60 protein-coding genes are annotated in these 50,822 nt (G+C 38.7%); 7 read left to right on the top strand and 53 right to left on the bottom strand.

Annotated features, from left to right (window positions below; translation table 11 throughout):
- From PHO71_RS17355 to PHO71_RS17345, 3 genes are all read left to right on the top strand, one after another.
- On the top strand, positions 1–315 hold a 315-nt coding region (locus PHO71_RS17355; RefSeq protein ID WP_300205734.1), incomplete at its 5' end, for a hypothetical protein.
- Positions 287–640, top strand: a complete 354-nt coding sequence (locus PHO71_RS17350) for a hypothetical protein (protein ID WP_300205732.1) — start codon at positions 287–289, stop codon at positions 638–640. The genes PHO71_RS17355 and PHO71_RS17350, both read left to right, overlap by 29 nt.
- 2 nt (positions 641–642) lie before the next feature.
- The gene (locus tag PHO71_RS17345; protein ID WP_300205730.1) at positions 643–1,497 is read left to right on the top strand and encodes a DHH family phosphoesterase; all 855 of its coding nucleotides are present in this window, start codon (positions 643–645) and stop codon (positions 1,495–1,497) included.
- A gap of 271 nt (positions 1,498–1,768) precedes the next feature.
- Here PHO71_RS17345 and PHO71_RS17340 read toward each other — a convergent pair whose 3' ends face one another.
- From PHO71_RS17340 to PHO71_RS17080, 53 genes are all read right to left on the bottom strand, one after another.
- Positions 1,769–2,641, bottom strand: a complete 873-nt coding sequence (locus PHO71_RS17340) for a hypothetical protein (protein WP_300205728.1) — start codon at positions 2,639–2,641, stop codon at positions 1,769–1,771.
- Positions 2,622–3,032, bottom strand: coding sequence for an ERCC4 domain-containing protein (locus PHO71_RS17335; RefSeq protein WP_300205726.1), 411 nt, complete (start codon positions 3,030–3,032; stop codon positions 2,622–2,624). The genes PHO71_RS17340 and PHO71_RS17335 overlap by 20 nt, the downstream gene beginning before the upstream one ends.
- On the bottom strand, positions 3,032–3,802 hold the full coding sequence (locus PHO71_RS17330) for a hypothetical protein (RefSeq protein ID WP_300205724.1): 771 nt from the start codon (positions 3,800–3,802) through the stop codon (positions 3,032–3,034). Before PHO71_RS17330 ends, PHO71_RS17335 begins: the two co-directional genes overlap by 1 nt.
- Before the next feature lie 5 nt (positions 3,803–3,807).
- Complete coding sequence (locus tag PHO71_RS17325) at positions 3,808–4,716, bottom strand: hypothetical protein (RefSeq protein ID WP_300205722.1); 909 nt, start codon at positions 4,714–4,716, stop codon at positions 3,808–3,810.
- A gap of 1 nt (position 4,717) precedes the next feature.
- The gene (locus tag PHO71_RS17320) at positions 4,718–5,617 is read right to left on the bottom strand and encodes a hypothetical protein (protein WP_300205720.1); all 900 of its coding nucleotides are present in this window, start codon (positions 5,615–5,617) and stop codon (positions 4,718–4,720) included.
- A complete protein-coding gene (locus tag PHO71_RS17315) occupies positions 5,604–6,494 on the bottom strand; it encodes a hypothetical protein (protein ID WP_300205718.1) in 891 nt (296 codons plus the stop codon). Before PHO71_RS17315 ends, PHO71_RS17320 begins: the two co-directional genes overlap by 14 nt.
- Positions 6,495–6,520: 26 nt before the next feature.
- Complete coding sequence (locus PHO71_RS17310) at positions 6,521–7,174, bottom strand: hypothetical protein (protein WP_300205716.1); 654 nt, start codon at positions 7,172–7,174, stop codon at positions 6,521–6,523.
- On the bottom strand, positions 7,175–7,924 hold the full coding sequence (locus tag PHO71_RS17305) for a hypothetical protein (protein ID WP_300205714.1): 750 nt from the start codon (positions 7,922–7,924) through the stop codon (positions 7,175–7,177).
- Position 7,925: 1 nt separating this feature from the next.
- Positions 7,926–8,168: a hypothetical protein gene (locus tag PHO71_RS17300; protein ID WP_300205712.1), complete on the bottom strand. Its 243-nt coding sequence runs from the start codon at positions 8,166–8,168 to the stop codon at positions 7,926–7,928.
- Between the two features lie 87 nt (positions 8,169–8,255).
- Complete coding sequence (locus tag PHO71_RS17295; protein ID WP_300205710.1) at positions 8,256–8,471, bottom strand: hypothetical protein; 216 nt, start codon at positions 8,469–8,471, stop codon at positions 8,256–8,258.
- A gap of 4 nt (positions 8,472–8,475) precedes the next feature.
- Positions 8,476–9,243 carry a hypothetical protein gene (locus PHO71_RS17290; protein WP_300205708.1) on the bottom strand — a complete coding sequence of 256 codons (768 nt, stop codon included), beginning with the start codon at positions 9,241–9,243 and terminating at the stop codon, positions 8,476–8,478.
- Positions 9,240–10,103 (bottom strand): hypothetical protein, encoded by an 864-nt coding sequence (locus tag PHO71_RS17285; RefSeq protein ID WP_300205706.1) that lies wholly within the window; start codon positions 10,101–10,103, stop codon positions 9,240–9,242. The genes PHO71_RS17290 and PHO71_RS17285 overlap by 4 nt, the downstream gene beginning before the upstream one ends.
- Positions 10,104–10,146: 43 nt before the next feature.
- The gene (locus PHO71_RS17280) at positions 10,147–10,533 is read right to left on the bottom strand and encodes a hypothetical protein (protein ID WP_300205704.1); all 387 of its coding nucleotides are present in this window, start codon (positions 10,531–10,533) and stop codon (positions 10,147–10,149) included.
- 179 nt (positions 10,534–10,712) lie between these two features.
- Positions 10,713–11,534, bottom strand: a complete 822-nt coding sequence (locus PHO71_RS17275) for an N-acetylneuraminate synthase family protein (protein ID WP_300205702.1) — start codon at positions 11,532–11,534, stop codon at positions 10,713–10,715.
- A complete protein-coding gene (locus tag PHO71_RS17270) occupies positions 11,506–11,826 on the bottom strand; it encodes a hypothetical protein (RefSeq protein ID WP_300205700.1) in 321 nt (106 codons plus the stop codon). The genes PHO71_RS17275 and PHO71_RS17270 overlap by 29 nt, the downstream gene beginning before the upstream one ends.
- Entirely contained in the window at positions 11,819–12,472 is a 654-nt protein-coding gene (locus PHO71_RS17265) for a hypothetical protein (protein ID WP_300205698.1), read from the bottom strand. Before PHO71_RS17265 ends, PHO71_RS17270 begins: the two co-directional genes overlap by 8 nt.
- Positions 12,469–13,278 carry an SPASM domain-containing protein gene (locus PHO71_RS17260; protein WP_300205696.1) on the bottom strand — a complete coding sequence of 270 codons (810 nt, stop codon included), beginning with the start codon at positions 13,276–13,278 and terminating at the stop codon, positions 12,469–12,471. Before PHO71_RS17260 ends, PHO71_RS17265 begins: the two co-directional genes overlap by 4 nt.
- Before the next feature lie 62 nt (positions 13,279–13,340).
- Entirely contained in the window at positions 13,341–13,592 is a 252-nt protein-coding gene (locus tag PHO71_RS17255; protein ID WP_300205694.1) for a hypothetical protein, read from the bottom strand.
- Positions 13,555–14,313, bottom strand: a complete 759-nt coding sequence (locus PHO71_RS17250; RefSeq protein WP_300205692.1) for a hypothetical protein — start codon at positions 14,311–14,313, stop codon at positions 13,555–13,557. Before PHO71_RS17250 ends, PHO71_RS17255 begins: the two co-directional genes overlap by 38 nt.
- Entirely contained in the window at positions 14,313–15,140 is an 828-nt protein-coding gene (locus PHO71_RS17245; protein WP_300205690.1) for a hypothetical protein, read from the bottom strand. Before PHO71_RS17245 ends, PHO71_RS17250 begins: the two co-directional genes overlap by 1 nt.
- On the bottom strand, positions 15,137–15,949 hold the full coding sequence (locus PHO71_RS17240) for a hypothetical protein (protein WP_300205688.1): 813 nt from the start codon (positions 15,947–15,949) through the stop codon (positions 15,137–15,139). The genes PHO71_RS17245 and PHO71_RS17240 overlap by 4 nt, the downstream gene beginning before the upstream one ends.
- 2 nt (positions 15,950–15,951) lie before the next feature.
- Positions 15,952–16,767, bottom strand: a complete 816-nt coding sequence (locus tag PHO71_RS17235; protein ID WP_300205686.1) for a hypothetical protein — start codon at positions 16,765–16,767, stop codon at positions 15,952–15,954.
- A gap of 6 nt (positions 16,768–16,773) precedes the next feature.
- Complete coding sequence (locus PHO71_RS17230; RefSeq protein ID WP_300205684.1) at positions 16,774–17,253, bottom strand: hypothetical protein; 480 nt, start codon at positions 17,251–17,253, stop codon at positions 16,774–16,776.
- Positions 17,253–17,984: a hypothetical protein gene (locus PHO71_RS17225; RefSeq protein ID WP_300205682.1), complete on the bottom strand. Its 732-nt coding sequence runs from the start codon at positions 17,982–17,984 to the stop codon at positions 17,253–17,255. Before PHO71_RS17225 ends, PHO71_RS17230 begins: the two co-directional genes overlap by 1 nt.
- 2 nt (positions 17,985–17,986) lie before the next feature.
- Positions 17,987–19,576, bottom strand: coding sequence for a baseplate J/gp47 family protein (locus tag PHO71_RS17220; protein WP_300205680.1), 1,590 nt, complete (start codon positions 19,574–19,576; stop codon positions 17,987–17,989).
- Positions 19,558–19,941, bottom strand: coding sequence for a DUF2634 domain-containing protein (locus PHO71_RS17215; RefSeq protein WP_300205678.1), 384 nt, complete (start codon positions 19,939–19,941; stop codon positions 19,558–19,560). The genes PHO71_RS17220 and PHO71_RS17215 overlap by 19 nt, the downstream gene beginning before the upstream one ends.
- Positions 19,938–20,414 (bottom strand): hypothetical protein, encoded by a 477-nt coding sequence (locus tag PHO71_RS17210; protein WP_300205676.1) that lies wholly within the window; start codon positions 20,412–20,414, stop codon positions 19,938–19,940. Before PHO71_RS17210 ends, PHO71_RS17215 begins: the two co-directional genes overlap by 4 nt.
- 4 nt (positions 20,415–20,418) lie before the next feature.
- Positions 20,419–21,426, bottom strand: a complete 1,008-nt coding sequence (locus PHO71_RS17205) for a hypothetical protein (RefSeq protein WP_300205675.1) — start codon at positions 21,424–21,426, stop codon at positions 20,419–20,421.
- Entirely contained in the window at positions 21,426–23,072 is a 1,647-nt protein-coding gene (locus PHO71_RS17200) for a phage baseplate protein (RefSeq protein ID WP_300205673.1), read from the bottom strand. The genes PHO71_RS17205 and PHO71_RS17200 overlap by 1 nt, the downstream gene beginning before the upstream one ends.
- Positions 23,073–23,077: 5 nt before the next feature.
- The gene (locus PHO71_RS17195) at positions 23,078–25,678 is read right to left on the bottom strand and encodes a phage tail tape measure protein (protein ID WP_300205671.1); all 2,601 of its coding nucleotides are present in this window, start codon (positions 25,676–25,678) and stop codon (positions 23,078–23,080) included.
- A 1-nt stretch (position 25,679) separates the two neighbouring features.
- The gene (locus PHO71_RS17190) at positions 25,680–25,928 is read right to left on the bottom strand and encodes a hypothetical protein (RefSeq protein ID WP_300205669.1); all 249 of its coding nucleotides are present in this window, start codon (positions 25,926–25,928) and stop codon (positions 25,680–25,682) included.
- On the bottom strand, positions 25,912–26,370 hold the full coding sequence (locus tag PHO71_RS17185; RefSeq protein WP_300205667.1) for a hypothetical protein: 459 nt from the start codon (positions 26,368–26,370) through the stop codon (positions 25,912–25,914). Before PHO71_RS17185 ends, PHO71_RS17190 begins: the two co-directional genes overlap by 17 nt.
- A 30-nt stretch (positions 26,371–26,400) precedes the next feature.
- Positions 26,401–26,790 carry a hypothetical protein gene (locus PHO71_RS17180; protein WP_300205665.1) on the bottom strand — a complete coding sequence of 130 codons (390 nt, stop codon included), beginning with the start codon at positions 26,788–26,790 and terminating at the stop codon, positions 26,401–26,403.
- A 76-nt stretch (positions 26,791–26,866) separates the two neighbouring features.
- Positions 26,867–27,970, bottom strand: a complete 1,104-nt coding sequence (locus PHO71_RS17175; RefSeq protein ID WP_300205663.1) for a hypothetical protein — start codon at positions 27,968–27,970, stop codon at positions 26,867–26,869.
- The gene (locus PHO71_RS17170; protein ID WP_300205661.1) at positions 27,963–28,751 is read right to left on the bottom strand and encodes a hypothetical protein; all 789 of its coding nucleotides are present in this window, start codon (positions 28,749–28,751) and stop codon (positions 27,963–27,965) included. The genes PHO71_RS17175 and PHO71_RS17170 overlap by 8 nt, the downstream gene beginning before the upstream one ends.
- A 4-nt stretch (positions 28,752–28,755) precedes the next feature.
- On the bottom strand, positions 28,756–29,415 hold the full coding sequence (locus PHO71_RS17165; protein ID WP_300205659.1) for a hypothetical protein: 660 nt from the start codon (positions 29,413–29,415) through the stop codon (positions 28,756–28,758).
- The gene (locus tag PHO71_RS17160) at positions 29,408–29,761 is read right to left on the bottom strand and encodes a hypothetical protein (protein ID WP_300205657.1); all 354 of its coding nucleotides are present in this window, start codon (positions 29,759–29,761) and stop codon (positions 29,408–29,410) included. Before PHO71_RS17160 ends, PHO71_RS17165 begins: the two co-directional genes overlap by 8 nt.
- Before the next feature lie 59 nt (positions 29,762–29,820).
- Positions 29,821–30,648, bottom strand: a complete 828-nt coding sequence (locus PHO71_RS17155) for a hypothetical protein (protein WP_300205655.1) — start codon at positions 30,646–30,648, stop codon at positions 29,821–29,823.
- Between the two features lie 2 nt (positions 30,649–30,650).
- On the bottom strand, positions 30,651–30,872 hold the full coding sequence (locus PHO71_RS17150) for a hypothetical protein (protein WP_300205653.1): 222 nt from the start codon (positions 30,870–30,872) through the stop codon (positions 30,651–30,653).
- The gene (locus tag PHO71_RS17145; RefSeq protein ID WP_300205651.1) at positions 30,869–32,596 is read right to left on the bottom strand and encodes an FkbM family methyltransferase; all 1,728 of its coding nucleotides are present in this window, start codon (positions 32,594–32,596) and stop codon (positions 30,869–30,871) included. The genes PHO71_RS17150 and PHO71_RS17145 overlap by 4 nt, the downstream gene beginning before the upstream one ends.
- A complete protein-coding gene (locus tag PHO71_RS17140) occupies positions 32,589–33,722 on the bottom strand; it encodes a glycosyltransferase family 4 protein (protein ID WP_300205649.1) in 1,134 nt (377 codons plus the stop codon). Before PHO71_RS17140 ends, PHO71_RS17145 begins: the two co-directional genes overlap by 8 nt.
- Positions 33,706–34,050, bottom strand: a complete 345-nt coding sequence (locus PHO71_RS17135) for a phosphomannose isomerase type II C-terminal cupin domain (RefSeq protein WP_300205647.1) — start codon at positions 34,048–34,050, stop codon at positions 33,706–33,708. Before PHO71_RS17135 ends, PHO71_RS17140 begins: the two co-directional genes overlap by 17 nt.
- On the bottom strand, positions 34,047–35,231 hold the full coding sequence (locus PHO71_RS17130; protein WP_300205645.1) for a glycosyltransferase family 4 protein: 1,185 nt from the start codon (positions 35,229–35,231) through the stop codon (positions 34,047–34,049). The genes PHO71_RS17135 and PHO71_RS17130 overlap by 4 nt, the downstream gene beginning before the upstream one ends.
- Before the next feature lie 16 nt (positions 35,232–35,247).
- Positions 35,248–35,649 (bottom strand): group I intron-associated PD-(D/E)XK endonuclease, encoded by a 402-nt coding sequence (locus tag PHO71_RS17125; protein ID WP_300205643.1) that lies wholly within the window; start codon positions 35,647–35,649, stop codon positions 35,248–35,250.
- A gap of 10 nt (positions 35,650–35,659) precedes the next feature.
- Positions 35,660–36,112 (bottom strand): lectin MOA-related protein, encoded by a 453-nt coding sequence (locus PHO71_RS17120; RefSeq protein WP_300205641.1) that lies wholly within the window; start codon positions 36,110–36,112, stop codon positions 35,660–35,662.
- Positions 36,113–36,242: 130 nt separating this feature from the next.
- On the bottom strand, positions 36,243–36,506 hold the full coding sequence (locus tag PHO71_RS17115; RefSeq protein WP_300205639.1) for a hypothetical protein: 264 nt from the start codon (positions 36,504–36,506) through the stop codon (positions 36,243–36,245).
- Between the two features lie 107 nt (positions 36,507–36,613).
- Positions 36,614–37,612, bottom strand: coding sequence for a phage major capsid protein (locus PHO71_RS17110; protein ID WP_300205637.1), 999 nt, complete (start codon positions 37,610–37,612; stop codon positions 36,614–36,616).
- Between the two features lie 15 nt (positions 37,613–37,627).
- A complete protein-coding gene (locus PHO71_RS17105) occupies positions 37,628–38,845 on the bottom strand; it encodes a hypothetical protein (protein ID WP_300205635.1) in 1,218 nt (405 codons plus the stop codon).
- Positions 38,842–39,360, bottom strand: a complete 519-nt coding sequence (locus tag PHO71_RS17100; RefSeq protein ID WP_300205634.1) for a hypothetical protein — start codon at positions 39,358–39,360, stop codon at positions 38,842–38,844. The genes PHO71_RS17105 and PHO71_RS17100 overlap by 4 nt, the downstream gene beginning before the upstream one ends.
- Before the next feature lie 93 nt (positions 39,361–39,453).
- Complete coding sequence (locus PHO71_RS17095) at positions 39,454–41,505, bottom strand: RNA ligase family protein (protein WP_300205632.1); 2,052 nt, start codon at positions 41,503–41,505, stop codon at positions 39,454–39,456.
- Positions 41,506–41,724: 219 nt separating this feature from the next.
- On the bottom strand, positions 41,725–42,969 hold the full coding sequence (locus PHO71_RS17090) for a hypothetical protein (protein WP_300205630.1): 1,245 nt from the start codon (positions 42,967–42,969) through the stop codon (positions 41,725–41,727).
- Positions 42,966–44,375 carry a terminase family protein gene (locus PHO71_RS17085; protein WP_300205628.1) on the bottom strand — a complete coding sequence of 470 codons (1,410 nt, stop codon included), beginning with the start codon at positions 44,373–44,375 and terminating at the stop codon, positions 42,966–42,968. The genes PHO71_RS17090 and PHO71_RS17085 overlap by 4 nt, the downstream gene beginning before the upstream one ends.
- A 217-nt stretch (positions 44,376–44,592) precedes the next feature.
- The gene (locus PHO71_RS17080; RefSeq protein ID WP_300205626.1) at positions 44,593–45,030 is read right to left on the bottom strand and encodes a hypothetical protein; all 438 of its coding nucleotides are present in this window, start codon (positions 45,028–45,030) and stop codon (positions 44,593–44,595) included.
- Positions 45,031–45,928: 898 nt separating this feature from the next.
- Here PHO71_RS17080 and PHO71_RS17075 point away from each other — a divergent pair.
- From PHO71_RS17075 to PHO71_RS17060, 4 genes are all read left to right on the top strand, one after another.
- Positions 45,929–46,243 carry a hypothetical protein gene (locus tag PHO71_RS17075; protein WP_300205624.1) on the top strand — a complete coding sequence of 105 codons (315 nt, stop codon included), beginning with the start codon at positions 45,929–45,931 and terminating at the stop codon, positions 46,241–46,243.
- 511 nt (positions 46,244–46,754) lie between these two features.
- Positions 46,755–47,525, top strand: a complete 771-nt coding sequence (locus PHO71_RS17070) for a hypothetical protein (protein ID WP_300205622.1) — start codon at positions 46,755–46,757, stop codon at positions 47,523–47,525.
- Positions 47,526–48,326: 801 nt separating this feature from the next.
- Entirely contained in the window at positions 48,327–48,638 is a 312-nt protein-coding gene (locus PHO71_RS17065) for a hypothetical protein (protein ID WP_300205620.1), read from the top strand.
- Between the two features lie 1,368 nt (positions 48,639–50,006).
- The gene (locus tag PHO71_RS17060) at positions 50,007–50,762 is read left to right on the top strand and encodes a hypothetical protein (protein WP_300205618.1); all 756 of its coding nucleotides are present in this window, start codon (positions 50,007–50,009) and stop codon (positions 50,760–50,762) included.
- Positions 50,763–50,822 lie beyond the last annotated feature (60 nt).

The raw sequence follows: 50,822 nt of genomic DNA, 5'->3' as shown, positions 1-50,822 counted from the left end.
GTTGTTCCTGAAGAACCAGTTGTTCCAGAGGAGCCAATACCAGTGGTAGAAAAGAAATCCTCTGGTGGCAGTGGCTTCTTTATTGACGATGTACCACAAGAACCAGAGCCAGAGCCAGAGCCTGTTGTAATACCCACCGAAAAAGAAGAACCTATTATAATCGATATATATACTGAAGAAAACGAAACTGCAATGACGGAAGTTCATAATGAAGGACTACATACAGCAATCATGTTATTCATCTCGTTTTTAGTTGTAACTATACTCTGTTGGGGAGATATTAAAAATGAAAATCCTTTCAGGCGCAATCGTTAAACTAACTGGCGTTCAACAGGGCTATGAAGATGCCCTTTTTGAACTGGTAAAGTCTAGTGATCTTTGGTCTTTACAGTGTATTTGTGGCCACTGTTGTTTTGTAGTAGCAGCATTTTATGATGTTGGAACTAGACCAAAAGTTTGTTATCAGAATATCCCAGAATTAAACGCATATAATATTCATATTGAAGAATCAATCCGCGATGCAGCAGAACTTTTAGATATACCAGCACCAGAGATGGAAACATCAATTTTATATGCCGTATTTGATGACAATTTTACAAGAGCAGAACAAATATATGAACATGTTTTACGAGGCGATTAAGTATGAAACTTAGTGTTATTTATCATCATAATGATTTAGATGGAATTTGTAGTGCAGTAGTTATGCAGAATTATCTGGAGAGCAAAGGATTTTTTGTCGCAGCAATTCCCGTACAGTATGGTGACAGATGGGACGCAGAGCTCGTCAGTCGCGTTGATTTTGTTGCCGTGGTGGATTTCACCTTCCCTGATATGAACGCCCTTTCTGCGGCCTCTCAGTTAATCTGGATCGATCATCACGAGACAGCGCAGAAATTAAATCCTGAATTATGGAATGATCCAAAAATTGCTGGGATTAGAAGTATTGATTTGGCTGCATGTGAATTAACGTGGCATTGGTGTACTATTGGGATGCGTACGCCTAATATTGTGAAGTGGATCGGAGATAGAGATATCTGGAAATTTGCTTTTAATCCCTACACAACTCTCGTTTGCGCTACAGCATTTCTAAAATTAACATCAGCCGATTCCGAAGATTGGCCGTTACTGATGGATCCAATCGACAGTGCTAAAATAGAAGACGAATATATTAGTCAAGGAAAGATACTACAGGAAGCGCAGAAAAAACGAATTATTGATGCTGTCCAACATGGACGTCGTGTTCGTCTTGAAGGATTTAATACACTTGCTGTAAATGCCACGAACGATACGTCAGAACTAGGACAGTTCATTTATACAGAACTTGATTATGAATTAGCACTCATTTATAACATTGATGAGAATTTAAAAACAAGATGTTCGCTAAGATCAAACAGGCCGGATGTAAACTGCGCGACTATTGCGCAGAAGTTTGGCGGTGGCGGGCACAAGGGCGCAGCTGGATTTATAATAGATAATATAATGGATTTGCTAGTATGATGATTCCATTCCTATTTAAATCTGCTGATAAACAAAGAGCTGATGAAGCTGAAGATAAGTTACGACGGATTAAACAGATCGTTAATGGAACGGCATCTGAACCAGTAATTCGGTATGAAGAACTACCAAAAGAAAAACGCGTTCCATTTGAAGAAATGTGCAGTGAATTCAATTGCACGTTAAACACCGCATATGAAGAATTTCGTGAATATTCCTTTGGAACTAACGAATTATATGCGCTTCATTTTATTGTAAAAAAGAATGGGATTATTTACAAATTTGGTATTACTGCGCACTCAGAGATGCGGTTACAATTAATGATGGATTCATTTGAAATGAGGTTGTTACAAATTGACACCACCAGAAGAATTAGAGACCCAGGATTTAAAACGGGCGAATTGTGACATTCAAAAAAATCGCGATGCGGCACTTCGTTGAGCGTTGGTGCCAATTCTATTGGTGACACCAATATACTTCCACTTGCAGCAGCTGTGTTTTTCCTAATATCAATATAAATTGAGGATCCGCTAGGAGCCGTAAGAACGCCTACTCTACAGTTTGCTACACTTTGTGTGCGTTCACTCATATAATGTCCTAGACAGCCTATGGCTACTTCACCAGAGAGCTCATACATTAATGTTTCATATTTTGTTGTAGATACAGTAGCCCATGTATTGTCATCTCTAAGGAATGACCCACTAGCTTCGCTGACTGTAGGCGGAAGTCGTCCATCATTTCCTTCACATACAGTTCCTACAGAACTACCGAAATCCTTATTGAAAGCGGTATTTTTTGTGAAGCTATCTTCTTTTCCAGCAACACTTAACTCAAGGTCTGCATGTGATAGTGTGCCAACATTCGCTAACTCTGTATGATCTATTCCGCTCTGATCTAGACTTACAGAGATAGTAGAGCCGGAAAGCGCAATAGTAATAGGAGTAGCACCGCCAACTGATCTAAGCTGAACGACACCCGCTTCTGTAGTAGAATCATATACACCAACACCAGTACCTAAATTCGACATTTCGCTGGCTTCCGCAAGGATTCCAGCAAACGTCGTATTGATAGCTGTTAGGATGGTTTTAATTTCAGCTAGAACCTCATCTTGATTCTTCTGTCGAATATTAGTTAACTTTTGCTGCATATGTACCACCCAGAATTTCTAATGCGATCCTTGCCGCATCTTCGCGAGAGCCAGCAAGAATAACTTCTACACCAAAGTTATCACGGATTTCATGTAAACACTTCAGGATATATTTCTGACTCATTCTAGAATGTCGCTTCTTTAAATGTGCTGTAATATCCTGTTCGTCGCCTTCGATTATAAGATAATCAAAACCGCGTGCTAGCTCATTCCAAAATCTCTGTTTTGATTTACCACAACAATTACATATATCTGGAATTGATTTGCGCTCAATAATTACATTACCATTTGAGTAATCTCCGGTAGATAATGTCGCTACAGTGAATGATACACCAGACCAAGCATCAGTTAAACTCCATGGTTTCTGTTCTCTAGTATCAATTGTTATCATCAATCAAGTCTCCTGTGTATCATTCTGTATGTAGCATTCGCTTTGGTTAGTCTACTCAAAATCCATTTATATTTATTTAATTCGATTTCTTCAATTGTTTCCAATCCATAAACAATGTTATTTCTACTTATAAACATACCATCTTCGTATGTATCAAATGTAACAAACTTTGCATATACACCCTGTGAATCAGTACGTCCTAATACTCTTACCGTGTCCCCTTCTAGAATGATAGTTGCATTTCTAAACCGTTCTCCATTAAGTTTCTCAACTATAAGAATTAATGGAAGGAACGTACCATCAACATACATATCTGTTGGAGCATTAGTCTGAATAAAATGATTAATATCTAGTATTGGTGGTAAATTTGCTGAACCAAAAGTTGCCAGATCTGCTGTAATACCAGAGTAAGAGCCAGATGATCTTACACGTACTGAATCTATACTTCGTAGTGCTGAGTAACTTGTACACGTTGCAGTTAACGATGAAACAGCAATAATTGGAGCGTAATTACTTCCAGATGCAAAAAGAGCTAATGCTGCGTCTGGAGATGCATACGATCCACTTGTTCTTACACGTTCTGCATATAACTCATTTAGTCCGGCAAAACTCGGTAAATTAACAGAACCGCTTGGTGTTCCAATTTTATAGAATCCAGTTGCTAGATATGAACCACTTGTATTTACGACTGATCTTAAAGATGTAGCTCCAATAGAACCGCTGCAAATAAATGGCACGGCGGATCCACTGATTGTAGCTACAATTACCAACTAATTCACCCCGGTGCTGTATATGGGAACGCATTCTCATACGGAATAGCCGCATAGTACGCCGGCGAATAATTTAGCGAATACCATTCTATAACTATAAACTTTCTTACCTGCAATGTTTCAGGATCAATCCACGATACAATATCGCCAGGGCCTAAGCCACTGCCTGTACTTGTGAGTTGAACACTAAACCATCTTCTTGTACGCGCTACTGGATATGTACAATTTGTATTGTTGTGGTAATATGCAAACTCAAAGTATACCTTATTATTCCCATCTGATTTATTTGCCTGTTTTTCCTCTTTAATTAAATCTATATTACTTGTAGGATTATAAACAAACGGTCTTACATCACCTTGTGTATAACTACCACCAACCCATTCTCGTCTAGTGTGCACGAAAATTTCTGATCCACCGTCATCAAATTCCCAGAACGATTTGTCAATAGCTTCAATTACTAAGAAATGTGCACCAACAGTAACTGCCTTACTATGGCGCTGCCAGTAATAGGAACCTACATATAATCCATATTCATCTTGCCAATATGTCCACTGTGCATCATAGTTCCAATATAAATCAGCTTCGGCCGATGTATCTAAGTATGACCAATTCGGGTTTCCACTGGCATAAGCTAATGGTAAATACGTTGTATACGATGTACCAGTAGGTGCATGTGTATCTGTATCATATCCGGTACTATATACAATCTCTAACAATACATAAGATTCGTATTGCCACGTGTGATGCCCACGTCTAAATGTAATATATGTATCATCACCACGCCATTTGACAACACGTTGATTTGTACTTGTATCTACGTCTTCCCAAAGGGTAGGATATTCGGTTGCCCAATATGTAACCCAATCATCAATTATTTGAGCAGTTGATCTTAATGCTGCATTATAGAATGTCATTTTATACTACCTCGAATGGAATTCCTATAAAATAATTTGGCCCAGTCTCTGTTGCTGTAAGCATATCCACTATTAAATAACTTCTAGTTGTTCCATTATCATCCCATACAACAACATCTAATGGTAACGCATCTGTATTAGCCTCATCAACTACAAACCAACGTTTTGTCTGTGCGATAGGATCTAAAAATGTCCCAGGATCGTTATAATACCATGGAAAATCTATATAGAGTTCTCCTGTACCAGCGGATGAATACGCTTTGGTTGTATACTGCCACATGTTAGCTGAGCCAACATAATTAAACGGCCTAAGTGATGGATAGTCTTTATCTTCTTCTGATGCGTTAAACGCTGTACCATAGTCAATGACACTCATAAATATATCTGAAAAACCATCAGAATACTCCCGATCGGCAACAGGAATAATTTCTAAATTAAATAGGATTGTTCTCGAATCATCAACATTTGTAATATATGGATTACGATACCAAAGATTTAATCCACCGGCATCTATATAATATATACATTGATATTTCTTGTTCCACCATATATCTCTTTCGGCTTCGGAATCTAAATTCGTTGGATTGGCATTGTATGCTGCGTGTGCTGTGACAACGATATACATTGTGTAAACGGTACCGGTTGGTTCGTAAAGTACGCCATCCCAGCCAGTTGATACATTAATTCTGATACCCACGAAACCAAAGTATAGCCCATATTCCCAGTCAGGTTTAAAGTGTATATATAGTGAATCTGGGGTATAATATAAACATCTGTCACCAAATCCACTTGTGATATCTGAAAAATCTGAATTAGCGGCAAGGAGGGCATCCGCCATCTCTTGCACTAATTCTACAATACTTAGCGACTTAGAAACAATTGTCATTTTAAACACCATCATATGGCTTAGCACTCGAATATGGCATAGCTACAAACCAACTTGGTGCAGCTTCAGTACCAGTTGCACAATCCATAATCATAAACTGTCGCTCAACACCATCATCATTCCACGTAATTATATCCCATGGAAGAAGATTACTATCTCGTTTATAGATATAGAACCACCGTTTAGTTTGGAATATCGGAATTAATTTTGTGCTCCCACCATCATAGTAATACCATGGAAATTTAAAGTATGTTTTGTCATTTCCACCGCTATAAAACGCCATATATGGATAACTCCACATAGCAGTAGTAGAGTTATAATTAAACGGTCTAGCGGAGACTCTGTTATACTGTTCTTCAGTATCGTTAAATGTGCTTCCGTGGTTAACAACATTTATGAATATATCACTCTGCGCATCATTATACTCGCGGATTGATGTTTGAATGAATTCTAAGTTAAATAGACCACTCCTAGAGGCATCAACTTCTGTAACAAATGGGTTTCTCCACCATAAATGAATACCATAACTATCTGAATAATACGCACATTGAATTTTCTTGTACCACCAGTTATCACGATCAGCTTCACTATCAAGATAACTCGGATCCGCATTATATGCCGCATGTGCAAATGTAACTATCGTTGTATAATATTCAGTACCAGCTGGTATATAAAGATTAAAGTCCCAACTAGATGAACATGTAATATGAACACCTACATAACCAAAATAAAGACCCCATTGCCAATCTGGTTTGATTTGAATATAAAGTCTGTCAGGTTCATAATATAAAACCCAAGCGTTTGTTTGGTGTTCTTCAATAACTGTAAAGTCGGCAGGACGTTCTGCTAAAAGAAGATTATATATCTCCTCAGCAATCTCTACCGTATTCATATTCTTTCGTACAAATCCCGACACAATTATCCCTCGAATATTAGTTTAATGGAAATTCTTTGAGCGACAGATGTTGGATTAGATGCATAAACTCTAATAGTATTAAAGTAAACACCATTTGGAAATTCTAACGCACCAATCTCATTACTTGTTATATACCAACTTACAGAATTACGATAGATTGTAACTGTAACGCCCTCTGGTACATCTACAGAGATATACCGTAAATTTGAATTAATAGTTTGTGAAACATCAACCGTTCCACCAACCGGAACAACAGACTGTGCATATGTTGGTAACATTATAAATGTATCGCTAGTACCACGATCTATTGCCCCACCGGCTGAGGAAATATCAATTATTCGCACTGCATCAATAACAAAAGTCACTTCGTATGTAGTAGCGATCGTATTATTATTCGTAATACTCAATCGTATATCTTTGCCAGATTTAATAGCTGGTGGTATTTTAAATACATATGGATCCTTAATAGAACCTAATTGGTCGGTTCTACTAGGAAAAACCATACTACCGGCATATAACCTATAGATAGAATTATTTGCATATGTATATCCAACAGCAAGTAACTTTACATCTTCCCCAATCTCAATTGGGACTGTAACAACATCAGTAGTCGATGCGGCAATTGTAATTGTCTGAGTTATCTTTTGATCAACCATTTACTTCCGCCGCCCGTTTACCATTATCTTAATATCTTGCGCAACACTTCCATTTTCAAATATAAACCTAACCCAATAGGCGAGGTTATCGATTTCGATTACATCGAATTCATCAGCATGTATATTGATGTTTGATAACGTTGAGCCGTTAGAGAGACTAGAAATTACAGTCGCCCTATATCTAATAAAATATCCAAGTGTCCCATCAACTGCAGTTCGCTGCCAATCGGATGGAATACTAAATGTTATATCACCACTAGTTGTAAGTTTAATTGTGTCATCGACAACGTTAAGTGTAGTCCACGCAGATCCATTCCAATACTGGAAACCTAACGTTACATCATATACACCAGACGAGTCCACTGTAATGGTAAATCCTTTAAACTTAGAACCATATCCAATATATGTGAAATCATTTGTATTGTTAGTTACTGGTGCTACTGCAAATGATGCTTCCATTAATGTGTTATCGTAATATGTATCAGTTAACGCGATATATGTTAAGATCGATAGTGGATTTCTTGTACCATCCATTGTTGCAACATATGTACGAAAGACATCTGTTTTATTGTTAGAAAACTCAACCGCAACACCATCAGATAACGATCCAGCTTCGGCTTGGATAAACCCGATAATTCTTGAATATGGCGCAGCAAATACGAAATCAGAGGTAAATATTTCGTTAGCTGATAAACTTTGACTTGTATTAATTAACTGAATAGTATTCAACGGTTCGATAGCTGCACCCATATTATTCCTCCGCGCCCCAAGCAATAAACGTGGTACTTGCTATATCAGAGTAGATAACTAACGAATCTCCCTGATCTAACGTCATTCCTATAGTCAGAGGAAGTATTCCATTTGGGGCAACCATCATATCATAAACAACCCAATCTGTATCAGCTAACTCTGCAATAGAACCATCAGTAACATGAGCGATCCTAACTACAGCAAGATCACTACCAAAGTTACATACATTGATAGTTGAAATCACATATGACTTTGCAACAGGTACCTGAAGTAGAGATGTATATGTTGCTGCAGCGGGATTTGCTCCACCTAACTTTTTATAATTTGTCATTTAAAGTCCCCCAAGTAAGAACGATCTTGTGTGTGATTCAGTAATATCAGTTGGCGGTACAAAGAAGTACTCGAGGTCATTCCATGCTGATGTACCATCACCAATCTTTAATTTCTTTGTGTCAGTTTCGTATCCCATTTCACCATCATCTAAAACAGGATTATACAAGGCCCAATTATATTCAGTGTCTCGTCTAATTTGAATCTTATATGCCATTGTATCACCTGTATGTAAGCTTAACCGTTAAGTCCTGCCCTGGTGTCATACCACCAACACCAGCACTTAGTACTGCAAACCACACAACTTGTCCTTGTGTAACAACAGTAGGGTTAGTAATCAGCGAACCATCTCGGACATAAATACCATTAACTGGAGTTGCATCATATGAAATACTCATTGAATTACCATTTAATATTGAATGTGCCGAATCATTTGTCCCTAACCTAACATCCACCGTAGCTAACCCATATTCTGGTGCTACTCTAAGATACATTTTAGCACTGACAATTTCCATATCGCGCTCAGCTACAAAATACATAAGATTACCAACGCTCATTGCGCCAAGCTGCATACGCTCTAAATAATCATACCGCCATGAAAACGCTAACGTTCCAGTTCCATCTGATTGTAATACCTGTCGCGTGGTTCCGTATGAAGGCGGTAATGTAAATGCGAGATCAGCCACATTAGCACCAATACCAAGAGTCGTAACATGACCATCACCAGATGTATAGAATCTTATAGGATTATTATGTAACTGAACTTCATACTCAGAACAATCTAAATCTCCGCCTAATACTGGATTAACATCATCACTAACAGTAGTAGGAGACACAAGATAATCAAGAGAATTCCATGCGGTAGTACCATCACCAATCTTCATCTTTCGTGTATCAGTTTCAACACATGGTTCGCCTTCTCGTGGAATTGGATTATATGACGTCCAGTTCGCCGATGTATCTCGTCTTAATTGAAAAATTGCGCTCATGAGCTTGCACTTCCACCAGATAATGTTAAGGACTCTACAGAATAAACAGAATCTGCACGCCCACCATCTATATTACCTATTGCTACGCCACCATCGCCACCAGCTTCTCCCCAATCAAGATTACCGGCGCCGTCTGTAATTAATGCCTGTCCTGCTTCACCATCAGCGTCAGGAAGTATCAGAGAATAAGTAGCCGCTAACGCAGCTGGTGCACTTAATCCAACATAATAAGAGCCAGCACCATAAATTCGTAACTGACTATTGGTAAGGATGCTGAGTGATCCACGACTTGCTATTGTCGCCGCAGAAAGACCGTCTTCAGAATAGATGCTGCTTGTAGTTCTTACTGTTGCAGCTGCTAGTTCACCAGCAATTGTAAAGTTACCAGAATTTGAAAATGCATAAAGACTAGACCAACTTTCAATATCTTCCGAACCAGCCGGTGCATATAACATCTTAAAACTTTCATCTATTGGATTCAAAACTAAAGCTAGTGCCGCATACGCATTAACATACCGTCGCCAAATTCCATCTGTATAGTATGCATTCGAAAGTAGCTCTAGGCCATTTGCACTGTTTGCTCTTAACGATGCTCCAAAATCATCATCACCAATTGCAACTAATTGTGGTAAATCCACAGTTTGAATTTCAAGTGCACCCGAATCGTTTAATCCAGCAAGACCGTTTGGTATGCCAATTTCGAGTGCACCTAAAATCCTACCAAGAGAACCATGTGCAGTAGTAGACGCGATGTGAGAATCTATAGCGATATGAGCTGCCTCTACTCCGTCTTCGAGGTCATTCATATCATTTTCGAAGATGATTTCATCTCGAACCCACGTCTTTTTATCGTAGACCATATCTTAACTCCTACTATAAGTATGTTTTGATATATTAACTCTGCTATTTAAATCTTTCGTTAATAATTTCGTGCCCCCGTATTGTACCATTAACAGATTCCCATGCAAAAATCGGATTGCGAAGCCAGATACCAAACGATATAAACGAATATATTAACGTGCGAGTATCGGTAAATGTGAGATTAAGCCACTCAGAATCTATTCGTTCAATCTTAACATTAAGTAAATAAATTCCACTGATACTTTTATCTGGTACTCGTAATGTAATTGGAGTTATCCGCATTGCTTTGACGTCGATACCTCTATATTTACATAAATTTGCATGAATAGCTAAATATTTATTCTGATCGTTTACCAATTTTAATGCTTTTAAACGGTGTTGTCCCTCGACAATTAATCCTTCATCATCAATTATAAATGGTAGATGCATACCATTTTCAATAATGTGGTTTGCCAAGTCTATATCCAATCTATTATCTAGATACGGATTATATAAACTTGGGTTAATTAGGTGTGGATTATCTTTAATCTCACCTGGCGATAAATATTCAAAACTAAAGTGTTGTATTATTACTTTACAAAAGTCAATGTAGGAATTATAGAAATCCATCAAATGCCTCGTAACTTTTTCAAACAATTAAGTTCTGAACACATTACTTCCATCTTTCCAGTGCCTAACATATCCGGAATTTCTTTTAAAAGATCCGCCATAATCTTAAACTCAGATGGAAGCAGACTAATTGATTGATCTGACCCCCAAAGTGTTCTATCGATAGTAAAATGCCTTTCGATTACTTCAGCGCCCATTGATCTGGCTATTAATGTTGGTAAATAGCCAATCTCGTGCCCAGAATAACCAATCCTATTTCTTGGATATTGGTTATGAAGTGTTTTTATTTTATTTAAATTTAAATCTATATTAGCTGTTGGATATCCAGAAACACAATGCATTAATGTTAAATCACATCCCGTTAGTATATTAACAGCATGACTAATTTCTGCTTCAGTTGACATTCCAGTAGAAAGAATTACTGGAACACCGGAATCCGCAATCTTTTCTAATAATGGATCCGATGTTAACGATGCGCTAGCGATTTTAATAAATGGAATTTCGTATGCAAGTAGAAACTCCAAACTCGGAATATCCCAAGCGCTAGCACTCCAATCAATACCTAATGAATTGCAATATCTATTAATTTCGTTGTACTCTTTTTTTTCAAATTCGATGCGTTTTTTATAGTTTAAATATGTCATGACACCCCATGGTGTTTCCCGTAATATGCCTTTTTGGTCGTTTGGAACACAGATATCAGGACAACGTTTTTGAAATTTTACACACGTCGCACCAACATTATATGCAGCTAAAATCATTTCTTTAGCTAACTTCAAATCTCCATTATGATTAATTCCTAATTCGGCAATCAATTCCATTTTTAAAGCCTCCATTAATGAATGCCTCTAAACAAAGATTACGGTCATCTATATAATATTCACCGGCTGGTTTACCAAAAATTAATTCGTGATATTTTACACCCCATTTAAAAAATTGTGTTAGTGTTACATCACGCCAATCAATTCCACTAACATATCCACGAGCGGTATAAAATATTATGTAGTTACCAGCATCATATAATGCATTAATTAAATCTATAGTATTCTGAATTGGTTCGGCTTCTTCATAATTGATTTTTTGTGTACAAATAACACCATCAATATCAATCACATATCGAACCATTAATAGCCCTCAGAACTTTTAGATCAAGTGTTGTGTCAACATCAATAGTCTCTTCATGTGAAACTTCGAATATACCATGCCCAGCCTTTAACATAAGACCATCATTTAAGAACTGGTCTCTATCAAATAAATGGAAGCAGTGCGCACATTGGTACATTTTTGGAATTGATTTTGTACTTAACGTAGAATAATCAATCGGTGTAATTGATTCTCCAGCTTCATTAAACGTCCAGTTTCGATATTCTTTTACAGACGTTGCATATTCAAATGGCGATTTATCAAACCAACGAATCGCATTATCAATTGTGCTGATCTTCAGTTTAGAAAGACACGGATTCAAAAACATTAGATACAAGTCTTGCATCTGGTTAACATCCGCGAATACATCTATGAGAGGCTCATCAATTTTAGTGCTAGCTGGCGTTCTCTCAATAACTTCAATATTATATTTGCTTGCGATATCGATTAGTTCTGGATCAGAACAAAGCGCATATCTATTTAGTGGTGCAATGAGTGCTTCTAATTTCGCGCATGCAAGATCCCAAAGAGTATCACCATTCTGATTAATTGGTAGTATCAGTTTATTTGGTAATCTTCCACTCGCGAGCCTTCCGGGAATAAACACACTAGTCATGAATAAATGCCTCCATTATCTTTAGTGTATCTACCAGCATCCTTTTGGCAAAACTTGCACGGGCCAGTAAAATCACTAATAACACAATCTAGAATAAAACTCGAACGTTTCTTACAAATTAAAATTTCTGAAATCGGTGTAGTATATATATTACCGAGTATAAATGATTTATGATCTTCAGCATCACCGCGTATATGACAACATGGTGTAACATCACCAGTATAATCAATACCAATAAAACGCATTGGTTCATAACACGGTCTATCTCTTTCTTGCCGCTCATTTTTAAAACTTAATTTATTACTATGTAATAATCCACCACGATCTTCAATGATACCAACACGAGTAGACCAGTTCAGTTCAACTAAAATTAACATGTTTTCATGAACCGCACAAATTCTACTATGACTAATTAATGTAACAAGTGCACCTAATTCAGATAATTTTTTTATCCAAAATTCGACTCCTTTATTATCATAATCCATAATACTAAGTTCATCTATGTCAAATTCTAATGTTGTTAAGTAGTCACCATTAGTATTAGTAACTAACTTGGTATCTGGTAAAAGAAGTCGTGCTAAAGAAATTCTATCCTTTAACAGTTCCAAATCACTTAATGGCTCATTATATCTAGAAAAGCTGATTGTTTCAACATGATTTTTTAAGCCTTTAAGTAAATCGATATAGACATCACGATTTAATTCAGTATGACATGTTCTATCAATCTTTTTATTTGGACACCAGTAACATTTTCTATTACAGAATGAATGTATTTCAATCTCTAATAATTTAATTGTTGGTATCATCTTACATTCCTCTAATCTTATATAGGAACTATAAGTATTTAAGTCTTACTGAAAAAAGGAAGTTAGATGAGAAAAATTGCGACACATAAAATCGCACCAATAGCGAGTGCCTTTCCCATCAGATAGTATGGATATTCATTTTCAATTTCATCTAAATTTTTCTGCGGCACCTTATGTACATCTATGCCTAAGAATATCGTACAAAAACCAATCCACATTGCATGCACTTCGGATGGTTCATTCAACCACGTATCAAGCGTTGATTCTCTGTTCCATTCAACAGTATCGCTTGATAATAATTCCTGCTGTTCCATCTTTACCAACTGCTCCAAATAAACCATTACTCGAATTACCCCGGCTACCACCCAATCCACCGGAAGCTTCTAAACGAATCGATTCATCAAATTGTGTGTAGTAGCAAATTATAGCACCACCAGCACCGCCACCACCGCCTCCGCCAGAACTGCCAAAATTCTGTTGCTGCCCAGCGGAACCGGCCGATCCGTTAGAACCATTGGCTTTGATAGTACCTCTACCAACGATCTTACATGCAAGAATTATAGCAAGACCACCGCCTGCACCACCATTACCACCAGCACCACCAAAGCACTTTGGATCACCAGCTCCACCGCCACATCCGCCACAACCAAATTTAATTGGTTCTGTCGTCGGTGCGAAAATGTCTAGATCTAACATTAATAGATTCATAGAACCAGTAAGATATTTTACAGAACTTGCACCTACAAATCCTGCATGTCCTTTTCCACCAGCGCCACCTATTCCATAAAGACCAACGCCCTGTGTCCCTACTTTTCCTATACCACCAGCACCGCCAAAGCCGCCACAACCAGTCTGATCAATAGAGCCGTGCAAGGTAAGTGTACCACTTACCTTAAGTTTAAGAATTCCTGTCGAGTCGTAAACACGCACGCCTGGATTAATCGTTAAATTATGAAACTGTTTGACGCTACCAGCGAAGTCTGTGTCTTTAGTAATAACACAATCACCGTCAGACCCATTGCCAAAAATGTTCATTAATATGACCCCAATATCCACCATTTATTTGTAGTACAATCACCAACAACTATTATATTATCTGTTGGCCCTAATGTTTGTGATGATGACCCATCAACTCTATCTGGATCGGCTCCACGCTGAAGTGTAATCGCATGAGTAGAGCTAGCTGTATTTATAATATGAAACATTGCTCCCTGTAACGACGTATCAGCAAGCGAGGGCAACGTTAGTGTAATATTACTTACACTACCATCAACTAATATAATAGCATCTGTATTTGTAATTGTGCTGTTAGATGTAACTAATCTTGTATTGACTTTTATCTGATTAATATGTATATTTGATATTGCCGTGTTTATTCCATTTAGTGTATTAGCCGGTGTTGATACCCAAGTACTCTTTCCTATAATCCTATAAAGCTGATACCGCAGATTATTTATTTCATCTAACATACTTCTGGTAGTCGCTGTTACAAATCCAGTTGGCGTAGTTGAGTATGTTGTGGTTAATCCCTGAATACTTGTCAGTGGGTGCATAGACGCCCATTGTGTATTACTCAGGTGTTGTGATACATACGAGTTAAGGGAGGAAATTGTTCCAACCTGACTGAATAAGTTATTTTGGTCTATCACATATGTAGCATGATTAATAAGATATGTGATTTCATATGCTGTTAAATCACCACCGGCACCGGGTGTAATAGTATCTAACTTATTCCATGCAATTCGTAGAAGGGCTAAGTGTGTTATTAGATCCTCTCGAATTTGAGCAAAATCTTCATTAACTGGTGCAGATTGAACCACAGTAAGTGGTTCATAATCTGATCCTTGAAAGACATTACTCATCTAATACTCCTCCACTGTCCAATATCGTATCTAGCTATCAATTTAACAGACCAATAGTTATCCATAAATACATCATCATGCGTAAGTACAGTATCATCGTCAATCTGCTGTCCACTAGCTGGATAGATTCCTAAGTTATTTTCCTGTGTAGAATCACATTTAAATGCAATTTCACGACCATTCATTGCTGATGTAATTGTTGGTAAATAAACTTTTGTGACTGCAGAACTAGTATTAGCTACAAATAAATAGTCATTCGAGTTAATACTGAGTGACACGTCGCCCGGCCCAATTGTTCGAACACCACGCCTTAAAACGGTAGGTGCCAGTGAACCAATACGACTGTTTAGTGTTTCGATAGATGATACCGGCGTATCAGCCCACGTTGACTGTCCTAATAATTTATGTATAGCATATCGCATATTATATACTTCATACATAAGATTACGCTCAGCAGCTGTAGTAAATCCACCTGGCGCATATGTGTACGCTACTGCTGGGCCACCGACATAATTAATAGCGTGTCCATACACAGCTGTTCTGTGTGCATTAATAGCATTAACAAAGTCAGCCGAATTAGAGATATCGGATGGACAGTTATTTTCATCTAATCGTAAGTAGCTGGCGTTTAACTGGGAAATAATTTGATTCCCAGTAATTGGTGTACCCGCGCCAACTTCTATTGTGTCTAACTTTGTCGCAATTTCATCTAACGAATCTAAGTGGCTATTTAGCAATGCTAAAATCTCATTGAAGTTTGCATCAAATTCGCTGGATTTAATCTCATTTCCACTTTCAAATACTATCATTTTTAGCCCACCCTATACCATGAATTTGTGGCACCAACTGCGACAAACATTACCGAGTAATGACTATTTGTATTAAATACTTCAACACCATTATAAAATACTTTTGTTCTATGAGCGACATCTGTTGTGCCAGCTCTACTTTCAACTTCAATTACTTTACCGCTGTATGTTACAGCACTTGGGAGCACATAAACAGTTTCACCACCAGCTGTTGGTGAATTATCTATTATATAATAATCAGTTTCAGTAAAGTAATAAGTACCATTTGCTGTGAGAGATCTAATATTTCCTGTAAATCCTGTACCACCTGTAAATGAATCCATCTGACTTTTTAGCTGTGCTACAGTTTTAATAGGTGCATCCGTCCAGTATGTAGCACCGGTAATTAGTTTAATCATTCTACGGATATTATTAACCTCATCTTGTAGTGATCGTGTTGATGATGTTACTAACCCAGTTGGCGTTGTAGTGTATGCTGTTGATATTCCTTGTACTGTCGTTACACCATGTGTTGTAGTCGAATGCGCACTCATAGCACTAGATAAGTTAGCATCATATGAAATACCAGATGGCATCCGAGCTTTATAGATTCTATAAGCAGACGCGTTTAAGATGGCAATTAATTCACTGATAGTTTGTGGAGCCGTAGCTCCATCTTCTATCGTACCCAGTTTATCTAACGCGGCTTGAATTGCACTTAAGTGATAGTTCAAGTCATGCATAACCTGAGCAAATTTCTCATTCATCTCGTCTGCCCGAATTGGTGTTCCCGGCTCAAAGCTAGATCCTTCAAATATATTGTCGTCAAGTTCAGGCATCTATCATCACATCCATTTATCGCCATCATCAAACAGTGTATCTGGTGAGTCCCAGAATGTTTCGCTCCAAATCAGAGTTACAACAACCCCAGCTGCTACTATATCATGTAGTAGTGCGATAATGTCGTCTTCTCGTGCTTCAAATTCTGTTGGTAAATAAATAGAAATACCGCCAGGTGCGAGTTCATAAATCTTAATAAGCTCCTGATCAACATCTAAAAGTGCTGAAAGGAATGCCGTTATTGCTGGTTTTGTGCCAGCTGATGCATAAATTGTGATCAGCTGTGATAGAAGTATCCTAAAGTTTGCATCGGTTTCACCAACGTCGCGAGACATGGCAAAGAATTTACCAATTTTATCTAATGCCGCACCACGAGAAGTTAGTAGCGAATGACTATATTTTACTCCAACACAGGCTGCTAAAGTTTCATCTATCTGTAAAGCGATTGCATCTAACAATCGCTCACGGTTAGTCGCGATTGTCATTATACTCTCCTATAGAATAGTGGGAATGCTTTAGCCATTAATGTGCGAACATCCATTCTATAATTCATTTTGATAGCATCAATACTTGGAAGAGATCCAGAAACAGCTGATGTCATCTCAGCTTTAAACTGAACAAATTGATCACCACGACCAAGTAATGGATGTAATGGTACATATTGAATTGTAACGTTCACCCTGTCAGCATTAAATTCATATCCAGGTGTGTCAACATTTACAATCTGCTCTGTAAACGCGCACTCTTCTACAATATTTGTCTTATCTCCTGCTCTGCCAATTCTTGCTAACCCAACGATAGCGTGCCCAATTCTACATGAATTTAAATACTCTTTTCCTGTACGCCAATATTCTTCTAATCCAACAAATGTTAGTTCATCAATCGGCCAATCTGTCGACATTCGATCATCAATTAACGAAATTGAAAATTCAGTATAAATTTTAGTTGGATCTATTAATTCCCAATCTGACCAAAACTCTGCAATATACGCAGATGTTAACCCACTTCTCCAGTAATATAGAATCTCTGAGCCAGATGGAACTGTTTGTGCTATCTCAAATTCTGTATATTCCTCAACACGACTTGTTGAGTCACGAACATCAGAAAGGAGTGTTCCGGTACTACCGGAAAGTCGAACACTCCCAGAAATTATTTCACATGAAGAAAGCGTACAATATTGAAAATCTAAATCAGAATCCCAAATATGTACAGGCACTCTTATCCCTCATTAATTGTTATCGTTCCGCTTACAGGCATCTCAGTCTCTGCACTAGCTACATAGGTCTCTGATGGTACATCATTAATCTGTAATAAATTTACAGTAACAGTTTCTATTTCACTACTCACGGACATAGCTAATTGAATAATCTTGGATACCCATAACTTTTCTTCAGTTGCTAAGTTATTAACAAAATCCGTAATTTCATCACTAATATGATCACGAATATTCGTTTTCTCTACAGCATTAAGTGTTGTATCTGGATCGAAATAAACAGTAACAGTAATATCAATTAATGCATCCTCTAATCTATAAAACCATGAGAATGGATAGTCCTCTTCACCATAAGCATATACACTATTAGTGCCATATCCGACAGCTTTAATACCGGCTGCCCTATATTCCTCAATAGCATCTACAATATCTGCTACTTGTCCACCACTAACAAAGACTTTAATAATCCCTTGGCCAAGCGTTGGTGTATAATCCTCTACATAATAGTCAACTGAAACAGTCTCACCACTTTGGTAATTTGTAGTAAGTACGATTCCTGCAGCTGTTTCAAACGATTCAATTTCAAATGCACCTGAAACTGAACCCGTGACGCTTACTACATTATTAACAGACCCTTCGCTTACAGGAATAGTATCAGAAGTTCCAGAAGCAACAAACGAGTCTTGGATGTGCGTAAGTGATAATTCTTTAACAATAACATTTGAAACACCATCCACGTTTCTAATACCAGTAGTGATTGATGGGTTTGTAGCCTTACCTAATGATTTAGCGGCGTTCTGAATTCGCATACGAAGTGACGCATCAGACTCAGTGTTAGTACCAGTAACAATTTCGGCTTCATTAGCTACTGAGTGTACGAATGAAATAGCTTGTGGTAAGACTGTAAGTGAATTCGCTATTACATTAGCTAAATCTGATTCTAAAACTGACTGTACACTAGCTGTAACTGATAATGGTTTATACGTAATATATACAGTACGTCCAGTTGGAATAGTACCATTTACAGTAACTTCTCTGCTTGAGAATGTTGCTCCAGTAGTCCAATCAACTGCAGTATTATCTATAATACTTACAATTTCACCGATTATATTTTCTGTGTTAAATGTTGTACTAGCAGTTGGAATAGGTACAGCTTCATCTGTAATCAGTGGATTAAAGTAAACAGTCTCTGTTGTATAATACGTAATTGGATATTCTTCTGATGTCTGAATTTGCGTATTAATAGGAATAACACGCGAAGCTGACCCGGCTGGTAGCACTTCAGTTCTATAGAATGTTACTTCACCAGTGGCAGCTGTACCTAAATCGCGTTCGATACCAACAAGAGCTGCGAGTGCATTAAGAGAGCTACCTGTTGCTGTTAAAATAAATCCCATATCATAAACATTTTTTAACTCTGTCCAAACCTTTGCTAACTCCAGCGCATACAATTCACTAATTACTCGCATGGGACTACCTGGTGTTAAATCGATATCTGCACCAAACAGTGATTGTAATCGTGATTGAATATCTGTTAATATAGTTGCAAAGGATTTAGTAACAAAACCAGTATTTGTTACACCAACTTGTTCCATGCAAGACCCCCGACTAATTCTACACTTTCTTCATCAACAGTAGTAACTGTTATTTTAAGATTCACTACTCTATTAGGACTTCTGCTTACATAAATTTTATCAACACTCTTAATTCTAGAATCTCGCATAAGTGCATTTTTAACTGTATATTTGATAAAATTATCAGATGCATTGTACCCAATGAGATCCTGTAACCTAGTTCCAAAATTTGGAATAAAAACATTTTCGCCTTCAAACGTATTAAGGATAATTTTAGTAGCTTGTACTAAATTATCCGTACCAGAAATAATACTAAGCGACTTTGTAGTAGACGAAAAATCTAGGTCAAAATCAGAACTTAGTTTAATGTTTGTTCCGTAACTCATGTTACCTCATCTACCGTAATATCTTCACCATTCGCTGTAATTGTAGTTCCTGTAAGAATTACAGAACCGGTACTCGTCAGTTCTATCTTCGCGCTACCATTCTGAATAACAATTGATGTAGCATCTTCGATACTGTTCGTAGAATTTTCATCCACTATCTGTCCAATGATAATTGGATTACGCAGTTTAAAAGATCTAAAAGCAATGATTACGTGCGTTCCAACTTGGATAGGAATGTTAATAAAATTAGATGCTGAAGCGTAAAAGGGTTGTACGATTCGAACTTCAGTCAGCATTAAGTCTGAAAGCTCCGGTACACGTACATCAGCGCGATAGTTATTTTCATCAAATACTTCTACTATTCCTTCATAAACGCCGTACACATCTTTATTGAATGTACTCATAATCATCGTTTTAATACTATCTAACAATTCGAGTGCTTGTACGCGCGCTGGCCTCAGCAAGTTTCGCATTCTCTTACCCCACTATGTTAGCGTAAATTTCTATCAAATAACCGTCTGAATCACTAAATGAGTGAACAACATCACTAGTAATATAATAGTGTTCATTGTATTTAAATATTTCGCTTCGTGTAAAGCCCACCACGCCAGTAGTTTTAACTACCATGACAGTTGGTATAGGTGTACTCTCTGTCTCGTCACCAGCGAGCTCTGTGAGGTCTACAGAGGTATCATCGGTATCCGCATACAGTTCTTCGTCCGATTCTAAGCTACTTACATCGACAGTTTCCATTCTATAATCAAATAGGTCTTCATCTCCAAGAACCAGAATAGTTAATGTACCATATGACTCTTTATCGGAATCAAGGGCGATTAATATTTCACTGTTCTGTTCATTGTACTGAGCAATAACATCCTTGCCTATTTCAGTCTTAAAGTTAGATACAAGTTCTTGTAAAATTTCAAGAACAGTTTTTTTACCAATCTGGATATCCGTTTCTGGAAGTATGTGATCTAGATTTTCCCAACCAGGCACAACGCATTTTACACGATCTATTCCTAAAATCTGCAAGGCACTTTGCAAATCACCAAATGTTTTAAGCACATTACTATATGCAGCTTCACTTACTGTACGTGGCCTAAGCGTATTCATTAAAAAGTCTTCAATAAGTGCACCATTAAATGTATACTTTAAATCTTGGCCGTCACTTTCAACAACAACGGTTTCTATGATACCTGAATAAATTTTAAATTTATTAACATCTTGCATCCAATAGAACCGCATAAATACTTGGTCACCACTAGTCAGCTGTGCATTCGTCGGTAGATTCCATGTGGTTAGTGAGAAAATGTTATTCCCAGTAGTCACTGATTCGGTAACAGAAACCTCTATATCCAACTGGGTGTTATTAAATGAAAGGTATGCGTAAGTGGATTCAGCACTTACGGAACCAAACGATCTTGGGTTTACCTGTTTATGAATGAGATCAACTACAATACGTGCCTCCCGCATCTCATCTACCATTACGTTTCACCTTCATCAACAATAGATCTAACATTTCTAATAGTTAATACTTCTGGACTGAATACAAAAATTTCAATCTGAGTGCCTACACCTAAAATACCAATTGTGATATCCAACGTTCTCTGGCTTGTTAATGAGTCATCCCAATAGTCATCAATAGCCTCTTTAGATTTATTATCTAAAAGCGCATTAGCTGCCGTTGCATCTAGAGTCATACGCGCTCTATATGTGAAAAACTCCATCTGAGGACTTCCCCAAACTGTAGTAATCGGTGCAGTATATCTAACCGGTGTCCAGTTCTGTTTTACAGGATCCAGATACTCTACCTGGTATGAGTATGATTTATTAATCCTAAATCCGTATAGTTTTAATTTATCTCTAGCAATAGATCCCTTTTCAAATGTAGTGCCGTTATGTGTTGGTGCAGCATGAATTGCTTTAATTGCTTTCCATAAGAATGTCTTAGGCTCATCGCTAATACTATATCCACTGGGTAGTACCCATGGATAGGTAGCAAGCATTGAGTAAACATCACCCATATCAAAAGCATATGTTCCGATATTCTTTAAATCATTTAAGCCATTTAAAACCGCTGGTAAATCAGCAAATAATAGCGGCTCAAATGGTGCATCTTCAGATCGGTAAGTTGTACGAACGCGGAATCTACCAAAATTACACGTATAATCAATATCTTCATTCTTACGCATAATGGAGCTATTGATACCAGCCTGCGATGTGAACGAAAGATCATATGTATAAGTAGATGAACCATCAATACTCATATCGATAATGCCAGACTTCCAATAATATTCTGGAATATTACCAAACTTTCCAGATATCTCATCAGACATTTCATTATAGATATTTCGGTTAAAGAAATCCATAATATCCCACTTAGCGAACTTATCACGCCCGTCAACATAAACGTTTTCTAAAAACGTTACAGTATTTTCGGAACTAAGTGGCTCTGACTGAATAAGCATATTATTTAAGAATGCTTCTTCGACTTCAACGTATTCTAGATCTTGGAACTGCACACGAGTTGCCTGAATACTAGCTGTAGTTATTTCACGAGCTTCAGCTGAGAATGAATATGCTAAGCTCTCAATAACTAAATTGTCTAATAGTTCATCTAGATCGGTACTAGTTGTAAGTGTAAATACACGTCTATTATTCTTTAACGACTCTAAAATTTCTACTAACTCTTTAACTGTAAAATACATTTCTTCAGCAAGAACTTCATCCATAGATACTTGGTCTTGCTCCCAGATTTCTCGTATTTCATCAATCGTAAGTGTTTCAATAGCAACTTTTCCATCAGCACTTAACTTATCAAAGTCAATAAATAAATCATCCTTAAGAATAATATCGAATGTAACTGTTGCTGGATTCGATTTAGTGAACTGTGTTTTGAATCCACCGATAAGTGTTGGATGTGTAGGTAAATTTACAGTCTGCGAATAATCGATATTCTGAATGGTAGGAATAGAATAAATATGTCTCCTATCCTCACCATCAATCAGAAAGCTAAGTTCCGATGCAACGGGGCCTTGAAGTTGGGTGATAAAATGCTTACCACCCTTCGAGTCTACCCACGTATATTGTTTTGTATTTGTTAGTCTAGAAAGTGCGTATGATGCCGCCATTACAATCAGCTCTTAACTCTGTATTTTGTTGCTCCAGTCATTACGTCAGTCACTTTAGCGGCGGTTGGGCCAGTGATCTGCATACCGTTAATGTGAACTGAATTATCGATTTCCTGTCTATATACTTGCCCTGCTCCTAATCTTGTAGCAGATGATTTCCTTCTCTCAACATTATATTCGTTTTCTGCTCTTGAAACTTTTCCCATACCAAGCGCACTACCAGCACCAAATACTGCCAGACCGGCTAAAGCACCCCATGGGCCACCAATCATTAATGCAACCTTAAGTGCTGCAATTGCTGAGATCAGAACATAAATAGATCTCGCTAGATTAAATGATCCCTTTTCCATAGCTTTTGATGCTGTGGAGAATGCTGCCATTACTGCTATGAGTGCGAACATCTCACCATACATAGCCATTGAGCCTGCAGCAAGTTTCGCTTTAGTTGACGCGACAGATGTTGCTAACATACTATTCTGTGCAGTAGCGGCTCTAGTAGTATTTGCCATCGCTGCAACTTTTGCTTCTTCGCTAGCAATTACCTGCCTTGTCTGTGCCTGCAGAATCTTCGAGTTAGCCATATACTCGGCATTCAGTACTGCTACCTGTTCCTGTTTCTGAGCAAATGTTAAATTACTCTTTGCCCAAATTGCGTCCATCTCAGCTACAATACGTGCCTGCTCTGCGATCGTATTATTCATTATCGCAAGCATTTCATTAAGCTGAGCTACACTTAGGATACCTTTACCTTGTGCGGCGAACATTCTTTCCTGCATTGTAGCTTGGCCCATCATAACACTGCCAAGATCTAATACTGCAGTTTTTAAACCAGTGAATGTTACACCAGCTTTCATATTCTGGCTAGTCAGGAGCGCGGTTGCACCATTGATCGCATAAATTGTACCAGCTAATGTAGCATATGCTGTAAACACACTCGTTACAACAGCAAGTAAAGCCAGCATTGAACCTAAGACGTATGTCTTAATCACTGACGGAATCTTGGTCATACCCTTTGTGAATCCAGTAACAAGAATATCTATTACTTTCACAAGTGGGCCGAATGCCATTCCAATTTCTGCTTTTAATATTGTTAGGTTATTGGTAATTCGTTCAATTGCAGACGCAGTATTATTTGTAACATCAGCATATAACTTCTGAGTACTACCACTCTGCTGTACAGCTTTATCGACACGATTCCAGAGTTCTGGTTCTGCCCTAATCAAGTTGTTCAGTGCCTGCTGTGATGTAACTTTACCACCAAGCATTGCAACTATTTCTTGAGATGCCTTAGCCTGATTCTCGGACTGTTGGACATAATCACGCAGAGTCTGGATAATCTTATTCATATCAAGGAAATCCGCTTCAGAGAAACCAAAGGCCGCCTTGAATTTATCACGAATATCAGCTTTAGTAAACTGCAGGAGCATCTGACGGAACGCAGCACCGGCACCTGGCATACCAGTAGATGATAAGATACCAAGATACTTAGCTAAGTCCTGAACAGCAAGTCCAGCCTGGAAAGATGAAGAGGCAGCGTATTCGAACCACTTAACCATATCTTCCAGTTCAGCAGTAGATGCATTAGACGCATTTGCCATTGCATCAACGATTTCGGTAGACTGACTGATATTCATTTGGAATGCTTCCATAGTACGGATAACTCCGTTGGCCGCATCCGAGTACTGGATGTTAGCAACTTTAGCTGTACGCAGAACATCTACTACAGCTTTCTGATTCTTTGCTACATCAATACCTGAAGCAGAGAAACGCTCCATTGCTTCAGCATAATCATTAATTGTATATGTTTGTCCAACAGATGAAAGTAAAATCTGTTGTTCTGTAACTTTGGTTGTGAACTCGGTAGATTTTGCAAGGTAATTTGCATAAACCTTATCGAACTCAGCAAAAGATTGAATAGTCTGAACGAGTGCCATTCTCACTGCACGGACAAAAGGATTCAGATACATTTGCACAATGTGCAAACTAAATGCTGCAGTGAAAGAATTCTTAATGACATCATTCTGTTTTTTAGCGTATTGCGCAACTTGTTTTAAACCAGCCTTTCTCATATTGGTTTCGGCGCGAATCGAATTACGCTGGTTACGCTCTTGCGTACGCTGCTGCTGCGCGAGCATTTTCGTCTGTTCGGTCTTTGCTTTTCTTTCAGAAGCAAGATCTTCAGAACGATATCTTAATTTTCGATTCGCGTCCTCTTCAGTCCATTTTAGCTCCGCAGCACGCCGCTTAGCCTCAATGGTTGCAGATTTCGCTCTATATGCATTAATATCAATTTCTTTCTTCTTGAGTGAATCTTTTAGGGCAAGTTCTTCTTTCTCAAAACCGGCAAGAGCACTGAAACGCTTGAGCTGTACTTTCATCTGCTCAGCGGCACGCATGCTTCCGATATCTTCTGGTTTAGCTTTACCCGTAGCACTCATGAAGCTTTTAAGATTGTCTCCAGTTAATGATACACCAGAACGTGTTCCCGGTTCCAACTGTTTCTTCAGATCAACCGCATATGCTTTAACGCGATTAATATCTGCCCGCAGTTTCCGTAAATTCGTTATCTGTGGTGTAACATTAACTACTTGTGTAATTTCTGCCATATTAACGTACCGCTTTCATTAGTTTTATCTTTTGATCCATAACTTCGCGGGAGTCAGTTGGTAGAATCGTCAGTGGATTATAGTTCTTAGCCTGTTCTTGTTTCTCCTGCATTGCCTTAAGTTCGTCATCATATATACGCTGACATACAATAAGAAACAATATTTGAACGCGCGTAAGATCAGATAGAGAATCGGTCAGCTTGTATCCGATTCTCTCAGAATGTAATAGAAAATCAAGCTGTCTTCCCATCGGGGATTTTGCGAAATTCTTCTACGGTTTCCTCAATTTCGCTAGAATATCCACTGATGCCTCTAACAAACTCTGCAAGATCTTTAATTCCAGCTAACTGTCTTACGAGTTCTACAGTTAACCCGGTAGTGAAATCCTTCATTGCACAGTAAGCAATATAGATGTTAATCTCCACAGTGGAATTTAACATATCTTTGACATTAAGTTTGGTGAAGTCGAATTCTGCCTTCGATTTCTCGTCATTGAATACAGATGCCAACATATAGTTACGCGTGTACTCATCCTTGATTGCTGTAAACATAAGCGATTCAGCTTCATTCATTTCAAGGTCAGTAAGTGGCCTAACATATACTTTCCCGGCTGGAAGCTCGTATTCCTTAGCAAGATTCTTTCCTCTAACAATCAATTCATTAATGTCAAACATTGGAACTTTTGGTGTCATAATATTTACCTCCTAAAAAATTAGGGAACATTAGTTGTTCCCTGCGCTTATAATGTCAGATCCAGCATTGCTGGCAGTAAGGTTCAGGCAGATTCCACTGAAAGTCATAGTTGGAACGCCACCTTCGTTATCAACCTCAGATGGGTTGACGCTAGTGAACCGGCAGTTTTCGAATTTCATTTCATCGAAAATCCAGTCGTCATGGTTATCAGAATCTGTGTTATACAATCCGATGTCAAATCTATTTCCATTAAGTGCAGCTGCAAACATCTCTCTCATAACAGGTGCATTAACCGCTTTGACAGTGAAGTCAAATGCGAATGCTCTGTTCTTCCTTGAGAAACCTACATTCTCACGATCGATAGAGTGGATAATATCGTGAGGAGTTTCAATTGATGGAGAGAATGAATCGATGGGCACAATCGGAGATTCTGTCCCATCAACACTTACGAACTTTACACCTAATCTAGTATTCCAGTCAACCATTTATATCACCTTAAGCACTAAATGCGACAGTCATATTCAGAGTGTGAATTGCACCAGAATACTCAATTGCTACAGTTACATCCACGGCACGGTTAGTTCTAGCTGTGGTAATTATTGTTGCCTGAGTCGGAGTTCTGGCATTCTGATCAACGGCGAGAGCAGTTGCGACAGGAATATTAACGGCGAATGAATCTATTTCACCAAGATTGACTGCGGCCTGCATTATGCTGTTGATGTGGTTACGAAGGCTTGCCATACCAGATTTGTTAATCCTAAGGTTACCAATTACAGCTGGTGAGGTTAAACCCGTCTTTAGTTTATATACAATGTCATCAATGGCTCTTCGAACATCAACGAGATAAATCCCACCAGCTCTTGTCCCAAGTGTGTACCCGCTCTTCAGAACCAGAGAAGTTCCAGCGAAATACAGGGGATCAAAGATTGGATTGATATTCGCGGCATCCATTAGTGAGAACTGAGTAGTAGTGAAATCTGCACTCGGAGTAGAAATTCCAGAGAGTGGTTTCATAACAGGGGAGTCCCATGGATCTAATCCAGCAAGCAGACCTGCTACTGCAGCGGCTACATCACTGGTTGTGTTATGGGCAATACCAATTAGTCTTGTAGTGTTCTGACTCATCAGATTACCAATAGCAGCCGGCATAGTAGATGCATCTTCTCCACTTGCAAGCATGAATACACCGACTCTTTCTGTGACTGAACTTGCTACATGATTATCGAGTGCACTTGAAATGTATGCGGTGTCGCTAAGTTCGACAGTGTTGGCAAGGACAACGATCTGGACATCCTTGGTTTCAAGGACTTCGAGCGCATTCTCAACACCAGTTAAACTCTTCGGGTCATCAATTTCCACAGCCCAGACACCAGAAGCACCATTTTCAAATGCTAACTTAATAGCAAGTGAGAGCTCACTGTCAGTTGGGTAGATGGCATCAACTTCGGCGTAAGACCCAAGTTTTACAGGAACTAAGGATCCACTACCTGTCCCAACACCTACAATAGCGACAGTCCCTTTGTCACTGGTTGGAACCTGATAAAGACCAGTTGTATCTACATCAATATTTACAAACTGCATGTTCTTTTCCTCATTCAATTATTGTTGTTTCTTCATTGATACGTACGATCACTTGTTTTACTGGGATAAATTCATCATCGGAGAGCACTTTAATAAATGTTGTCTTACAAGCGACAGTGCAGTCATAACTAATAACAGTTAGTAAATCACTACCAACTATTCTAGAAATGTCTGTAACAGAGCCTCTATCAACAATGAATCCATTAATTGGTTTAAATATATCCCCGAAGTACAATTCCATCCATTCAATTGCCTGTTGCATTATGGAGTGAGCAACCGTATATCCTCTTGAAATATACGAATAGTTAACCGTTACGGTTTGTTCAGTTGGAAGTGTTGCGAAGATTATTCCAGTATTAGTTGTATTAACTGTGTAATCAACTTCACTGCTAATTGAATTAATCTGTATTAATGGTTCTATCTCATATTCTAAAGTATCCTCAACGATCGGTATTACAACATCAGTTGATGTTGTCACATCATCTGCAACTACTGTAAACCGTACTCTAGTTGAATAGTACTTTGAAAACTGAAACTTATTTGTTTCATAAACTGGTATAGTTTCGGCTTCATCATCCCATAGTAAATTACCATCATCATCTGTAGCCTGGATTAACGAACGATACTGATCGATGGAATTATAATATTCTCGCCATTCGTCTAAAAAGTTTATACCAAGTACAGGATTAACGTATTCATTTAGGGAAAATGACTCTAGCACACGTGTTATGTTTCTGCCATCGATGGTAACACTGGGCAAACTATTACGTAATAATATCTTATATTCTTCTGGAATCATTAGATCACGTCCAAGCAAAACTTACATTGTCACCATCAACTGTAAATCGCCCAATAATATGGGGATCGCGCTGTGCTTTAGAGTATCGTGTAAGTTCTTCGGCTGCGGTCATCGCCGCGCCACCTCGCGCTACACGCTTCCTAATTGTAGATTCTTCAAATCCCTTTGCGACAACTCCTTGCTGCATTTTTTGCCTAACATCGCTATACGCTAGTTTGACTACTCTGGCTATTCCTATCTCTTCAAGTGCACGTTGAAACACCGGCCGTTCTGGTATATTAACTGTACCGGAATCTACACCGAATGAAATATATGCTAAAACTGTAGCAACCGATTCTTTACTACGAGGTTCAATTGCCCCATCATCTACAGTAATAGCGATTGCACTTCTAACTTTATTACTCTCGGTAAATGTATTTACTTCAATCGCTAAACTACTTAAGAGTGTACCAGATTCGATATATAACGTTTCTTCGGCTTGTGCTTTTTCCGGAATACCAAATTGTGTAGGATTGTACAAGATCTCAATTATTTGATTGGCCCAAGCTTCAGCAATTTCTTTTGCGCCACCAATTGAGTACTCATACGCTACAGCAGCGCATGTTTTAGCTGCAACAGTAGTTAATACTCCAGCTAAATCTTCCCAATCAATTGCTTTAGCCATTTAATATCGCCCGCTCAAGTATGTACTTTTTATAACCACCGTCTAGTTCCCAGTCATCGATTGTCTTGACGCACCAAATTCTATTAATTTCATCTTTAACTAGATCATCTGGTTGTAACTGTACGTCTGAAGTGGGTGCATATAACTTCATGCTACCAGTTTTCAGATATCCCTGTGGATATCTAGAGACTTCTTCAGAAGTCATAGGTTGTAGAGAACCACTAAATGCGGTATCAACAATAGTTTTCTTAGTAGGAAAACCATTATTATCTACCCAGCTTACGACACGAATTCGATAAAGTGGGTGCCCAATGCTCCTTATTGGATCTGTGCAATTATAAATCATGGTATCTCCTACTATATATATGTTTCTGCAAAGAAAAGAGTTGTATTTAAACCTTTCTATTATTTAACTCTATAGAAGCCACGTTTAAAATAAGTGATTACTTTCCTAAACTGCGCTTCGGTTTTATTCATTCTATCACGTATGAAAGCAGTAGATGATGATTCACCAGAGCTTGTACTGTTTTTAATCGTGATATCACCAATCTTAATTTGGCTGGCATCTGTGGCCGTACCGTTATCGTATGAGGTATATTGTGCAGTATAATAGATACTCGCGATCTTCCATGACAACATGTTAATTAGATCGTCATACCTAGCATCTCGCTGGGTGTAGTAATAGTTAGCTTTAAGTACTTGACTTCCAGTTATCTCAACATCAAGTTGAATCCATCCATCTCGAGCGTTCATATTGATGATGGTAACTGGTTCCTTCTCAGTGAATTCATAGATTGGTAAAGTCTGCTTAAAAACTTCCAAGTCTAGTGGTGAAACTGTTCCGCCGCAATTAAAGTCAAAAATGAACTTATTTGGAAGTTTATAATAGTTTTCGGTAATAAGCTTAAGTTCATCACCATAAGCATATTGCGAAATTTCCAGTAGAATTTCCCGTCTAGCGACAGATACTAAAGCTACTATGTCAGAATCACTCAATTCATCCGCAGTTAACTGGCAAACAATTCTAATACGACTAATTAAGTCTGCCTCGAATGTAGTGATGGTTCTTGTATTACCTTCTTCGCCAACTGTAATTACAGCTCCAGTTGCTATTTCGTTGGAATAATATTCTTTTTGATAACCGGGAACTGTATCAAACAGTTCCCCGTCTACAAAAATAGATATTGTTTCCAACACCGGAGTAAATACCGGAATTGAAAATGTCGCAGTCATGTTTAGTCCTTCGAAAACTTAATTAAACTGGTCAGGATTGTAAACAGTTCTTCTTTGGAAAGCTTACCATCTTCAAATGACTGCAGTGTCATTGCAGCTAGCTGATCCATTTCTTCGTCTGAAATATTTGCAGCACGTTTCTTGAGATACGCATTCATTGATGCTAATCCTGTAAGAAATCCTGCAATCACTCCGGCGGCAATCTGTTCGATAATTATAGTCATTCTATATACTCCTCATTTAGACATAACAGGTCTTCTAGCGTTCTTGTAGTGAAATCAATTTCACTCATTACTTCTTCGTAACTTGTTACACGTCTTAAATTCCAGTCTCTTACGACATATATATAAGGATACGTATTTGCCAGGAAATCCCAAAGAGGTTTAATTTCATTCCCGTGCATATTCTTAAATGCTACTGGATTAAACTCAATATAGAGCTTTGGTGAGAATTTCTTAAGTAACTCTACTGCTCCATTGAGTGCATTTAATTCATATCCTTCAATATCCATTTTTATAAAGTCGACCCGATCAAAGCGATCGATCATTGAATCAAGTGCAAATGCCTCAATTTCTTCCGTCAAACCGTTTGAATTACTATGTTTTTCTGTAGATACGAATGATCCACCAACATTTGGATATGTGTAGTAGTAATAAAGTTTGCCGGGCTCATTTGCTACTGCACCTTTAACAACTTCAATGTTTGTTAAGTTGTTCTCTAGAATATTTCTACAGAGGTATCCATATGGAACGTTCCCTACTTCAAATGCAAAAACCTTCTTTGCTCTTAATGCAAGTGGAATTGCAATTGCACCTATATTTGCACCAACGTCAAGACATACATCGTCAGTTGTTACAAATTTGTCAATGACTTTTTGGGTTGCAGTTTCCCAATAACCAGATGATACGATGCATGGCATAATACCATTATCATGTGCATCACCTTTAATGGTAAGCTTTACATCTGGTTCGAATAGAACTTTAAAGTCGGCTATAGTACCAGGCGCTTCAGTCCAAATTCGATCCACAAATAAGCCAAGAGTACGTGGATCATTTACATACTCCCGTGTATCCCAACACTTAATAATATTAAGGGTAACTGTAGCTGGCGCCACATCGGAGACATTAACTGGAATAAAATAAGTCCCACGTTCAGGTTCAAAATCAAGTTTACCAACAACCTTACGACCAGCTTTTGCTGTTAATCTAGCTTGTTTAAACTTCCCAACAGTTGATATATAAATACCAATAGCTTGGATACTTGGATCTGCGCACTCTATAGTCACGCTACCATTATCCGAGCACCACCGAGATGCTGCCCCGTTAGGAAATTGTTCGTACTGATACCATCCTTTAAATATAGTATCATCTGACATATCTACAATGGACATTCCATTACCTCCATTATTAATTATACTTCTGTATTTACTGTCATTACTAATAAACTTTTCTCTCGATTTGTGATGAAATAAGTGTTGGGCTAATGGTATAATATTAGTGTATCCGTATAACACTTCATGAACAGCTCGTTCATATTTGATTTTACCATTATTTTTGAACAATCTCCCTTGATAGTCAGGATATGCGTTTTTCATGAATTCGCCATCAACATAATTTTTCCTTGGAAACATATAGGCATCTTCAGTAAACGTCTGTTTAAAAAACACCTCTGGGTTTTCTAATAGCTCATCACAATCCATCATCAATATATAATCACTAGATGAATGGGCAATTACTTCATTTCGTATCAGCGCAAAATTATCACGAATTGTAGAGTTAAAAAGTTTGGCATGCTTAAATCGTGAAATAATCTCGTGGGTATTATCTGTTGAGAACGAATCGACTACTATAATCTCATCTACAAATTCTGCAAGCTGGTTAAGAAGGCGCTCCATAAGAGCACCTTCATTATATGAAATAATTCCTAGTGTTATAGACTGCTTATTCATAGTAACCCATTGCTTCTTCGAATGCTGATAATCTTGCATCCAAGAGTGGTTTCCAATCGAACTGTTTTCTAACATCTATTGCTGCTTGTGTTCCTAACTTTACTCCGAGTGCTGGCTCATCTACTAAAGCCTGCATATACTCACAAAATTCATCGAAATTCGGACTTGCCCACTCCATTCCGGGCTCTTCAAAATAATACATTTTTGCTACATTCGGTGGTACGTTAACTGGAACTAATTCATAGTTAAGCAATAAAGAGTTCTTATCGGTACAGTACTCAGACATAGCACTCCAGTTTGTCGTAATTACTGGAAGTTTTTGAGACATTGCCTCTACTATTGTTTTTCCTACTCCTTCGCCACTGGATGGTGACAGAAGACAGTCAACGGAATTGTATAATTTTGGAAGTTTATCATCGCGGAAGAAATCAAGTAAGATAATTTGTGGGCTGTCTGGATACTTTGCCTTAATACTTCTTACCTGTTCTTTTATATAATCATTAGTAAGACCAATTCCACCAAGAACAAAACTACGAATATATAACACAACATTATCTTTAGCAGTAAATGTTTTACAAAATGCTTCTACAGTCTGATATGCATTCTTTCTTTCCGACCACTGATTAATAAATAAGAATTTATATCTTGTATCACGTGCAATAATTGGAATAACTTCTTTTGTATCCCAGAAAGTGAATCCATATGGAAGCATCTTACAGTTTACTACACCAGAATCCACAAACGCATTATATGCAAATTCTGACGGTAACCATGTTTGATCGTACTGATTACAGATATCAACCCAGTTCTTCTGGATAATATTAGTTTCAAACACAGTCTCTAAAACGTGTGGTACTCCAATGTCATACATCTTTGAACAAATTGGATTCCATAAATTATAAACTAAATCTGGTTTTTCAAATTGCGTTGCTCTAAAACGTGTCATGAGCTGTGTGAATTCATCACTATGCACATTCCACGAACTTCTCCAGTCCGTTTCAACGCAGATATTCTCAATTCCTGCATTATAAAACAATTGGTTTATAAAATCATGTCCAACGGATCCATACCCAGTCGAATCTGTTGCACCGTTAAAATGTAATTTAAAATTAGACCACTCTACCATAAGCATCCTCTACCCGAACAATATCCTCTTCTGAAACTATTTTGCCACCAGCTAATTCTACAAACACAAGATCATGTTCAGTAGATATATTCTTAATTCTGTGTTTATCACCAGCAAATATAAAGAAACTCCATCCCGGTCTAGCTAAATATGTTTCATCATTAAGTGTTACTAATGCATCACCTTCTGTAATTACCCAAAACTCAACTTTATCGACATGATACTGAAGACTCAGCTGCTGCTCCGGAAATACAACAATAGTTTTAAATTTATGAAAAGTAGTAGAATCTACTACTTCCATATAACCCCAAGGCTTATCTATTCTCATATCTTCATGCGCCTCACTGGTTCTTTACTTCGTACAGCTTCTATTTCATCTTCTAGATTTTCAAAGAGCGCTGTCCACTTTGGCATAACGTTTTCTTCTTTATATGCTTCAGTAAATTTGATGTTAACATCAGAAACTTTGCGCCGAAGCGATACAGATGAATAAATTTCATTCATTAGTCTTACAGCATCGTCAACGTCTACATATGCCCAGTTAATACCGTTTGGCATTTCCTGATATGCGTCAACTTTAATTAAACCGCCATGTCCTGAAACAAGTTCGGCGTGTCCAGAATAGTTGGAAACTACAGCTGGTACACCACATGCTTCTGCCTCAAGTACGGGAATATCAAATCCCTCGCTACATGCGGTATTAAGGTATAAATCAAAGCAGTTATAAAGCTCTCCCATCTGAATTTCATTTACCTTCTTACTCTGAATCATGATTCTATTATCGATTCCGAGGTGTCTAGCAAGTCTAACAGGATCAAAATCTGCGAAAGACATGTCAAGTTCCATATTAAGGAACAGATACGCATCTTCTTTATCTGCAGCGAACTTAGCGAATGCAAATAAAAGTGACATGAGATTCTTACGTTCCTGAAGTCTTCCTACATATCCTACAATAAACTTATCATCTAAATCATACTTAGCCCGCACTTCATTTCTCTGTGTCTGCTTCATACGATAGTAGAACCTTGGATCGAATGAATGCGGAATTGGTTCTGCTGTAAAGATCCCTGCAGTTTCAAGAACACTCTTACCAAACTTGGTGATTGGTACATAAAGATCTACAAGCTCCTGAAGTGCTAGCGCATTCTTATCACATGGATATCCGTCTATAGGAATATAGTAAACAAGCTGCGTATCACCGAAGTTAATGTCGCGGTAAGCCGCAATTCCCCATGGTTCGTTAAGTGCAAGTACCGCATCTGGTTTTTCTCCTTCAACGTGAAGTTTTAATTCATACGCAGTTCTGTCGAAGTCTTTATTACCACGACAAATAGTATAGTTACTGAATGGAAAATCTAATCCCTGATAATCATGGCAAACATGTTTAACCGAATTATTCTTTGCAAGTTCACCACAGATTGGAAAAATTGCCTTAGAGAATCCGGTGGTTACACCATTTCCATTTGGGCTAAATGGGCCCTGTGAATTAATAACAATTTTTTTAGTCAAAATATATGCCTCCGGGTTACTGTTTTAAAAGTTCCCAACGCTCTTTGTAAATTTCAAATTTAGCATTTGATTCTTCAGCATCGGGATATACTGTAATTTTTTTACTTGTGACCATCGATGCTGGTATTACATACCAGATATCTAGATCTACAACATAACATAAAAAGTAATCTATGCTACCTCTAGCATAAAGTGTTCTGTTACAACCGTTTACAGACTCAAACTTTCGTCTGCGATTTTCTGAGATCGACGCTGTAGCTTTCACTTGGATCCGCTTCAGTTCACCGTGCCAATCACAAATAAGATCGTAGGGATAGTTGTCAACAATTGGTCTGCTGACTAGAAATCCTTTTGAAATTAATACTTTCATTGCTTGAAGTTCTGCGAACCCACCTAAAGTTCTTGCGTCGATGCTCATCCCTCCGTGTTTAAATCTCAAATCTAAATGGTGTATAACCAGAATCTTTTAGTTTAAATACCTTATCACTCTGCGGCTCTACTAAAAATACTTCAGAAAACTTATCTACGTAGAAATTTAGCATATGTGATGATCCATCAGGAGTAGTAACTGATAGAAAACCAACAGCTAGTCCAAGCTGAAGTCTTTCAATCTCCCCCTTTAATACGAATGCAAATGAGTCGCAGTCGAAGAAATCAGATTGATACTTAAACTTTTCAATAGCCGAATATTTCGTGATAAATGTAGTAAACCATTCTTTATCAACTAATCGATACTTTCGATCAACTACATGATAGTGACATGTTGCGCCGAATTCCTTGCATAAGATTTCGGTGAGCTTATCTCCAGTGACCTGGATATTCGCTGTTTGTTTAGGAATAAGTCCATCCCTAAACCCGTCAATGAATGTAAAAAAAGACATGTTATCTTATAATAGGTGTTTATAGTATATAAATCTTACGGAGCTTACGCTAGGCAGTGATTAAATAGAAAGTGCTCGCTAGTACCTTGGAGGCAGAAGGTAGTAGGTCATTGCACGAAAAAAGGTGTATTTATAGAGAAATTAGCAGTGCAGTCACAGCAGTTATTGCACTTACTATAGAAATTATAAAAGTATATGCTTGTTTCGAACCTTTATCAGCAGCTATAAACTGCTTTACAGTTTCAACATCGCACTCCAATGCATCGGTCTTCCTGTTATTCGCATCTAACTGTGCGGACATATTAGAAACAGTTTCATTAACCTTGGAGACTCGCGCATCTAAACTTAGCAAACGTGCACTCATTTCTCTATTGCTTTCTCTACTTTCTCGCATACTCTCTCGGAGCATGTCGATAATAGTATCCAGAGTGGTTCCCTCTTCATGAGTCACGCGCTATCCCTCGCGAAAAAGATGGGATAGATTCCCGAAGGAATCTACACTTAAGCGGTGTTGATCAGAACAACAGCACCGTGGTTAACTCTCTGGGCTTTGTACATCTGAGTGAAGTACAGGTAGTGCTTCCTTTCTGCAGGCTTGTACTCGGTTTCAATGGTGACCGGCCTCTTGATTGCGAGAACGGCTGCGGCAGACTTGTCCATAAGGATAGCCTGGTAACCAGTTGCGCTACCGGAGATGGTGATGCTTGGAACACGCCTTGTGGTGACAACTTCGAGACCGAAGATTTCACCGATGACACCCTTCTGTCTTGCAACGGTTCCACCATTCTTAGCTGCATCGATAAAGTTGTCATCTCTGAGCAGGCTTGCCTTCTGCCTTGGGTGGATAAAGAGAACGTCTGCAACGAATCCCTGTTCATGCATAACTACTTCAGAAGCTTCAACAATTACAGAGAGATCGAGAACGTCGACGGAAGTAATGTTTTCCTGAGCAAGAGCTGCCTGAGCAGTCGTCCATTTTCCGCTAACGAAAGTAACGGAGTTCCTCTTTGCTTCAACATAGGTTACACACTCAGCCTCGGTTGCACTGGTGGCAACAAGAGCTGCGAGAATGTCCTGGTCTTCCTTGTCTGCAATGGTATCAGCCATGTTATTCCTAGCTTCATCGAGGACGGAAATCATTGCCTCATCGATGATCTGCTTGGTAATAGCAGTTGCCAGAGCAACTTCTACTGGCTCGATAGTGACGAGATCCAGAGTCAGCTCGAAATTCGGTGAGATAGTAACAAGATCTCCACCAGTTGCAGCTGCTGCATAAGTGTCCATGTCAGAGTAGGTTTTCTTGGGTAACTTCACAGTGTCACCAGGTCTCCCAACGAGATCGGTGTTAACCCTTACATACCTACGGAGAATACGCTCAATATTTGCACGTACCTCAATCTCTTCGCCCCAAACTTCGGGGATTCTGTTCGCGCCATCTGCGTGAGAAATTTCGTCGCCGGCAGCCATAGTCATTTCCTTAAGATCTTCAATTGAACTCATTATTTATCACCTAACTTACTGTTTGCTTTTAAGCATCTTGATTATATCAGCTGATGTAAAATTATCTTTAGTTAATCCATCTTTCTTAGCAGGCGCGGACAGTGAAACGGTCGTTGCCTCCTCTTTCCTAGTTGATTTCTTACTTGCGCCAACGGTGGGTTTAGACATCCGCGTGACAGTTTCAAGATACTTCTCAAGACCGGCGGCTCCAAGCGTGGCGATAAATTCTTTATCTGCATTCGGATCTGCGGACATTACAGCTTCTTCAAGGCGCTGTCTCTCTGCAGTTGCGTATGCATTAACGCGACTAGTGAGAACCGAAATTTCTGCTCTATATCCAGCTAACTCAATCTGTGCAGCCTCAAGCTTATCAGTGAGTTCCTTAAGCGCATCGACTTCAGGTTCAGCGGATGCTTCGATTTCAGTTTCAGTTTCAGTTTCGACTTCAACTTCAGCTTCGGCAGATGCTTCCACTTCAGTTTCAATTTCAGGTTCAGTCTCTACTTCCGTTTCCGTATCTACTTCGGCAGATGCTTCTACCTCAATAGGAGTTTCCTCAGGTTCAGACATAGCGGATTCCTTCATATCTCCATATTCTTTCTTAGTAAACATGCCATGCCACTCTTCCTGAGCCTTTCTAAAGACTTCGACGGCTTTGGCGAACTTTTTGCAAGCTTCGTAAATTTCTGGTGAATCTTTAAACTGCTCGCAATCAGGTTCTGGGTAAGACTCATATGCTTTATTTTCTGTTTCTACCACAGTTTCATCACCATCTTGCATTTTATAACTATCTAATAAACAAACTTTACAAGCAGGGTTTTTAACAAGTGAAATTTCTTGAGCACCAAAAATTTCCAGTACAATCTTCCGAACCGGATCTACTCTGACGTTTGCATGTATACTCAGTCCTCGAAGCTTCTTTTCAAGTACGCGGGCGGCCATACGTTTACTAGTAATGATACCCTTAGTAACTTTAAATCCAACATCGGTAGGTTCGACTTCTAGAATCTTACCAATAGGAATTCCCTGATGTTCGCAAAGAATGTCAACTCCAACGAACAGAGGTGCCGAAGCTTTTATAATTTCCTGCGGGTAGTATGCGGTATTGCCATGAGCATCAGTCCATACTCCTGCTTCGAGAGCTGGGCCGGAAAATACAAGATTTCCAGCATCGTCAAACTGATCCATATCTTCAGAGAAACTAATGCCCATAATTACTTCTGAGTTGGTCATTTCTTCTTTTCCTCTTTATATGGATTCTGATCTTTGGGCTTCCAGAATAGTAGTCTATCAATCATTTTAGACTTCGGATCTTCACGATCTTCTGGGAACTTCAACATTCTAGTGATCCAACGACCTTCCATGATATCGTGTTTACCATTGAAGAAAAACTCGAAGAATCCTTCATCTGGCTTAGTAGTACCTAAGTGATATGTACCATAATCAAGGATTTTCCATTCGGCAGGTTTATACCTAGTAGCACCGACGCCACCGGGTTCAACTTCTCCCTGAACTTTAAGCCAGGAGATTGGTTGTCTTAATTTAACTTCTACCTGTACTTGTACCCCGGTTGGATCTTTTAAAAACTGTTTTTCTTTCTCAGTGTCACCGAGATTGAGTGTGAGGCCTACGAGATGTGTCTCATCTCCTACGAGCATGCGTAAGTCATAATGAACTGAGTCGCCGCGTGTATGACGCTGTAGAACAAATTTGCGCTCACCTTCAAATGGCTTCAGATCCTCGGCCAATATTTTAAGGTTTTCGATCAAGGTTTGTACCTCACTCTTCAATTATATATATCTTTTGTCAAATTACTTCAAAGTATTTAAATGTTTCGTTGCTCAGGTTTTCTGAGCAACCTTAACTAACATCTCAAAAGAATCTGGTTCCTTGATCTCTTCATTGATCTCCTTGACTCTTGGGAACATGAATGTTAACTTATCATCACTTTCATTCCAAATAACTTGTACTGGAATTACTGTAAGAATATCGCCTACCTTCGCTTTAATACCTGTCGAATATGTCGTGCCAATCTGTTCAAGTTTACCATCCCTCTTATATCCAACATCATACATATAGGCATCGCCAGATTTTATCTGCGATGGAGACCTCTTCTTCGTAACAATTTTCATTACTTCCAAATGAACTTCTAACACAGTTTTATATTTAGCCCAGTTAGTCGTTCTACCATCAAGTGGGTAGTTACTCTTTGTATACTTCAACATTGCTCCTTCTGAACCAGGAATACCTGCCTGCTTCTTAATTGCAGCTATAAACTCATTCCTATTATCTGCAAGGATTGGAATTACACGATGTAATGTATCGCTATCTTTCTCGATTACCTGCGCAAGTGCTTTCTGGCGTTCAGTCCACGGTTGATCAACTAGTTGGGTACCATTCAAATAAAGGCAGTCGAAAATATTGAACTTTACAAACTCATCATCGATTCTCCATTTATCATCTATCTTCTCCTGTTTACCATGAATAAAGTATGATACATCCTGTCTAGGACGAGCCATTCCTTTCTCATCATACCAAACAAGTTCAGAATCGAGAATAAATTCAGAACCCTTAAAATCTGCTTTCAGCTTCTCAACTGTTCTTGGGAAATTATCGGCAAGATCGCGCCGACGATCCTCAGTAAAAATCCAGACCTTATCATCTTTACTCTTATGAATAAGACAACGGAAGCCATCATATTTCTCTTCGATAGCTACTGCACCCTCAGCAGTAAAGCCTTTGCCCCAATACATCCATGCTTCTTCAATATCATTAAATTCGAATTTACCATAGCCGGTATTAGCTTTAAGTGCAGGGAAATTGGGTGTGCCGACTTTCAAACGGGTTGGCGCAGCAAGTGTGATGACTTTCCAGTTAGGATTCCTACCATCTAGGTAGTACATATCATAATCATCTTTCATTATGATTTCTGGTACATTCAGAGATGCTACTGCAGCAAGGGCGGCTTCTTCGGACTCCCATGCATCAACCCAGAAAGATGGGACTTTGCAGACGAATGGGTTAGCCGCTAGCTGGAACTTCTCAAGAAATACCATTCTAGACTTAAGTGTAAAATCTGTAAGTTCTGTAGATGAGTGACGGAGTATGTCGAATATAACAACAGTACCAGTAGACGGTGCCGTAATTGCTTCTACAATATACTGATCAGGGCCAGAGTTTAAGAGGATCGTGCGCGCCGCTTCATTTAATGGAACATCGCCGTCAACAAATAACTGGTCGCAATCTTTATGTATATAAATATGTTCCCCACGTAACTTAGGTTGAATGTAGTAACCAAATTCGGGTTCCATGAACCACGCGTTTCTGGTCTCATACTGTTGTTTGGGAACTGGCTGACCTAATGGTACTTTGTAGTCATATATATACTTAGTGGGTCTCTGGCACTTACGAAGCACAAGTTCGTATATCGGCATGTACTGTCCAGAGGATCCATCCGATACGTTCGCATGAATCGGTAATTTAGCACCGCATTCTCGTAAGAACTCTCTCACTGCCGGAATTTCGACAGGCATTATTACGTCAATATCATTCGGGTCGTCTTTCCATTCTTCTACAAAAGAACCGACGATCTTAATGAACTCATCATGTAGAATCATCTCATCTGGAAGATCCTGAATGAAGTTTGCCAGTTTGGAATCTTCGAGCTTCTTATCGTAAAATGGCTCTGATTCATCATCGAGCGCTTTGTCTTCAACGTCAGGATGATTGATACCACGTTTAGCAAGTTCGAGAACTATTAATACATGTTGGTTGACTAAGTCCTCTTTACTCCAACCTTCTACACCACCTTGGTTAAACCACTTGTGGAGAAGAAGATGGTCGAACAGAAGTTGTTTGTTCGTAAGAGTACCAACTTTCTGACCTTTCCTCATGATAAATACCTCACATAGTAGAATGCAGCAAGCTTTGCCGCTGTAAGGTTATACTTGTCTTTTGATAACATAACGGAATGCACAGAGTATTTTTCACTCTCAGAGTCTCTTCCGATACGGGCCATTCCACCTTTAAGATGAATCGTTTTCCAATCAGAAAATTTTGACGCATCAGAAAATATGATGTGCCAAAACTTCTTACCTTCATGAAATTGCATGTTACTCAACTTCTGGAAATACGTCTGCTTTCTCAAGAATCTTCTGTGACTGTGCTTCAGTAATTGCCTGAGACTGTACCGCGAAACCAAGATTCTTCATCAGGTTATTGATATCCATTGGATTCGGTGCGTTAAACTTAACGTCTACAGGAGCGTCTAGGAACGTTGCGAACACTTGGGTTTCGAGAACTTCGGCCATTAGCCTTTGCTTTTCCTTTATTGTTTCGAGCCATTCTGCATACCTCGTCTCAAAATCAGAAAGGTTAAACGTTGACGTTGATGCTATCAGTTCCACTGGAATTGAGAACGCCGCCGCAATCTCTGAAATAGGGGGCTCTACAAATCTAGCTGGATCTACATTATTTCCTACATTTGAAACATTCGTCATCTTATATCGTTCGGATGTTACATATACTGATTCGGCAGTAAACTGTGCACCCATCCGATTAGCCACTTCCTCAAGATCTTCTGGTGTTGCTCCTTCTACAGCAATATGCGCCACATTAAGTGCACGAATGAAAGAGTCAGCAATGTTCTGTCTAATGATACCATATTCAGTACATGAATAGACAGCAGGTTGAATGAGGGATATACCAATATCAGATGCTCCAAGTTCTAGGAACTTAAAATGTGCTATGAAGTTGGTGTCCCATTCTGCAAGTTGTTCGTTATTTCTTTTCTGCTCATAACCTATAGGGATGCCATCCGCAGTATATAAGATGTACCCATTCATATCTCGCTTGAAATCCACTTCAGCTGGTGGTAGTTCAGCAACACGAGGGCCGTCGTCAGAATCATACATCTCCCAGTAGCCATTACCAAACAGCGCAGTGTTTCGTGCTGCATTTAAAAGCCGACTGTCGAGACGGTTAATCCTGATAAACTCATCACATACCTTCTGATCTTTCGCATTCGATGCTGTTACTTCATAACCATTTCTCACAACGGCGGCCGCTGTCTGTTCTATACCTCTAAAGATATAGCCGTTTGTGAGATACAGATACTCGAGGGTATCGGGTTTCAGTAGCTTCACCGACTTAGTAAGTGGAGCACCTGCCGCTAATTTAGATTTGTTTGGCATGGTGATCTGTTTACCAAGGGAAGCAGTATATGTACTCAGCGTCTGTTGACCGGGGGCTAGTGGTGCAGGCGCTGGTGCAGGTACAGGTGTAGGTGCAGGTGCAGATAGCACTACGTCTTCTAGTGTAAGCTGACGAACACCTCCAGCATTAGATCCTTTTCTCATATTAACACATTTCTCCTTTTCCTCATTTGCTTTTCATTCTGTGAGACACGAGCTGGTGCGCCGGGAAACAGCATGCGACCACCGCTAAGTCCAAGACCTAATGTTCCACGAGGCACGAATACCTCGGCCGCTTCAACACAAAGTGCGAGCGCTATGGGAATATCGTCGTGAACACCATTAGCTCCACCCATACTAATAGATTTAGTACGTGCATTAGTGGAGTATTTAAAGCTCATCATTTCTTTCTGCAACTCAATATCATCCGGAAGGAACAGTTGTCTTCTATTAAGAAGGATGTTCAAGTTCATCATCACACGTGGTTTTGTCGAGACGTTGAAATTGAAACCAACAAACGGCCTGTGTGGGAAACGAATCTTCAGATGTTCGATGATTGATCGACCGATGTTTCCTTCATCGATCAGAACTTTCTGTGAATTGAAACGCGCCGCTGCATCATTAATCTTAATGATAATCGCATCGACACTTTCACCTTTAAATCTTTGGATCTCACGAACCCAATATGCATTCGGGTCAGTGATATCCATCGTTGCAATGACTGTGTAGTCATTTATTTGTCCTATATCTACACCGGTGACATACTTGTGTCCTTCTTCGGCAAAGTAGATCGCTTCGCTGCCATCGTCAGCCCGCATTGCGTCACGGAGTGCTTGTACATCAAAGAAGACACCATCAGCATTACCAAATTCTGCCAAGTATTCACGTCTGTACTCTGGACTTTCTCGCCCACCACACCTGTCAATTTCGCGCTCTAACTCATCAGGATCCACGAATGGTGTTCCATCGTCCCAAACAGCATCGGCGTGAGTGAAATGGAAACTTGTGTATTCTTTCGCGAGCATACAGGCACGGTAGAATTCGCCTACTTCAAAGGCGGGTGTACTGATAAGGATCATCCTACCTTTCGTCGAGAGAATGGTCGGGTAGATTTCGATGAAGATTTCTTCATCAACGTAAGCAGCCTCATCAACCATCACAAGATTGGCCGTAATACCACGAAGAGTGTTAGGGCTGCTGCCGGGCAGGCTCTGAACCTGTGAACCATTCGACAGGACTATTTCAGTCATCGTACAGCGCACAACTGATTCGGCCATCGGACTGTTCATTATAATGGCCTTAATGGTCTTGAACATCTCGAGACTCTGCCGCATGATTCTACTAATAACAATCACACGATAGTTCTCCTGTGTACAAATTGCCCAGGCCGCGTATGCTGAAAAGACGTAAGATTTCCCGAAACGACGGGCCGCACGCACTGCGATAAAACGGGCCTGACTGCGCAGAATGCGCTTCTGGCCCTCGTGCAGTGTAATACCTAGAACATGCTCAGCAAAGAGCACAGGATCGCTACGCAGATCTCCCACTGTTACTTGTTTACGTTTTGCCATTAACGAAGCTCTCCTGATACTAGGACTGTAGCGCTACCACGCACAACGCCTTTGAACTGTTCTGCAAAACAGATTACTACGTAGTCAGCACAGTTGACATAGTCGTCCAGCTTGTCATATGTAGTACAAATGATGTTTTGTGGAATCGGTCGTGTGCTAAGTGCAATACTCGTCTGTTCAAAGAGCACGCGCTCAAGAATGGATATGAGTGACGCCATTAGGCATCATCCTCATCATCGCTAAAAGTGACTACTTGTTCTTTTGAGACTGAAATGTCTGAAAGAAGCCGTGCAAGATCACCAACACCTGCCGCTCGCTTTGAAGCATCACGGGCCGCTTTGTTAACATTCAGGCTCTTGAGCCAGCTGAGTAGCTGACCGTCTAACTTTGAGATGACAGCGCTTGCTGCGTTTGGTTCGAACCACGACTCTGTCGTTCCATCCGGTGAGGTACGAACACGCTCTACGATTTCTCCACGCTGGGCCACCCACTTCTCATTCCGCATCGTGCGAAGGATTGTCATGGCTAGGCGCTGAAGTATAATGGCGTCAGCAACTTCATCAAGATCATATGTTGCCACGAAGTGGCCAACGACGCTATCGAACAGAAGCTTCTCGGGATAGCAGCGACAAACTGCATCCTCATCGTAATACATGTCTTTGTATGGACAGTCATCTCCGAACATGTTACATGGGCAGTATAAGATCTGGTTGAACGTTGTCCCAGTTTTAACACTCGCACGCATCATTGCTGCTTTATGCTGGGGAGTTAACGTGTAACCGCCACCGTGCCCCGCACAAGTATTGTAGCCGGGGACTGCTATCTTATCACACCTAATTGGTTCGAGTTCGCTCGGCGACGCTCCACAATTTGGACAGGATGAGGTCGTTGTTGCGAATACTTCCTGCTCGCACTGGGTACACCATTTATGATGTGCTCGTGCTGCTGCGCACTGGCGTGCAGGCTCTGCCTTGCTGCCTTTACCTATTGTTCGGCCGTTATATGGCCACTCTGGTTCGTTTGGTTCATCTGCGTATAGGGCTCGTGAAGGACGGCCTAGTGCCGTGGCTTTCTCGCGTTCGACATGTACACGACCTCCTCCACCTTTGTTTGGAATTGCCATTGATTCGTGTGCCTCCGATAATTTTAAAGTACTAATATAAATATGTTTTGTCAAAATCCGTCATCGTATTTAAAGCTTTCCTAAATTTTATGTTTATGAACTTGGCCTACCTTTTTTATATTTTTAGACAGTGATAAAATTGAGGGGGGTCTAAATATATTTAGAAAGTTATTTTTGCATATATGGAACTTATGGAATTATTTTTGCCAGTTATTCTTAATGATAAATAGTGATAGAATTAGAACCAAAATACTTATATACTATAACTAGCCAGGCTTTTTACTGATAGTGTTTCTTAATTTGTGTTACTAATTCTAAAAAATTACTTATTTTTTAAATTTCGATATGAGTAAGCGTTATTTGTACTTTTGTCTTTTGAAATTTCTTTAGAGAATAAGTTTATATACAACCTATGACATATAGATAAAGCATGATAACACAAAAAGAGATTAAGATAAAAACAACTAACGAATTAAGAAAAGAATTTTTCGTTAGATGTAAAGACTGTGGAAAATTTATTTCAATAGTTAAAGAGTATGATGGTGTTTATCTTGTATGCGATTCTTGTAATAATGAGGTTTTTATAAAATACCTCTCTTATAAAAACGTTAATAAAACTAAACATTTTAATGCTACATGGAAAAAAGATAAAGAGAACACCATTTTAATATTTAAGAAAAAAATTTTACCTGTTCATTCTAGCGATTTATATTTAGAAAAACCGATAACAGGAGGTGACATTTAATGGATTTTAGATATGTTCTGTTTGGTATTTTCGTTTTTATTGCTTTAATAGTTCTCTCTATTATAGCAATAATCTAATTATTTTTTTTTCGATTTTTTAACTGTCTAAACTTTTATGTGGTTATTCGATAGCTTTATATATATTGTTAGCGTAAGCAATAATTAAGTAACCATTAAGTTAACTGTCTAAACTTTTTTTTGAGTGTTAACTCTCTAAATTTTTTTTAGAAAGTAGTTGTCGCAACAACTGTCTAAATTTCTTTAGCCTGGTTTTACTGATGTTGTTTTTAGTCAGTCCATTTTCTCAAAAAAATATTTTTATCACTATTGCAAAATATTCTAAGAGAACCAATTTTTTACTTTTATAAAAGTATGCTTATGGTTCTCTTGTATCTGTTTTTATTTTTATCACTTTTGAAATTTCTTTAAACAACAAGTTTATATAGGTTGTAAACATACTATGTATTGTCGAAAAGCGTAAGCGACAAAAAGCAATATAGGAGTTAAAAAGAATGACTAAACAATTTAACGAAAACCTTATAACTGAGGGTTATATTAATCCTGAAAAGATTGATGACTACCTTGCAAGAAACTTTAGAGAGTTCCTTGCACCAATAACGGAAGAAACTTTCGAAAAAAGTGCAGTAAGTGATGAACAGGTCAAAATCGACATCGAGAGACTCGGACTGCAAAAAGTTTCGGATGTTGCCTACTCTTTCAGTATTCCTAAACGTGAAATGCAACCGATAGCGATTTGTACTTATAAAACGGTTTCCGCTCTCGAATTGCAACAGTTTGAACTTAAAAGAAGTCAACTGTTAAAAGCTCTTTCGGAAGTCAAAGAGTGCCGGAGACTACTGATTTCTGAAAAGCATGTATATAACAACTATCCGGTAATTCGCGAACTTAAAGAAGTCAAGAGACTCCTAAAAGGACTTGACAATGAAATTGAAATTGCGCCAAAAACCGGTAGCAAGCGCCGCAATGAAGCTGAAATGGAAAGCATGAGACAGCTTTACAAGCAACAGACTGAAAAATTTAGAGCTGTCTACGAAAGCAGGATCAGTTGCCTTGAAGCGGTAATAAGTGAAGACTACGATATACAGCTTCAAACAGCTGTTATCGAAAGCCGAAAAATCGAGTTAAAGAGACTCGATGAAAAACTTAGGAGAGCTAAAAAATGGTTCTCTGAATATCAGATCCCAAAAACAAGAACAGCAGCAGTAACCTGCAACGGGCGAACTGTTCAATGTAACTTAGTAACCAGAGTTTCAGCAACATAAGAAGCGGGAGAAATCCCGCCAAAAATTTTTCGGAAGTGATAAAATGGATAAATGGGATATATCAGTTTATTTATCATCAATCCTTTATATATATTCGTTCTACTGGTTACTTTTTTGTTTGTAATCAGTAAAATTTTTTTTTCGATTTATGACTTATTTAAATTTTTTTAAAAGGATATTTTTTCTTAGGCTTTTAGTTAAGTTCTCATTCGTTTTAAGGTATTCCTATCTAATTTAAGTTTAAACTTAACTATCAAGCTATACGTAAACCTGATAAGCTATAATAGCTTATGATATTCTGATATGTAAAAATCCAGGCTGTCTACTGATAGCGATTATTTCCAGGCTATCTGTTTTTAGAGAACAGTCTAAACTTTCCTGATTCTATGAGATACCTTTATATATAATGGATTCCTTCTTAATATTGGTGATTCTTAAATGCAAAATAAAGATATAGTAAGATTCATAAATGCTTATTTAGGACATATTAAAGGACTCGAAACCGAACACTACATAAACTTTATGGTAATTTGTGACATAGTAAGAAAAGCAAACAGAATAAAGAATTCTGATTCTAAATTTAATTTTTTACATATCTTAAACCTTATTGATACATTAGAAAAGAATTCCGATATTAATAAAGAGAGTAAACAAGACTTAAAGGTAATTAGAGAAATAGTCCTTAATTACCTTAAACATTAATTTTTTTTCGATTTTTTAACTTCTTAAATTTTTCGAGTCCTGTGAGATACCTTTATATAGAATAGATGTGTATTCTTTATTGGTGATTAGTAAATGAGTATGTTTAAGCTTGATGAACTTGTAATGAATGAATTTGAGACACTTCAGAAATTTTTTAACAGATCTTACTCTTTAGAGATAAGAGACCTTGTAGAGTCTACCGTTAGCGCTTTTGAATTAATGTATGATTCAAGAAGTTATAGCTTATCGGTTCTGGCTGTTGTTTCTGATTCTCTTAACTTCTTAAAAACAACTGTTTCGACTGATACCGAAATTCCAGAAATTCAAAAACGGCATGCTGTTTTAATGATTAACATAATGTTAAAACAGCTTTTAATCTTAACACAAACAATTAAAAAAGGACTCTATTAAAGAGTCCTATTCTTTTTTTTTAGTTTATTTTTATAACTTTCTAAATATTTTTTTATTATTATTTTTTTATTATCTATCCTGATTAAAGCTATGTTTCGATTATATATAAACCTGTCGCTTAACTGTTAAAAAATCTTTAGCCTGGAAATTAGGGTATTTAAGTTTTGTGGTTTAGTTAAAGATTTTTTTAAATGTTAGAATGTTTGACTGTTAATTTCGAGCGATGCCTTTATATCCTTTAAGTAACCGATAACGATTCTAATGAGCGTTACCTTTATATGTAAAAGCTTACTGATAACGATTTTTCTTTAGACAGTTGTTTGTCTTCGAGACAGTAGATTATTATAGCAACTTCTTTAATTTTTTTAAACTGTTCTGTTCTTAGGACAGTAGATTATTATAGGAACAGGTTCAAAAAATTTAGACTGTTTACAGTAGATTATTATGGTCTCACTTTCAAAATATATTTAGGAAGTCATAATTCTGTTTTCCCAGAGTATATTATTATGGCAACTATTGGGAAAAATTTATACAGAACTGCAAGCTATCGAAAAAACAGACTATCGTGCGCGCGCACATGCGCACATATGCGTGTAGACGCGCGCGCGAGTGTCTGATTTTTCGCTTTCGGGATACCCAATTGATTTTCAATTCTGTTGTCTCGATAGATATAAGTCTATCAAAATTACGTTTTTTTACTGATAGCGATATTTGAAAAACCGAATACAAGATACCCAATGCTTAAATAATGTACTTATAGGTGTGGGCGAGCCTCTTGCTACTGGTTTTTTGAATCTCCTATATAAACCTATCCGTCTAAAGTCTATTTTTGAAAACATGAAGCGAGCGACTTCATGGATCGAAAGGTTTATATACAGCGTGGGAAATTTTTGTTTGGGTGTATTGTTTCGTTTTCTGGTTTTTTGAAAACAAAAAATCTAAAAACACTAAGAAACAATCGAAAGGCTTTTAGGAAGTCGGTGACTTCCGCTAAGCCTGGGCAGCAGAGAGGCAACCGAAGGTGAAAACAGGCGATTGCCTTAGAAGTCTGCAAGGCTCTTATACTCACCGCACGGTAGATCCGGCGATTTGGATAGGAGTGCCCAAAGGGTTCTATCACTTTAAGATAGGTTAAAAACCCAAAGCAGAAAGTAGTCTCCAAGACTACTAAATCATTGGACGACGACGGGCAAGACCCACACCGATTCCAATGAGACTCGCAGAGGGAATACCGAGTGTCACAGCCGAGCCTATCGGATAGACGCAGTCAAGCTGAGACTGCCACACGAACCACAGGACTGCAAGGTTGCTGTGAACACATGTAAACCAGCGAAACTTCAACTTATCAATTCACAGGAGATAACCAACATGGTAGACTTATCAACACTTACACAGGAATCAGTTGAAGCACACATTACCGATGAATGCAAAGACCTCCCAGACTCAACTGTGTTACAGAAGCTGGAAAGCGCAAAGAACATGGTAAAGTCCACGAAGGTTGAAGCTACAAGGGCTTCATACATGATCGGTAAAGAGATAAGCAAGAGCCAGCTGGATAGCCTCATCGAAAACTACAAGGACATGATGGCAAAATATCCCGCTGAAGAGATCCCAGTCTCCAAGCCTGTGTGGAACGATGAACACAAGGCATGGGAAACTAAGATCACCTACAAATACAGGAATCCAACACCGGTTGGGTCAACTGGCTCTCCGCTTGAGGCACTCAGCCATCTCGAAGTGCTCACAAACTTTGCACAGATTCCGGATGAGGACAAGGCGAAACTCGCAGAGCTTCGTGAGCGCCTCAATACGGCAACAACCCTCACTGACTACAAGGATGCACAGAAGAATCTTGCCCTTGAAGAGACCAGACTCATCAGCGACCTGCGGATTCCCGCTCAGCTGTATGTGCTCAAGACTAACCTGACCGAATACAAGGTCTCAGAAGCCGAGCACAAATGGGATAAAGCCCAGCACAAACTGAGATTCGCACAGTTCAAAGTCCTCGGCTATCAGGCTGAGATGAGCCGCAGAGCGACCGAAGCCAAAAGGCTCAGAGTAATCGACAGGGCTGCAAGCTTCATGAACACCACAGGAGTTGAGATGGTCGGGAAGTTCCTCTAAACTTCCCCACTTTTAAAGGGTGAGCAGAAATGCAAGTCAAAGCTTCACAAATGGCGCGCA

This window comes from Bacteroides sp. (assembly GCF_028690125.1).
In the GTDB taxonomy this organism is placed as follows: Bacteria; Bacteroidota; Bacteroidia; order Bacteroidales; family Bacteroidaceae; genus Bacteroides.
This window is presented reverse-complemented; position numbering and strand designations above follow the sequence as displayed.

What these genes read in the sequence shown, in the direction of transcription:
- PHO71_RS17350 (WP_300205732.1), top strand. Translation starts at nt 287, where the DNA reads ATGAAAATCCTTTCAGGCGCAATCGTTAAACTAACTGGCGTTCAACAG.
- PHO71_RS17345 (WP_300205730.1), top strand. Translation starts at nt 643, where the DNA reads ATGAAACTTAGTGTTATTTATCATCATAATGATTTAGATGGAATTTGT.
- PHO71_RS17340 (WP_300205728.1), bottom strand. Translation starts at nt 2,641, where the DNA reads ATGCAGCAAAAGTTAACTAATATTCGACAGAAGAATCAAGATGAGGTT.
- PHO71_RS17335 (WP_300205726.1), bottom strand. Translation starts at nt 3,032, where the DNA reads ATGATAACAATTGATACTAGAGAACAGAAACCATGGAGTTTAACTGAT.
- PHO71_RS17325 (WP_300205722.1), bottom strand. Translation starts at nt 4,716, where the DNA reads ATGACATTCTATAATGCAGCATTAAGATCAACTGCTCAAATAATTGAT.
- PHO71_RS17320 (WP_300205720.1), bottom strand. Translation starts at nt 5,617, where the DNA reads ATGATGGTGTTTAAAATGACAATTGTTTCTAAGTCGCTAAGTATTGTA.
- PHO71_RS17315 (WP_300205718.1), bottom strand. Translation starts at nt 6,494, where the DNA reads ATGAATACGGTAGAGATTGCTGAGGAGATATATAATCTTCTTTTAGCA.
- PHO71_RS17310 (WP_300205716.1), bottom strand. Translation starts at nt 7,174, where the DNA reads ATGGTTGATCAAAAGATAACTCAGACAATTACAATTGCCGCATCGACT.
- PHO71_RS17305 (WP_300205714.1), bottom strand. Translation starts at nt 7,924, where the DNA reads ATGGGTGCAGCTATCGAACCGTTGAATACTATTCAGTTAATTAATACA.
- PHO71_RS17295 (WP_300205710.1), bottom strand. Translation starts at nt 8,471, where the DNA reads ATGGCATATAAGATTCAAATTAGACGAGACACTGAATATAATTGGGCC.
- PHO71_RS17290 (WP_300205708.1), bottom strand. Translation starts at nt 9,243, where the DNA reads ATGAGCGCAATTTTTCAATTAAGACGAGATACATCGGCGAACTGGACG.
- PHO71_RS17285 (WP_300205706.1), bottom strand. Translation starts at nt 10,103, where the DNA reads ATGGTCTACGATAAAAAGACGTGGGTTCGAGATGAAATCATCTTCGAA.
- PHO71_RS17280 (WP_300205704.1), bottom strand. Translation starts at nt 10,533, where the DNA reads ATGCATCTACCATTTATAATTGATGATGAAGGATTAATTGTCGAGGGA.
- PHO71_RS17275 (WP_300205702.1), bottom strand. Translation starts at nt 11,534, where the DNA reads ATGGAATTGATTGCCGAATTAGGAATTAATCATAATGGAGATTTGAAG.
- PHO71_RS17265 (WP_300205698.1), bottom strand. Translation starts at nt 12,472, where the DNA reads ATGACTAGTGTGTTTATTCCCGGAAGGCTCGCGAGTGGAAGATTACCA.
- PHO71_RS17260 (WP_300205696.1), bottom strand. Translation starts at nt 13,278, where the DNA reads ATGATACCAACAATTAAATTATTAGAGATTGAAATACATTCATTCTGT.
- PHO71_RS17255 (WP_300205694.1), bottom strand. Translation starts at nt 13,592, where the DNA reads ATGGAACAGCAGGAATTATTATCAAGCGATACTGTTGAATGGAACAGA.
- PHO71_RS17250 (WP_300205692.1), bottom strand. Translation starts at nt 14,313, where the DNA reads ATGAACATTTTTGGCAATGGGTCTGACGGTGATTGTGTTATTACTAAA.
- PHO71_RS17245 (WP_300205690.1), bottom strand. Translation starts at nt 15,140, where the DNA reads ATGAGTAATGTCTTTCAAGGATCAGATTATGAACCACTTACTGTGGTT.
- PHO71_RS17240 (WP_300205688.1), bottom strand. Translation starts at nt 15,949, where the DNA reads ATGATAGTATTTGAAAGTGGAAATGAGATTAAATCCAGCGAATTTGAT.
- PHO71_RS17235 (WP_300205686.1), bottom strand. Translation starts at nt 16,767, where the DNA reads ATGCCTGAACTTGACGACAATATATTTGAAGGATCTAGCTTTGAGCCG.
- PHO71_RS17230 (WP_300205684.1), bottom strand. Translation starts at nt 17,253, where the DNA reads ATGACAATCGCGACTAACCGTGAGCGATTGTTAGATGCAATCGCTTTA.
- PHO71_RS17220 (WP_300205680.1), bottom strand. Translation starts at nt 19,576, where the DNA reads ATGGAACAAGTTGGTGTAACAAATACTGGTTTTGTTACTAAATCCTTT.
- PHO71_RS17215 (WP_300205678.1), bottom strand. Translation starts at nt 19,941, where the DNA reads ATGAGTTACGGAACAAACATTAAACTAAGTTCTGATTTTGACCTAGAT.
- PHO71_RS17210 (WP_300205676.1), bottom strand. Translation starts at nt 20,414, where the DNA reads ATGCGAAACTTGCTGAGGCCAGCGCGCGTACAAGCACTCGAATTGTTA.
- PHO71_RS17205 (WP_300205675.1), bottom strand. Translation starts at nt 21,426, where the DNA reads ATGGTAGATGAGATGCGGGAGGCACGTATTGTAGTTGATCTCATTCAT.
- PHO71_RS17200 (WP_300205673.1), bottom strand. Translation starts at nt 23,072, where the DNA reads ATGGCGGCATCATACGCACTTTCTAGACTAACAAATACAAAACAATAT.
- PHO71_RS17195 (WP_300205671.1), bottom strand. Translation starts at nt 25,678, where the DNA reads ATGGCAGAAATTACACAAGTAGTTAATGTTACACCACAGATAACGAAT.
- PHO71_RS17190 (WP_300205669.1), bottom strand. Translation starts at nt 25,928, where the DNA reads ATGGGAAGACAGCTTGATTTTCTATTACATTCTGAGAGAATCGGATAC.
- PHO71_RS17185 (WP_300205667.1), bottom strand. Translation starts at nt 26,370, where the DNA reads ATGACACCAAAAGTTCCAATGTTTGACATTAATGAATTGATTGTTAGA.
- PHO71_RS17170 (WP_300205661.1), bottom strand. Translation starts at nt 28,751, where the DNA reads ATGATTCCAGAAGAATATAAGATATTATTACGTAATAGTTTGCCCAGT.
- PHO71_RS17165 (WP_300205659.1), bottom strand. Translation starts at nt 29,415, where the DNA reads ATGGCTAAAGCAATTGATTGGGAAGATTTAGCTGGAGTATTAACTACT.
- PHO71_RS17160 (WP_300205657.1), bottom strand. Translation starts at nt 29,761, where the DNA reads ATGATTTATAATTGCACAGATCCAATAAGGAGCATTGGGCACCCACTT.
- PHO71_RS17155 (WP_300205655.1), bottom strand. Translation starts at nt 30,648, where the DNA reads ATGACTGCGACATTTTCAATTCCGGTATTTACTCCGGTGTTGGAAACA.
- PHO71_RS17150 (WP_300205653.1), bottom strand. Translation starts at nt 30,872, where the DNA reads ATGACTATAATTATCGAACAGATTGCCGCCGGAGTGATTGCAGGATTT.
- PHO71_RS17145 (WP_300205651.1), bottom strand. Translation starts at nt 32,596, where the DNA reads ATGAATAAGCAGTCTATAACACTAGGAATTATTTCATATAATGAAGGT.
- PHO71_RS17140 (WP_300205649.1), bottom strand. Translation starts at nt 33,722, where the DNA reads ATGGTAGAGTGGTCTAATTTTAAATTACATTTTAACGGTGCAACAGAT.
- PHO71_RS17135 (WP_300205647.1), bottom strand. Translation starts at nt 34,050, where the DNA reads ATGAGAATAGATAAGCCTTGGGGTTATATGGAAGTAGTAGATTCTACT.
- PHO71_RS17125 (WP_300205643.1), bottom strand. Translation starts at nt 35,649, where the DNA reads ATGAGCATCGACGCAAGAACTTTAGGTGGGTTCGCAGAACTTCAAGCA.
- PHO71_RS17120 (WP_300205641.1), bottom strand. Translation starts at nt 36,112, where the DNA reads ATGTCTTTTTTTACATTCATTGACGGGTTTAGGGATGGACTTATTCCT.
- PHO71_RS17115 (WP_300205639.1), bottom strand. Translation starts at nt 36,506, where the DNA reads ATGCGAGAAAGTAGAGAAAGCAATAGAGAAATGAGTGCACGTTTGCTA.
- PHO71_RS17110 (WP_300205637.1), bottom strand. Translation starts at nt 37,612, where the DNA reads ATGAGTTCAATTGAAGATCTTAAGGAAATGACTATGGCTGCCGGCGAC.
- PHO71_RS17105 (WP_300205635.1), bottom strand. Translation starts at nt 38,845, where the DNA reads ATGACCAACTCAGAAGTAATTATGGGCATTAGTTTCTCTGAAGATATG.
- PHO71_RS17095 (WP_300205632.1), bottom strand. Translation starts at nt 41,505, where the DNA reads ATGAGGAAAGGTCAGAAAGTTGGTACTCTTACGAACAAACAACTTCTG.
- PHO71_RS17090 (WP_300205630.1), bottom strand. Translation starts at nt 42,969, where the DNA reads ATGAGAAAAGGATCTAATGCTGGAGGTGTTCGTCAGCTTACACTAGAA.
- PHO71_RS17085 (WP_300205628.1), bottom strand. Translation starts at nt 44,375, where the DNA reads ATGGCAAAACGTAAACAAGTAACAGTGGGAGATCTGCGTAGCGATCCT.
- PHO71_RS17080 (WP_300205626.1), bottom strand. Translation starts at nt 45,030, where the DNA reads ATGTATTACGATGAGGATGCAGTTTGTCGCTGCTATCCCGAGAAGCTT.
- PHO71_RS17075 (WP_300205624.1), top strand. Translation starts at nt 45,929, where the DNA reads ATGATAACACAAAAAGAGATTAAGATAAAAACAACTAACGAATTAAGA.
- PHO71_RS17070 (WP_300205622.1), top strand. Translation starts at nt 46,755, where the DNA reads ATGACTAAACAATTTAACGAAAACCTTATAACTGAGGGTTATATTAAT.
- PHO71_RS17065 (WP_300205620.1), top strand. Translation starts at nt 48,327, where the DNA reads ATGTTTAAGCTTGATGAACTTGTAATGAATGAATTTGAGACACTTCAG.
- PHO71_RS17060 (WP_300205618.1), top strand. Translation starts at nt 50,007, where the DNA reads ATGGTAGACTTATCAACACTTACACAGGAATCAGTTGAAGCACACATT.